The 56,878-nt window shown below is 58.6% G+C and carries 52 protein-coding genes (1 of these 52 running past the window's edge); 36 read left to right on the forward strand and 16 right to left on the reverse strand.

Translation table 11 applies throughout. The annotated features are described in order from the left end of the window. Positions 1-611: 611 nt before the first annotated feature. Positions 612-2,225, forward strand: a complete 1,614-nt coding sequence (locus ACLFLU_RS17125; RefSeq protein ID WP_426413331.1) for an NAD(P)-binding domain-containing protein — start codon at positions 612-614, stop codon at positions 2,223-2,225. A gap of 206 nt (positions 2,226-2,431) precedes the next feature. Next, complete coding sequence (locus ACLFLU_RS17130; RefSeq protein WP_426413332.1) at positions 2,432-2,623, forward strand: hypothetical protein; 192 nt, start codon at positions 2,432-2,434, stop codon at positions 2,621-2,623. A gap of 80 nt (positions 2,624-2,703) precedes the next feature. On the opposite strand, the gene ACLFLU_RS17135 is transcribed toward ACLFLU_RS17130, so the two are convergent. After that, on the reverse strand, positions 2,704-6,051 hold the full coding sequence (locus tag ACLFLU_RS17135; protein WP_426413333.1) for an AAA family ATPase: 3,348 nt from the start codon (positions 6,049-6,051) through the stop codon (positions 2,704-2,706). A gap of 741 nt (positions 6,052-6,792) precedes the next feature. On the opposite strand from ACLFLU_RS17135, the gene ACLFLU_RS17140 reads away from it, so the two are divergent. Then, positions 6,793-7,140: a hypothetical protein gene (locus ACLFLU_RS17140; RefSeq protein ID WP_426413334.1), complete on the forward strand. Its 348-nt coding sequence runs from the start codon at positions 6,793-6,795 to the stop codon at positions 7,138-7,140. A 229-nt stretch (positions 7,141-7,369) separates the two neighbouring features. Beyond that, the gene (locus tag ACLFLU_RS17145; RefSeq protein ID WP_426413335.1) at positions 7,370-8,020 is read left to right on the forward strand and encodes a CPBP family intramembrane glutamic endopeptidase; all 651 of its coding nucleotides are present in this window, start codon (positions 7,370-7,372) and stop codon (positions 8,018-8,020) included. An 84-nt stretch (positions 8,021-8,104) separates the two neighbouring features. Here the strand turns inward: ACLFLU_RS17145 and ACLFLU_RS17150 are convergent, their stop codons facing one another. Further along, on the reverse strand, positions 8,105-8,737 hold the full coding sequence (locus tag ACLFLU_RS17150; RefSeq protein ID WP_426413336.1) for a tyrosine-type recombinase/integrase: 633 nt from the start codon (positions 8,735-8,737) through the stop codon (positions 8,105-8,107). Between the two features lie 251 nt (positions 8,738-8,988). Between ACLFLU_RS17150 and ACLFLU_RS17155 the strand changes: the two genes are divergently transcribed. Both ACLFLU_RS17155 and ACLFLU_RS17160 read left to right on the forward strand, forming a co-directional pair. Further along, positions 8,989-10,740 carry a caspase family protein gene (locus tag ACLFLU_RS17155; RefSeq protein ID WP_426413337.1) on the forward strand — a complete coding sequence of 584 codons (1,752 nt, stop codon included), beginning with the start codon at positions 8,989-8,991 and terminating at the stop codon, positions 10,738-10,740. A 380-nt stretch (positions 10,741-11,120) separates the two neighbouring features. Further along, on the forward strand, positions 11,121-11,858 hold the full coding sequence (locus tag ACLFLU_RS17160; protein WP_426413338.1) for a hypothetical protein: 738 nt from the start codon (positions 11,121-11,123) through the stop codon (positions 11,856-11,858). 530 nt (positions 11,859-12,388) lie between these two features. Here ACLFLU_RS17160 and ACLFLU_RS17165 read toward each other — a convergent pair. Then, positions 12,389-12,577, reverse strand: coding sequence for a hypothetical protein (locus ACLFLU_RS17165; protein WP_426413339.1), 189 nt, complete (start codon positions 12,575-12,577; stop codon positions 12,389-12,391). A gap of 343 nt (positions 12,578-12,920) precedes the next feature. On the opposite strand from ACLFLU_RS17165, the gene ACLFLU_RS17170 reads away from it, so the two are divergent. After that, positions 12,921-13,681, forward strand: a protein-coding gene (locus ACLFLU_RS17170) for an IS5 family transposase (RefSeq protein ID WP_426413340.1) whose coding sequence is annotated in 2 segments (ribosomal slippage) — positions 12,921-13,247 and positions 13,250-13,681 — 759 coding nt in all. Because the reading frame shifts where the segments join, the coding sequence is not laid out codon by codon here. Between the two features lie 55 nt (positions 13,682-13,736). On the opposite strand, the gene ACLFLU_RS17175 is transcribed toward ACLFLU_RS17170, so the two are convergent. Continuing rightward, complete coding sequence (locus ACLFLU_RS17175) at positions 13,737-13,919, reverse strand: hypothetical protein (protein WP_426413341.1); 183 nt, start codon at positions 13,917-13,919, stop codon at positions 13,737-13,739. A 1,586-nt stretch (positions 13,920-15,505) separates the two neighbouring features. Here ACLFLU_RS17175 and ACLFLU_RS17180 point away from each other — a divergent pair. The 8 genes from ACLFLU_RS17180 (at position 15,506) to ACLFLU_RS17215 (ending at position 23,643) form a co-directional block, all read left to right on the forward strand. Further along, positions 15,506-16,639, forward strand: coding sequence for a mandelate racemase/muconate lactonizing enzyme family protein (locus ACLFLU_RS17180; protein ID WP_426413342.1), 1,134 nt, complete (start codon positions 15,506-15,508; stop codon positions 16,637-16,639). Then, the gene (locus ACLFLU_RS17185; RefSeq protein WP_426413343.1) at positions 16,626-17,672 is read left to right on the forward strand and encodes an ABC transporter ATP-binding protein; all 1,047 of its coding nucleotides are present in this window, start codon (positions 16,626-16,628) and stop codon (positions 17,670-17,672) included. Before ACLFLU_RS17180 ends, ACLFLU_RS17185 begins: the two co-directional genes overlap by 14 nt. Continuing rightward, positions 17,672-18,655, forward strand: a complete 984-nt coding sequence (locus tag ACLFLU_RS17190; RefSeq protein ID WP_426414011.1) for an ABC transporter ATP-binding protein — start codon at positions 17,672-17,674, stop codon at positions 18,653-18,655. Before ACLFLU_RS17185 ends, ACLFLU_RS17190 begins: the two co-directional genes overlap by 1 nt. After that, the gene (locus ACLFLU_RS17195; RefSeq protein WP_426413344.1) at positions 18,636-19,622 is read left to right on the forward strand and encodes an NAD-dependent epimerase/dehydratase family protein; all 987 of its coding nucleotides are present in this window, start codon (positions 18,636-18,638) and stop codon (positions 19,620-19,622) included. Before ACLFLU_RS17190 ends, ACLFLU_RS17195 begins: the two co-directional genes overlap by 20 nt. Further along, positions 19,615-20,073, forward strand: coding sequence for a RidA family protein (locus tag ACLFLU_RS17200; RefSeq protein WP_426413345.1), 459 nt, complete (start codon positions 19,615-19,617; stop codon positions 20,071-20,073). Before ACLFLU_RS17195 ends, ACLFLU_RS17200 begins: the two co-directional genes overlap by 8 nt. Positions 20,074-20,104: 31 nt before the next feature. Further along, entirely contained in the window at positions 20,105-21,748 is a 1,644-nt protein-coding gene (locus ACLFLU_RS17205) for an ABC transporter substrate-binding protein (RefSeq protein WP_426413346.1), read from the forward strand. A gap of 81 nt (positions 21,749-21,829) precedes the next feature. Further along, positions 21,830-22,774, forward strand: a complete 945-nt coding sequence (locus tag ACLFLU_RS17210) for an ABC transporter permease (protein WP_426413347.1) — start codon at positions 21,830-21,832, stop codon at positions 22,772-22,774. Positions 22,775-22,782: 8 nt separating this feature from the next. Next, positions 22,783-23,643 (forward strand): ABC transporter permease, encoded by an 861-nt coding sequence (locus ACLFLU_RS17215; RefSeq protein WP_426413348.1) that lies wholly within the window; start codon positions 22,783-22,785, stop codon positions 23,641-23,643. A gap of 14 nt (positions 23,644-23,657) precedes the next feature. Here the strand turns inward: ACLFLU_RS17215 and ACLFLU_RS17220 are convergent, their stop codons facing one another. Beyond that, positions 23,658-24,377, reverse strand: coding sequence for a FadR/GntR family transcriptional regulator (locus ACLFLU_RS17220; RefSeq protein WP_426413349.1), 720 nt, complete (start codon positions 24,375-24,377; stop codon positions 23,658-23,660). A 217-nt stretch (positions 24,378-24,594) separates the two neighbouring features. On the opposite strand from ACLFLU_RS17220, the gene ACLFLU_RS17225 reads away from it, so the two are divergent. Further along, on the forward strand, positions 24,595-25,470 hold the full coding sequence (locus tag ACLFLU_RS17225; protein ID WP_426413350.1) for an alpha/beta hydrolase: 876 nt from the start codon (positions 24,595-24,597) through the stop codon (positions 25,468-25,470). A gap of 120 nt (positions 25,471-25,590) precedes the next feature. Then, positions 25,591-26,109 carry a hypothetical protein gene (locus ACLFLU_RS17230; protein WP_426413351.1) on the forward strand — a complete coding sequence of 173 codons (519 nt, stop codon included), beginning with the start codon at positions 25,591-25,593 and terminating at the stop codon, positions 26,107-26,109. A gap of 734 nt (positions 26,110-26,843) precedes the next feature. Here the strand turns inward: ACLFLU_RS17230 and ACLFLU_RS17235 are convergent. From ACLFLU_RS17235 to ACLFLU_RS17250, 4 genes are all read right to left on the reverse strand, one after another. Next, a complete protein-coding gene (locus ACLFLU_RS17235) occupies positions 26,844-27,944 on the reverse strand; it encodes an alkene reductase (protein ID WP_426413352.1) in 1,101 nt (366 codons plus the stop codon). A gap of 388 nt (positions 27,945-28,332) precedes the next feature. Further along, positions 28,333-28,746 carry a DoxX family protein gene (locus ACLFLU_RS17240; protein WP_426413353.1) on the reverse strand — a complete coding sequence of 138 codons (414 nt, stop codon included), beginning with the start codon at positions 28,744-28,746 and terminating at the stop codon, positions 28,333-28,335. A 121-nt stretch (positions 28,747-28,867) separates the two neighbouring features. Then, positions 28,868-29,569 (reverse strand): dienelactone hydrolase family protein, encoded by a 702-nt coding sequence (locus ACLFLU_RS17245; RefSeq protein ID WP_426413354.1) that lies wholly within the window; start codon positions 29,567-29,569, stop codon positions 28,868-28,870. Positions 29,570-29,677: 108 nt separating this feature from the next. Then, positions 29,678-30,598, reverse strand: coding sequence for an aldo/keto reductase (locus tag ACLFLU_RS17250; RefSeq protein WP_426413355.1), 921 nt, complete (start codon positions 30,596-30,598; stop codon positions 29,678-29,680). Positions 30,599-30,907: 309 nt separating this feature from the next. On the opposite strand from ACLFLU_RS17250, the gene ACLFLU_RS17255 reads away from it, so the two are divergent. Then, positions 30,908-31,825 carry a LysR family transcriptional regulator gene (locus ACLFLU_RS17255; protein WP_426413356.1) on the forward strand — a complete coding sequence of 306 codons (918 nt, stop codon included), beginning with the start codon at positions 30,908-30,910 and terminating at the stop codon, positions 31,823-31,825. A gap of 305 nt (positions 31,826-32,130) precedes the next feature. Here the strand turns inward: ACLFLU_RS17255 and ACLFLU_RS17260 are convergent, their stop codons facing one another. The 4 genes from ACLFLU_RS17260 to ACLFLU_RS17275 all read right to left on the reverse strand — a co-directional run bounded on the left by ACLFLU_RS17260 (position 32,131) and on the right by ACLFLU_RS17275 (position 35,796). Continuing rightward, positions 32,131-32,583 carry a nuclear transport factor 2 family protein gene (locus ACLFLU_RS17260; RefSeq protein ID WP_426413357.1) on the reverse strand — a complete coding sequence of 151 codons (453 nt, stop codon included), beginning with the start codon at positions 32,581-32,583 and terminating at the stop codon, positions 32,131-32,133. A 69-nt stretch (positions 32,584-32,652) separates the two neighbouring features. Then, positions 32,653-33,372 carry a YbhB/YbcL family Raf kinase inhibitor-like protein gene (locus ACLFLU_RS17265; protein ID WP_426413358.1) on the reverse strand — a complete coding sequence of 240 codons (720 nt, stop codon included), beginning with the start codon at positions 33,370-33,372 and terminating at the stop codon, positions 32,653-32,655. 94 nt (positions 33,373-33,466) lie between these two features. After that, a complete protein-coding gene (locus ACLFLU_RS17270; RefSeq protein ID WP_426413359.1) occupies positions 33,467-34,369 on the reverse strand; it encodes a helix-turn-helix transcriptional regulator in 903 nt (300 codons plus the stop codon). Positions 34,370-34,575: 206 nt separating this feature from the next. After that, complete coding sequence (locus ACLFLU_RS17275; protein WP_426414012.1) at positions 34,576-35,796, reverse strand: ABC transporter substrate-binding protein; 1,221 nt, start codon at positions 35,794-35,796, stop codon at positions 34,576-34,578. 206 nt (positions 35,797-36,002) lie between these two features. On the opposite strand from ACLFLU_RS17275, the gene ACLFLU_RS17280 reads away from it, so the two are divergent. Further along, positions 36,003-36,977 (forward strand): D-2-hydroxyacid dehydrogenase family protein, encoded by a 975-nt coding sequence (locus ACLFLU_RS17280; RefSeq protein ID WP_426413360.1) that lies wholly within the window; start codon positions 36,003-36,005, stop codon positions 36,975-36,977. Between the two features lie 106 nt (positions 36,978-37,083). Here the strand turns inward: ACLFLU_RS17280 and ACLFLU_RS17285 are convergent, their stop codons facing one another. Beyond that, positions 37,084-37,842 (reverse strand): IclR family transcriptional regulator, encoded by a 759-nt coding sequence (locus ACLFLU_RS17285; protein ID WP_426413361.1) that lies wholly within the window; start codon positions 37,840-37,842, stop codon positions 37,084-37,086. Positions 37,843-37,999: 157 nt separating this feature from the next. Here ACLFLU_RS17285 and ACLFLU_RS17290 point away from each other — a divergent pair, with 157 nt between their 5' ends. Genes ACLFLU_RS17290 through ACLFLU_RS17300 form a run of 3 tightly spaced genes read left to right on the forward strand, consistent with a single transcriptional unit; the run spans position 38,000 to position 41,323 of the window. Next, positions 38,000-39,097, forward strand: coding sequence for a CoA transferase (locus tag ACLFLU_RS17290; RefSeq protein WP_426413362.1), 1,098 nt, complete (start codon positions 38,000-38,002; stop codon positions 39,095-39,097). A 58-nt stretch (positions 39,098-39,155) separates the two neighbouring features. Next, the gene (locus tag ACLFLU_RS17295; protein WP_426413363.1) at positions 39,156-40,301 is read left to right on the forward strand and encodes a CaiB/BaiF CoA transferase family protein; all 1,146 of its coding nucleotides are present in this window, start codon (positions 39,156-39,158) and stop codon (positions 40,299-40,301) included. A 23-nt stretch (positions 40,302-40,324) separates the two neighbouring features. Then, positions 40,325-41,323 (forward strand): NAD(P)H-dependent flavin oxidoreductase, encoded by a 999-nt coding sequence (locus ACLFLU_RS17300; RefSeq protein WP_426413364.1) that lies wholly within the window; start codon positions 40,325-40,327, stop codon positions 41,321-41,323. 98 nt (positions 41,324-41,421) lie between these two features. On the opposite strand, the gene ACLFLU_RS17305 is transcribed toward ACLFLU_RS17300, so the two are convergent. After that, complete coding sequence (locus ACLFLU_RS17305) at positions 41,422-42,504, reverse strand: LacI family DNA-binding transcriptional regulator (RefSeq protein ID WP_426413365.1); 1,083 nt, start codon at positions 42,502-42,504, stop codon at positions 41,422-41,424. 598 nt (positions 42,505-43,102) lie between these two features. Here ACLFLU_RS17305 and ACLFLU_RS17310 point away from each other — a divergent pair. From ACLFLU_RS17310 to ACLFLU_RS17350, 9 genes are all read left to right on the forward strand, one after another. Next, positions 43,103-44,482: an MmgE/PrpD family protein gene (locus ACLFLU_RS17310; RefSeq protein ID WP_426413366.1), complete on the forward strand. Its 1,380-nt coding sequence runs from the start codon at positions 43,103-43,105 to the stop codon at positions 44,480-44,482. Beyond that, positions 44,469-44,987, forward strand: coding sequence for a MaoC family dehydratase (locus ACLFLU_RS17315; protein ID WP_426413367.1), 519 nt, complete (start codon positions 44,469-44,471; stop codon positions 44,985-44,987). Before ACLFLU_RS17310 ends, ACLFLU_RS17315 begins: the two co-directional genes overlap by 14 nt. Then, the gene (locus ACLFLU_RS17320) at positions 44,894-46,150 is read left to right on the forward strand and encodes an acyl-CoA dehydrogenase family protein (RefSeq protein ID WP_426413368.1); all 1,257 of its coding nucleotides are present in this window, start codon (positions 44,894-44,896) and stop codon (positions 46,148-46,150) included. The genes ACLFLU_RS17315 and ACLFLU_RS17320 overlap by 94 nt, the downstream gene beginning before the upstream one ends. Further along, on the forward strand, positions 46,147-46,623 hold the full coding sequence (locus ACLFLU_RS17325) for a MaoC family dehydratase (RefSeq protein WP_426413369.1): 477 nt from the start codon (positions 46,147-46,149) through the stop codon (positions 46,621-46,623). The genes ACLFLU_RS17320 and ACLFLU_RS17325 overlap by 4 nt, the downstream gene beginning before the upstream one ends. Positions 46,624-46,673: 50 nt before the next feature. Then, the gene (locus ACLFLU_RS17330; protein WP_426413370.1) at positions 46,674-47,849 is read left to right on the forward strand and encodes a CaiB/BaiF CoA transferase family protein; all 1,176 of its coding nucleotides are present in this window, start codon (positions 46,674-46,676) and stop codon (positions 47,847-47,849) included. Positions 47,850-47,870: 21 nt separating this feature from the next. Beyond that, positions 47,871-48,782, forward strand: coding sequence for an HpcH/HpaI aldolase/citrate lyase family protein (locus ACLFLU_RS17335; RefSeq protein ID WP_426413371.1), 912 nt, complete (start codon positions 47,871-47,873; stop codon positions 48,780-48,782). A gap of 325 nt (positions 48,783-49,107) precedes the next feature. Continuing rightward, positions 49,108-49,719 (forward strand): NAD(P)-dependent oxidoreductase, encoded by a 612-nt coding sequence (locus ACLFLU_RS17340; RefSeq protein WP_426413372.1) that lies wholly within the window; start codon positions 49,108-49,110, stop codon positions 49,717-49,719. Positions 49,720-49,860: 141 nt separating this feature from the next. Next, entirely contained in the window at positions 49,861-51,066 is a 1,206-nt protein-coding gene (locus tag ACLFLU_RS17345; RefSeq protein ID WP_426413373.1) for an ABC transporter substrate-binding protein, read from the forward strand. Positions 51,067-51,176: 110 nt separating this feature from the next. Further along, positions 51,177-52,034, forward strand: coding sequence for an SDR family oxidoreductase (locus ACLFLU_RS17350; protein WP_426413374.1), 858 nt, complete (start codon positions 51,177-51,179; stop codon positions 52,032-52,034). Positions 52,035-52,051: 17 nt separating this feature from the next. Here the strand turns inward: ACLFLU_RS17350 and ACLFLU_RS17355 are convergent, their stop codons facing one another. Beyond that, positions 52,052-52,765, reverse strand: coding sequence for a TetR/AcrR family transcriptional regulator (locus tag ACLFLU_RS17355; protein ID WP_426413375.1), 714 nt, complete (start codon positions 52,763-52,765; stop codon positions 52,052-52,054). A gap of 231 nt (positions 52,766-52,996) precedes the next feature. On the opposite strand from ACLFLU_RS17355, the gene ACLFLU_RS17360 reads away from it, so the two are divergent. From ACLFLU_RS17360 to ACLFLU_RS17380, 5 genes are all read left to right on the forward strand, one after another. Beyond that, positions 52,997-53,416 carry an ester cyclase gene (locus tag ACLFLU_RS17360; RefSeq protein WP_426413376.1) on the forward strand — a complete coding sequence of 140 codons (420 nt, stop codon included), beginning with the start codon at positions 52,997-52,999 and terminating at the stop codon, positions 53,414-53,416. A 185-nt stretch (positions 53,417-53,601) separates the two neighbouring features. Further along, positions 53,602-55,083 carry a CoA-acylating methylmalonate-semialdehyde dehydrogenase gene (mmsA, locus tag ACLFLU_RS17365; protein ID WP_426413377.1) on the forward strand — a complete coding sequence of 494 codons (1,482 nt, stop codon included), beginning with the start codon at positions 53,602-53,604 and terminating at the stop codon, positions 55,081-55,083. Positions 55,084-55,100: 17 nt separating this feature from the next. Beyond that, positions 55,101-55,964, forward strand: a complete 864-nt coding sequence (locus tag ACLFLU_RS17370; RefSeq protein ID WP_426413378.1) for a fumarylacetoacetate hydrolase family protein — start codon at positions 55,101-55,103, stop codon at positions 55,962-55,964. Continuing rightward, positions 55,945-56,526: a nuclear transport factor 2 family protein gene (locus ACLFLU_RS17375; RefSeq protein WP_426413379.1), complete on the forward strand. Its 582-nt coding sequence runs from the start codon at positions 55,945-55,947 to the stop codon at positions 56,524-56,526. The genes ACLFLU_RS17370 and ACLFLU_RS17375 overlap by 20 nt, the downstream gene beginning before the upstream one ends. A gap of 111 nt (positions 56,527-56,637) precedes the next feature. Then, positions 56,638-56,878, forward strand: partial view of a malonic semialdehyde reductase gene (locus ACLFLU_RS17380; RefSeq protein WP_426414013.1) — the start only. 353 nt of this gene lie beyond the right edge of the window; only the first 241 of its 594 coding nucleotides appear in the window; it begins with the start codon at positions 56,638-56,640; its stop codon lies beyond the right edge, outside the window.

A 56,878-nucleotide genomic window follows, 5' to 3' on the forward strand; every position in this document is an offset into this window, starting at 1 on the left:
TGGAAGTGAATTGCGTCCCGAGAAGCGTCGAGGGCCTGAGAGTCAGGTGACGGGGAAAGGGTTTGCATCTTGACCTGTAACTTGGAGGCGCCTCGCCAGAGTTCTGCGCTGGGAGGATCACCGCTCCTCCGAACAACGCTAGCCAAGAAGTTGAACTCAATGCAAATTCTGACGATCCGCGCTGAGCTCGCGTAAAATGCTACGGTGACGAGCTACGAATGGACCCGCGCAAATTCGGCACTACGTCGGTTGGGCGGGCAGGGGACTTCGTCAGGACCGCAGCTAGGCGTTCCGCTATGGCGCTACCTGATGGCAAGCTAGCCTAAGTCTTTCAGTCGGTTGACGCTCCAATCGTCACCGATAAGCGCGGTGATTGTCGATGTTGCGTGTCTCACGATCGGAGGCAAATGATAGCTCGGTCGTCAGGCGATCAGCATTTGAGTGAGCGCTAGAAAAATAGACCGCTGTGTTCGGGGCCAAAATCGGTCTGCGCGAACCCAATGGGCGGTCGGGCGGTTGATTTTTCTGCACTCATACCTGTGATAATGGGACAGAATTAAGCCGAACGGCAAAGATCATTTTTAGCAAGAGCGCAGCGGCAGGAATGTCCCATGAGCGTCTCCCAACTCACGAAGCGCGTTCGCCGCGATCTGACGTATTTGGACTATCCGGCTCGGGAGTGGACCGTCCCGCGATTTATAGACGGAGTACCGGTTCTGGACGTGCTGATTGTCGGCGCTGGACAGAGCGGACTGGGAATCGCGTTCGGCTTAAGGCTTGAGCGCATAACAAACTTCAGGATCATCGATCGTCGTCAACGCGGTTTCGAAGGACCTTGGCGCAGTTTCGCTCGGATGGAACGGTTGCGCACGCCGAAGGAGGTGACTGGAATTGATTTCGGCGTCCCGAGTCTAACGGTGCGGGCGTGGTACGAGGAAAAATTTGGGCGGCGAGCATGGGGGCGCATAGATACCCTCCCTCTGGAGGTATGGCGCTCGTATCTGGATTGGTACCGAGACGTCCTGGATCTCCCGATTGAGAACGAGGTCGAACTAATGTTGATTGAGCCGGCGGATGGCATCTTCCTTGCCCATCTCCGTCGTTCCGAAGGGATTGAGCGGGTGTATGCAAGAAAGATCATTCTTGCGACAGGCTTTGAGGGAAGTGGCAGGTGGGGCGCTCCTAAGTCTCTGGTCGCTCATTTGTCAGCAGATCTTTATGCACATTCCGCCGATGATATCGATTTTCGCAAGCTTACAGGAAAACGCATTGGCATCCTTGGTGCCGGGGCGTCGGCCTTTGACAACGCAGCTCTCGCACTTGAGGCGGGCGCCGCGCGAGTAGACCTTTGCTTCCGCCGTTCGGAGATGCCGCGGGTCAACCCACTCACTTGGATGAATTTTTCCGGTATGTTGGGCCACTTCGGCGAGCTGACGGACTTGGACCGCTGGCGATTCATACGCCACATTCTTGAGGAGCTTTCGGTCCCGCCCACACAAGACGCTTATTGGCGATGCCGCGAGTTCGAGAATTTCGCCTGGCACCCCGACTGCGGATGGAACTTCATCGACGAAGCTGGCGGTAGTGCGAGGGTTCGAAGCAGCAATCGCAGATTTGAATTCGACTTCATGATTTTTGCGAGCGGCGTTGAGGTGGATCTCTCGGCGCGTCCCGAGCTCGCCCTATTTTTTGAACAAATTGCCCTTTGGCGGGACCGCTTCACGCCTCCATCGGGCGAGGAAAACGAGGCACTCGGGCGCTATCCCTATTTGGGCCAAGGCTTTGAATTCACGGAGCGGCACCGCGGCGCCGCTCCATATCTGCGAGGGCTACACAACTTTACGTTCGGGGCGATGCTGAGCCATGGAATATCAGGAGCGGCCATCACGGGAATAAAATATGGAGTGCGGCGGCTCGTAAATGGCATCGCGCGTGACTTGTTTTGCGAGGAGTCGGCGACTTACTACCGAGATCTGCTGTCATACCAGACGCCTGAGTTGCGCACCTTGGACAGTGCCTTCGTCTGGCTGAGCCAGCTTGGCGGTGACGCCGCTGATTTCGAGAGCTTCGCCAATCAGCTGGATCAACGCCAATTTGCCACCCTCCGCGGCTTGTTGCAGAGATCAAGGCCCCACGAGAAATCTTCGACTGTAGGGTCTTCCCGACTCGGTCGCACGAAGCGCACCTCGCGACCAGCGCGGCTCAAGAACAAAAAGCGGAAGTGAAATAACGACGGCGTGGTAACGAGATGTCTGATGCTACCTCTTTTTCTCGCGCTCACCACGGTGGACTCCGTGGGTCAGAAGGCCGATCGAGTATTTCTGGAAGAATTGCCGTTTGACTATAGTTCGGTGATATTGGAGAATATCTAGTTCACTGCCTTGCACATGCTGATCACGGCCTAACGACCACCACCATCGGGAGGTAAGCAATGGCCTTCATCGCGTTTACGAAGGTGATCGATTTTACGACATTGAGCGCCGAGCAGCGAAGACAACTCAAGAGCATTCTTGGAAAGCGCGAGAAGCAACTCAAGAAGGCAATCAAGGATGTCGAGAGCGCTCTTAGCAAGCTTGAGCGAACAGGTGGCAGGTCCGGAAAGCGGGCGAAGGGCAGGCGTTGATCGGACGCTGATCAATTTGCGTCAGGCATGATGTTGAGCGGTGCTGGCTAGCAGCTGCCACGGTCGGGCTCATCTTTCATTCATGAAACTGAGCGTAGTTCGTCCACGAGAATTCTAGCGTCTTTCAGATCGGGGGTATCCCGACCTTCGGTGAACCAAGTGTATATCGGCTCTAAGAGGGACCTAGCCTCGAAATATCTGCCTTCGTTACTCCAATGCCGCGCGAGACAGATCGAGGCACGCAACTCCCACCAGCGAGCTTGTTGTTGCCGCGCAATCGCCACGGCTCGCTGCAGGGCGGCCTCTGCCTGGTCACGTCTGCCGAGTCTTAGGTTGATGTTGCCCCGAAGACGATACAACTCGGCCTCAAAGAACCTTTCCCCTGTTGTTTCGGCCAGCTGAACGCCTTCGTCCAGCAGGCGAAGTCCAACTTCAAGCTCTCCGAGCTGGGCATGAGCGAAGGCGAGATGGCCCAAATAGAGAGTGCGGCGACACCGGTCAGAGTTTTGGTAAGTTGCCGTCAAAGCGGCGCGCATCAGTTCGATCCCGACTTGAAGATCCCCTCCTTGGGCTAATAGTGCTCCGCGGAAAAAACGTGCTCTTCGTTCAATTGCCGCAAATTCATGCTCAGTGCTGAGCGATATCGCTTCGTCGGCGTGAGCCAAAGCGCGCTTTGCGTCGCCGCCGATTGTGCCCAAAACGACTATGTTCCCCAGGGCCAGGGCCGTCGTAAAGCTTTGTTCTCTCGTTCGAGCGAGAGTTTCAGTGCGCTCGACGATTGTTGTAGACTGTTTAGGAAAGCCAAGGACCAATAGCGTCGTCGAGAGCCACGCCAGGCTGTTCACCGCGTCATCGACTCCGAAGCGGCGATAGGTCGAGATCGTGGCTGGATTGGTTGAGCATAGTACGAGAGCGCGCTCGAGGTGTTCGCGTGCGTCGGCGAAGGCACCCGTGAGATGCAGTGTCTGTCCAATGAAACGTGTGGCTAGGACGGCCACGCCGGGATGATCATGCTCTGCGGCCAACGCGAGGCCGTGCCGGGCATCCTCCAGCGCTGAGCTATACTCAGCGCGCATACTGTGGGCTAGGTAGTTGCCCCACAGGATCGTCATCCGTTCTTCTAGACTGACACTTTCGCCTAGCAGCGCGCGAGCCCGTGAGAAGACCCGCGACGTTTCAGCCGCGGCATCGCCCTCAGTTGCGGCGACTGCAGGACCAAGGGCCAGATAGAAATCCAGTTCTTTGCGATCGCGTTGCGGCGAGCTGAGCAGTTGCTGGGTCAGCTCCATTCCTCGCGTGAGGTGTTTTACAGCCTCGGCATTGGAGGAGCGCCCGAGCGCGCGCTTTCCGGCCTTGAGCCAATAGTCCGTAGCCTTCTCAAGCGAACCGGCTTCGGTGAAATGGTGCGCGAGGATTTCAGGGTCGTTTAGGACGGCATCCTGGAACCCTTCCTCTAGCACGCGCGCTATTTGCGCATGGAGTTGCCGCCGCCGTGTCTTCAGCAGGCTCTGATAAGCCGCATCCCTCACCAATGCGTGCTTGAAGCTATAAATGGCATCCGGCAGGTCACCTTCGCGGAAAATAAGCCCGGCCTCCTCGAGTTCGGTGAGGGAATGCTGCAACCGTGTTTCCTCTCGAGGGACCACAGCCAGCATCAAGGAATAAGAAAACTCGCGACCGATGGTGGCGCCAATCTGGGCGATCTCCTTCACCGAGTGCAGGCGGTCGAGCCGCGCCATCAGGGAGTCGTGAAGGGTTTCCGGGATGGCAAAGGGCGGTAACGGTCCTCCGAGCTGATAGCGATCCTGATATTCAATCAGAATGCCTGCTTCGAGAACAGCCTTGGTGAGTTCCTCCACGAAGAGTGGATTCCCGTCAGTCTTTGTTACAATCTGTTTCATCACGTCGGCCGGAAGCGCTCGGCCATTGGCCACCTGCGTGGCAACACCTTTGACATCATCTGGGTTGAGCCGTCCGAGAACGAGGCTTCCGACATTTGCAAGACCGGTCCATGGAGGCTCAAAGTCTGGTCGAAAGGTAACCAGCGCAAGGATAGGCAACTGTCGGGCTCGCTCTACGATGAGGTCGAGCAATTCGAGGGTGGTGTCGTCGGCCCACTGAACATCTTCGATAAGTAACAGGATGGGCTGTTTGCGGGAACGGCTCTCGAATTGATCGAGCAGCGCGGCAAGTGTGCGGCGACGCTGCTGGGCGGGGCTTAGCTGCGGTGTTGGATAACGGCCCGCGAACGGGATCGATAGCAGCTCGGCAAAAAGTGGCACTACCGTCTGAACTTGCGGCGCTCTCAACGAGAGGTGCGCCTCCAGCTTGTCAAGCCGTGTCTCGAGGGGATCCTCCGCCTTGAACCCGGCGCTCCTTTCCAACTGCTCGACCACGGGATGAAGTGCGCTGTTGGCGTGGTAAGGAGAGCACTGATAACGGAATTGCACAAATGGCGGTTGCCTAGCTGCGCGTTCAGCCAGAGCCGCTGCTAAGCGCGATTTCCCGATACCCGCCTCGCCGGAGATGAGAACGATCTGGCCTTCGCCCGTGCGAGCCAAACGTTGACGTTCCAACAAGAACTCCAACTCGGGATCGCGGCCGATGAGATGGGCGAGTTCTGTCGGACGCACCGCGTCAAAGCGGCTCTCGGAAGCCGAGACGCCCTGGACGGCCCACGCGCTCACCGGCTCGCTGATGCCTTTGAGGTGGTGGGCGCCAAGGTCGCGAAGACTAAAGATATCGCCAAGGAGACGACGGGTGGAGTCGGCGATGACCACCGTATTCGGCTCGACCAAGGCTTGCACGCGAGCCGCGATATTAGGAGCACCCCCAACCACGGAGTGTTCCCGAAGTTTGCCCTCGCCGCCCAGGTCGCCGACCACCACCATGCCGGTAGCGATGCCGATACGCACCGCGAGTGGTTCTCCTGCGCGGGTTTCAAGCCGTGCGACAGCAGCAATGATATCCAGAGCAGCTCTTACGGTTCGTTCGGGATCGTCCTCGTGCGCAATAGGATAGCCGAAATAAGCAAGAATGCCGTCTCCGCGAAAGTCGGCGAGAAAGCCGTCATAGGAGCGCGTGATACGAGCACAAGCAGCGTGGTAGGCATCGATGACGGCGCCCATATCTTCCGGGTCAAGGCGTGCGGCCAGGGCGGTCGAATCGACCAAGTCACAGATCATTACGGTGAGGTGCCGCCGTTCCGCGTATTGCGCAATTGCAGTATTCACGACAGCGGAGGGAAGGCTGGAGGGAAGCGCACCGATCGCGTTCATGAGGCGCTTCCGATCGCCGAGTGGGATGCCAACCTTTTCGAAGTCGACTTCTGTCAATTGCGGCAACACATCGCAATCTATGGCGTTCGCGATGAACAGGGACTCATGTCGTCCCAGGCCCAGCCCTTTCAGCCAAGTCCCGATTTCCATGGCAGGACCCTTGTGTGCACGAACAGCTTCAGCGCATCCAAGCCGAACATTTGCTCGTCCTACTTAATCCTATTGGAGCCATTCAAACGAACAGTTCGACCGGACCGCACCGACAATAGCATGTTGTCGGGTCTGGACATGTGAACAGCCTCGCAATTCGCCGCATCCAAATACCTGCGGAAACGAAAACCCCTGGCCACTTTGGCCTCCCAGAGCCAACCGCACTGATGTTTCGGCTCAAAGGGCGAGTGGTACAATTGTCTGGCACACACCCATCATTAGCCAGAGGATATCCACTCCTCCAAACTGCATTGAAGAGGCGTACGTTTTTGCATGCATCGCCAAAAGCCACGGTCGAAAGCCACGGTCGAGCCGCTCCGACAAACCTTTACGCAACAGTTGCTCTCGCACGCCACCGAATAGTCGGCGATACGATTGCCAAAAGGCTGTTCGTCCGTTGGCGAGTTCTCTCCGAAGGATTCAAAGACCTCGGCGAGGATGGTTGCGACTTCAAAATCAGAGAGGTGGGTTGGCCCTTCGAAGGTCGATTGAGCGCGTGTCATGTCGGTTGTCAGGGGCAAACCGGACGCCGATCCAACTTGGCGTCCACCGCTGCTTTTGACCCAGCGCGGACCTCCTCTTGCGCTTCTCGTGAGGTTGTAGCAATGTCGCGATACCTATAGAGGTAGCAAAAAGATATAGAGGCCACCATTAAGCCAAGTCACAGGTTGTCGATTTGAAATGGATAGATGGGCGTTTTTTCTATTGTTCATTTGCACTGCTGCCGTCTTTTCTTACTGGCGTTTTGTACGAGATATACCCGCGCATCGACTTGCGATTGACGATTTCGCCGAGCAGCGTGGGTTACGGATCATCTCGGTGACACGCTCGTCCAACTACTTTCGCTTTCTGTTTCGAGGGGTCCTCTTAAGCAATCTCGCCCGCTCTTATCGGGTAGTCGTTGAAGATATCGAGGGTAACCGCGCTGATATTCATGTTGCCTTTGACGTGTTCGACCATGGAAAACTGATCGCGTTGGAGCCACAAGGATTAGTGCTCACTCCGGTGTCAAGCAAATCTGAAGACTGAGGCGCGGTCGGTCGCCTGCTCTTTCACACATGATCTTGCGATGTCGCCTCTTGGCCCGTTGCTGACCCTCCCTCGGAGAGCCGTAACATCTGATTCCGGTAGATGAGCCGACTAGGGTGAAGCAGTCTGCCAAGGGCAGCACCCGGCCAAGCAGCAATGGACGGTTCGCTCCAAGTTGCCTAGGCTCAAACTGTAAGCAATCTACTGGCTCAACATCAAAGGACATACCTTGGACCTAGCTAGTGGGCTTAAGAACAATGGCGCTTTTAGACTTCCACTCATTTGGTGGTTCACTGCTGCCCTCGTGCCGCTCGTTGCGTCCCAAGTTATGCGGCTGCATCAGCATCATGCGTTGAGCTGGCTTGCGTGGGACTATGCCGGGCGCATCACTGCACTAGCCATCCTAGCCGTCGTCCCCTCTGGGCGAGTGGCAGCTTTCCGAAGGAGCGAGCGCCATATATCCCTCTTTGAAATTGGCTTTTGGATTGCTGGAGTTTCGCTTCTGGAGCGTCTGAGCCAGTGGCCGCGACGTCTTATCAATGCGGCATTCCCCACAACGGTGCTCGGTGTGTATCCGCATCCGACCGGCTGGCTAAACGCATTCGACCTCATATTCGGCTTGGCGTTGGTTGCTGTCAGCGAGGAAATCATATTCCGGCAATATCTCCGGGCCGCATTGCAGCCCTATGTAGGTGATGGGATGTTCGCCATCCTTGTCACGTCAGTTCTCTTCGGTGCCTATCATTGGTGGGCCGGGCTTGGGAACGTTCTTCTCGCGACGATGATCGGCTGCCTGCTTATGCTGATGTTTCGGCGATCAGGTGCGCTATGGCCGGTCGCGCTCGCACACTATCTCGTGGACATCATCGCTTTTGCTTGATCGCTCCCAAGGCCGACGATGGCTGCTTTTGGCCCGGAGCCGTCTGTGAGGGCAGCGCAGAGCACGTCTGCTGTGCCCCCGAAGTCAGACGTCAACTTGTTCTGCTATCGCGAGGGCGTCGTCGACCTCGATGCCGAGATATCGAACGGTACTCTCGATCTTGGTATGCCCCAGAAGAAGCTGTACGGCTCGCAGGTTGCCGGTTCGGCGATAGATCAAGGTCGCCTTTGTTCGGCGAAGGGAATGCGTCCCGAACAGGTGCGGGTCCAGTCCGATGTCAGCGATCCAGTGAGATAGGAGTCGGGCATACTGGCGGGTCGTCATATGTCCAGTCCGCTGCCGGCCAGTGAACAGGTATTCTCCCGACTTTTTGCCAGTAACCCGCAGGTAATCATCGATTGCCTGCCGGGCCGATTCCGTCAGTTCAAATTTGACTGGCCGGCCGGTCTTCTTTTGTCGGACGGTCGCGCGATCGGCCGCATATCCGCCCGGCGCAAGATCATCGACTTTCAAGGCTACGACGTCGCAGCCGCGCAGCTTGCTGTCAATGGCGACATTGAACAGCGCCAGATCTCGCATTCGGCCTTCGACCTGGAGCTTGGTTCGGATTGACCAGACGTGCTTCGGACGGAGCGGCGGCTTTGCGCCGACGATCTTCCCCTTGTTCCAAGGAGCGTGTTTCGACACGGCAGGGATTGGTGCTTGGGTATCGGTCATGTTGACCTCCTCGGCTAGTGAGGCTGGTCATTTCCAGCTCGAAGCCCTTCCAATCCCGCGTCCTCTTTGAGACGATTGAACACGTACTTGCGAGCGATGACAGGACCGGGGGGTTTGATTCAATGCAGACGTTTGCGCTTCTGAAGCAAAGCCGATCCTCTGAACGTGCTGAGTGTGACAAATATCACATAAGCCACGCTTGCCTTTGAGCAGTCTGTGCATAGGCTGCGCACATATTGTCGGGGACTGGAATGGGCGCTTTTCGTTGGTTTTGTTTGTTCGTTTCCATCTGGCTGATGTGCGGCACTGCCCACGCTGAGCGCCGTATCGCGCTAGTCATCGGGAACTCGGCCTATAAGAGCGTGCCAAAGCTTTCCAATCCCGCGAACGATGCCGCCCTAGTCGGGGGCATGTTCAAAAAAGCCGGGTTCGATTGGATAGACATCAGGACTGATCTGAACGCTTCCGAGATGCGCAAAGCCCTACGTGACTTCGGCGGGCGGGTGCGGGATGCTGAAGTTGCCGTCATCTACTACGCCGGTCATGGCATGGAGTTAGATGGGACCAACTATCTCATCCCGACCGACGCGGCGCTGGAGACCGATAGCGACGTTCTCGATGAGGCCGTGGCACTCGACCGGGCGCTGTTCGCCGTCGAGCCAGCAAAGCAGCTTCGCCTCATCATTCTGGACGCTTGCCGGGACAATCCGTTCGCCAAGTCCATGAAGCGAACGGTTGCCGCCCGCGCCATCGGACGCGGCCTTGCGAAGGTCGAGCCAACCAGCCCTAACACCATGATTGCGTTCGCGGCGAAGGCAGGGTCCACAGCTTCGGATGGCGATTCCAAGAACAGCCCATTCGCCTCAGCGCTTGTCGAGCGGCTGCCAACGCCCGGTCTCGATCTGCGCAAGGCGTTCGGGTTCGTCCGCGACGATGTGTTGAAGAACACTGGCTACCAGCAGGAGCCATATGTCTACGGCTCGCTCGGCGGCGATGATGTATCGCTCGTTCCAGCAAAGCCGGTAGCAGCAGCCGGCCTTCAGGCGAGCCCGGATGACGCCATACGTCGGAACTATGAGCTTGCCCTGCAACTGGGCACCCGCGACGGCTGGACAGCCTTCTTGAGCCGATACGCTGATGGGTTCTACGCCGACCTTGCCAAGGGGCAACTCAACAAGATCGCTGCGGAGGAAGCCCGCGCGGCGGCGGTCGAAAAGGCTCGGCAGGCCGAAGATGAAAAGGCCCGGCTCGTCGCCGACCGCGCAAAGAAGACCGAACAGGACAAAGCCGCCGCCGCCAAGGCTGCTGAGGATGCGCGGATCGCCGCCGAGAAGACCAAGCAGGTCGAGGAGACCAAAGCCGCAGCAGCCGAGCAGCGCCGCAGGGAGATCGAAGCTGCCGTTGCAAAGGCTCTTGCCGACAAGCAGGCCGCCGATCAGAAGGTTGCAGCCTTGCCGTCTCCCGCACCGTCCCCTGAACCGGCACAGTCCACGCAGGAACTCGCCAAATCAGTCCAGTCCGAACTTCGCCGCGTCGGCTGTCTTGGCGATGCAGAGAGCGGCGAGTGGAGCGCCAAGTCACAGCGCTCCCTGACACTGTTCAACAAGTATGCCGGGACGAAGCTCAACGCGGCGCTCGCAAGCACCGATGCGCTGGACACGATCAAAGCCCGGTCAGGCCGTGTGTGCCCGCTGGTCTGCGATCATGGTTTCAAAGCGGATGGCGATGCTTGTGTGAAGATCGCATGCCGCACCGGCTATCGCGTCAACGACGACAACGAATGCGAAAAGAATTTAGAGAAGAAGGCGATTGCGACGCGAGAAAGCGTCTCAAAGCGGGACGCGGAACGCCAGAGGAATGAACTTACGCCCGCGAAGCCAGAGGTTAGGTCAACAAGCCAAATCTTCTGCAGCAATGCTGGCTGCCGACCTGTCGCGCCAGGATGCAGATTAATTGAGAGGGGCAACTCAACCGCCGGCAGGACAGTAGAGGTCTGCAACTAACCGCACCCCGCGCAAGCCTCCCGGAATGTAACTTTGCCGATGCGCTACCGTTTCCTTTTGCGCGGCTTAGCGTAGGCAACGGCTATGAAGTGGATGTTGGTGGTCTCGGTAGTATGCATCGCCCGCCGTTGAAATTTCGAGTTAGCTATAAGCCTACATCGTCGTGCCTGCTCTTCATTTCCACTGTTGGGCCCCTAGGCGAACGTAGAGGCGACGTTCAGCGCGACCGTAGTTGGAGCCAGACCGGACATCGCGCGCCCGCGCCAAACTGACGCTTTTGACCCGAAAGCGGACACTCGACAGTTTCGTCTTTTGAGCAAACTGCACTTTAACCTTCGGTTGCTCTAGTCAAGCCCGTCAATCATGCGACGTGTCCTGACATGAAGAAGCTGCTTTGGATGACCGTCATAGCAATTGTTAGCATTGGGGCGGCAGAGCTCGCCTATCGGGTGGCATTCCCCAGCGTAACGCTGCGCTATCGCCTTACGTTAGAGGCCGAGGTAGATGGCCAACCTAGGTCAGCCTCCAGCGTCAGAGAGGTGACCTACAGCAAGCAGCCAGAGATTGCCGCTCAACACGAACTGTCCGTTGGTTATCGGGGCGAAGCCGTTGTGCTCGACCTGGGGGCTCGCGGTACGCTGTTTGCACTTCTCAAGGCCGATACCGACGTTAGATCGGGGTCCGAGTGGATTGTGCTGCGCGCGTTTAATTTTCCAGGCGGTAGCCTTCCAAGGCCCGTCGAGGAAGGCATCAAGCAGGTGCAGCATCTAGCAGGTACGCGGGAACTGCCATTGGGCAGCCTTCCTATGCTGGTCGGGTTTCGCGACGTTAATGATCCCAAAACAGTGGAACGGGTCGATCCCCAAAATCTTGCGGAACGATTTGGCCCGGGAGCAAGGCTAGTGCGTGCGACCCTGGAGATTGTTCCTGCAGGTGTGTGGCCCCTCAATGCGCTCGGGGTCACGGGCACGGCCATTACCATGGGAATTGAGAAACGGCTTCCTTGGATTCGCGATCACTATGACATTATGCTCGATGGACAAAGATATGAAACTTCCGCGGCCGAACTGAAGCTCGCAAATTCCCTCGCATCCGGCGCGTTCAAGGCTGGCTTCTAATCATGCCAATCCCGAGGGCGTTTGTAGAGTGATCTCGGATCGGAAGGAATGGCTGCTCATGGCCCTTCTCGGAACTCCGATAACGTCCGCTTTCGCGCCGCTGTTGGAGGACAAGCGGACATCAGGTGCGCCTACTCCTAGCGGCAGGTCTTATGAGTACGCACCCTAGGCAAAGCGCCACGCCCGCAAATGTCCACGTAGACATCACGCCTCGCCCGCTGCGCGCACGAGCAGTATCCAAGCTCAACCAAAGGGCGAGCGCAAGGGGCCGATTAGTTGGCCGATCTCGGCTTCCATCCGTATGTGTCGTTCGGAATTCCACCGGTGATGTCGACGTCTTGGTCGTCTGAAATGCGCCAAGCCGACAAGCCGAAATAAGCGGTGAGCAGCAAACCTGTCGCGATCAAAAGACCAATTGAAAGCCGACCCACCTACGTGCTCCGCAATCGAGCCGCCAGATGATGGCTTGTGCCCGATTCGGAAAATGCAGACCGGCTGACCTAATGGCGTTTTTCCCCTGATAGCGCGGATCAGGACAAGGCAGCGCGGCCCGCCGCGGTAATCGTGTATTCGACTTCACCGGAGGCGAGTGCTTCGGCCTCGACCAGCCCAAGCTCGACCAAGCGCGCGACGAGTTCGTGATCAAACAGCGGCGGGCTGGTCCAGGATTCCGAAGCCAGGTGATTCAGGAAGTCGCGTTCGGTCGCCGTCAGGTCCATGATCGGGGCCAACGTCCTTCAAATGTCGCCACAAGCGCTCCAGACGCCGACTGCGATGGGGAGGAAGGCGATGCAAATCCAAAAGGCGGGTGCGCTTGAGTAGAGGCCAGCAACAAGGACCCAGGCGCCGAAGCCGACAATCCCGACCGAAATCGCATAAGCGGCCGCTTTTCCCATTGGTTGCGCCGCACGTAAAACAAAGAGCAAGATCCCTCAAGGACGCGCCGCGCGTTGAAAAGTTCCTTTGCGAGGAAGCGATCGAAACCATTAGGGCCTGTACTCAATAAGGATTCCATCTGGAATTGGACTGTGATTCAAGCATCTCAGCGAAGGGGAGGCTTGAATGGCAAAGCAGGTCTATTGGCTCAGCGATGTGGAATGGCAACGGATCGAGCCGTTGTTGCCACGAGGGCGTAAGGGAGCGCATCGGGTCGATGATAGGCGCGTGATCAGCGGCATCATGCACATGCTGAAATCCGGTTCGCGTTGGCGCGATTGCCCGGAAGTCTATGGCCCCTACACGACGGTCTACAACCGCTTCAACCGCTGGAGTCGACAGGGGATTTGGACGGATATTTTTTACGCTCTGACCGGATCGACCGGCATGTACGGATCGATGTCGGTTGATTCCAGCTACATCAAAGCCCACCGCTCCGCGGCTGGCGCAAAAGGGGGGCCTTCAACAATGCGATCGGCCGCTCGCGCGGCGGGCAAACCACCAAAATCCACGCGCTGACCGACGATATCGGCCGTCCGCTTGCCTTCCTAATCACTCCTGGCAACACCCACGATTTGGTTGGTGCACGAGGTTTGATCAGCATGGTCCGCAGCCCGCGTCGCCTGTTGGCTGATCGAGCTTACGACGCCAAGAGTTTGCGAGACGAACTGGCCGCACGCCGCATCAAGGCCGTGATCCCGCCAAATCCGACCCGCAAGCATCCGCATCGCTACGATAAGACCGCTTATAAAGGCCGCAACGTCATCGAGCGGATGTTCTGCCGTCTCAAAGACTTCCGCCGGATCGCAACCCGATACGACAAGCGAGCAGACATCTTCCTGTCTGGAATCCTCCTCGCCGCCTCGATCACTTGGTGGATCAATTGAGTCCGGACCCTAGTGCTAGGGATCGTTTCCTCGAAAGGCCGCCGTCAGCCTGTCTTCATCTGGTGGGCTTCATACTGTCCGCGATTGCGCGTTCAACTTCTGAGGCGAGAACCGTCAGGTGATCGGCCAGCCTGGTGAACAGCTCACGCTTCTTCGGATCGGTCGCCAGGTCGCGGATGAGGGCGCACTCGGCCGCATCTGTGCGGAGCTTTTCCAACTGAGCCTGCATGTCTTTCATTGCAGCTGCTCCGTTCCAGGACGGAAACCGCATATAGCCAAGGTGCGGAAGCGAACAGAGCTGATTACCGAACTGTCCTAGGCTTAGGGCGCTCGCCCTACGCAAGGTCCGAGCATCACCTCCGGCGGCCCCGGCCCATGCCCACAAGGCCGGGGCCGTCTTTAGGCGGCTACCGATAGCCCCATGCCACCGATAGGCCCTTCGGCGTTCCAGTTGAAGGCCGGCCGCACTTCCGCGCCACGCCTGCCGAGCAGATGAACCGGGGCTCGATGTCGGATCGACGAACGCTATCGGACCTGCGGTCAGCACTGCGCAGTACACCAGGACACCGCGCACGCCGGCGCCACGCATGTTGCCGAATGTGATCTTCTGAGGCGCATTCCGCCATCGAAGCGCGGCGCGAGAGAGAGTCAAATTGTCGATTACTGGTGGCTCGGCAGGCGCGCGAGCTAATGCGCGTCGTGGCGGCTTCAATCCGCGCTCACGCCGCTAGCGCTGACCTTGAACGAGCTAGGTTCGCCTGGCGAATTTTTTCTTTGCCCTTTGGGCTTGGCCAGCTGTTGATCCTGCTTCTCAGGCCGATCCCATCGAGTTGCAACCGCTATCCCCGACGGCGGAAATCGGGCGGCCCAGCGCTGTTCGAACCTTCGTCGAAGGTCTAGAGGGATGGTACTCATAACCCGCCTCCGTCCTCCTGCTCTGGTCCTTAACGCATGTCGCGGTCGAAGGCTCCTCACGCGGCCTGTCCTTGACCTGAGCGAGGGCGCCGCGGGTGCTGATCCGCGCTATGGGGCGGGATCGGCTCGACATCGACGAGCTCGCGCGCATGGAGCGCATCTGCTTGGACTTGGCGGAGGAGAGTAGGGAGCCGGGCCAGGCCGGCGCGCTGCGGAGATGGCTGCAAACTACGGTCGCGAGGCTGCAAAAAGGTCCGTGGCTAGGACCGTAGATTGCGCGTGCCTGGTGCGAAAAAGGCGAGCGATTTCAGGAAGGTTGACGAGACACCCCTAGTCCCGAACGGACCAAGCCTGTCATCGCATCGCCAAGGCCCCTCGAGTGGTTGCTGCCGCGGTCGTTGGGAGCTTGCAACAGCTTATTAAAGTGGGAAATGAGGTTCAAGAGAACATGGCGACAAGAGGAATTTCCTGACAGCGACATTGAGGCGTCTGTGACGCCAAAGCCTATCCATTCGCCGCTGGTAAGGTTTGGTCGCAAAGCTTATCGGTGAACAAAATCCATAACATTCTCTGCGAGTCTACAGTTTGGTGCATGTCGCAGCCGATGCATTGCACAGCGCTAGAGGGAGGACCGCCGCGGTGGTCAACGGCCGAAGCTTGTTGATGCCTCGCATGCTGATTGCAAGTCTTGGATCAGTCGACAGCCCAAGGATGCGCAACCTCGTGAGGAATGCCATCGGATCCCCGCCAGCGGCAAGTCGCCTCGAGTGACGACCAACTCTGGCGCCGCGACAGCGTCCACGCTGTCGTGCCATGTCAGTTTGGATCTTGCATTGGTTGCCAACCTGGTTCACGATTGGCTTGAATTGATCGGAATTGGGTGCGCTCTACGGGGCATGAGGCTCGGCCATGATTATCAGCGATATCGAGTTCATCGCGGTTCAAGCGCAGCTGCCCGCGGGCAAAGCTTACGGCATGTCGAAGTCGCTTGCGACCGCACGGGCTACAACGCTGGTCCGACTTCGGCTTGAGGACGGCACCGAGGGCATCGGCGAATGCTGGGGCATTCCGCAGGTCAATCTCGCCATGTTGCCGCTGCTTAAGGGTTATCTGGTTGGAACCCATGTGCTCGATGTCGAGGCCGGCTTCGCCCTGATGCAGGCGCGTCACTATCATTTCGGCGTGCAGGGAGCGCTCACCTGGTGCATTTCCGGCGTCGACATGGCCGCAAAGGATGCAGCGGGCAAGAAGCTTGGGCAGCCGGTCCACCGGCTGATCGGGGGCAAGCACAGCGCACGTGTTCCGATCTATGCCTCTGGTGGTTATCTGACTGAGAATAGCGCGCGAGATTTCGAGCCGCAGATTGAGGCGATGGCAAAGGCGGGCCACCGCTCAATCAAGATCAAGATCGGTGTGTCGCCCGCTGACGACGAAGAACGCGTTGCGCGTGCTCGCCAGATCCTTGGCGAAAAAGTCGAAATCCTGGTTGATATCAATTCGAACTATACGCTCGACCTCGCGCGAGAGAGCATTACTCGGATCGCTCGCTATAAAATCGGCTGGGTCGAGGAGCCGCTGGCGCCCCAGGATTTCGCTGGGTACGAACTGCTCCAGCGCTGGAGTCCGGTGCCGTTGGCGACAGGTGAGGCACTTTATACGAGCTTCGACTTCAAGAGGCTGATCGACCGGCGTGCAGTGGACGTGGTGCAGCCAGACCTGTCTCTTTGCGGCGGCTTTTGGCAAGGAAAGCAGGTCGCCCAACTCGCCATGATGGAGCATCTACGCCTGTCGCCCCATGTCTGGGGGACCGGGGTCGGACTTGCGGCCGCCGTCCATTTCGTCGCGTCACTGCCGGTCTACCCTCATTCCAACAATATTCCGCGGCCGACGCTTCTCGAATACGACGTCGGAACGAACCCGCTCCGCGATTCCGTCCTGAAGAATCCTCTCGCTCCAGAGGATGGTGCCATCACCGTTCCGGATGCTCCTGGTCTCGGCATTGATGTGGACTGGGATGCGGTCGAGCGTCATGCCGTCCGTTGAGGATCTCGAGCAGGTCGGAATGGCCAAGTGCCAGCCCGTGCTCGAAATCGATGACCTGAAGACCTGGTTTTATACCGACGCCGGAATCGTCAAGGCTGTAAATGGCGTGACGCTTTCCGTGGTCCATGGCGAGACGTTGGCGATCGTTGGTGAATCCGGCTCGGGCAAGTCGGTTACCGGCCTGACCGTCATGCGTCTGCTCGGGCGGCAAAAGGCGAGAATCGGTGGACGCATCGAGGGTGGTCAGATCCGCTTTCGCAATCGCGACGGCCGATCTCTCGATCTTGCGGCTGCGTCCGACGCTGAGATGGCCGGTATCCGAGGTCGAGACATCGCGATGATTTTTCAGGATCCGATGTCCAGCCTCAACCCGGTGTTCCCGATCGGAGATCAGATCGCAGAGCCGATCCGCATCCACAAGAAGCTCGACCGCCGCACGGCGCGACAGATGGCGATCACCCTGCTGCGCGATGTCGGCATCACCGATCCGGAGCGGCGTGTCGATGCGTTTCCCCATCAACTGTCCGGCGGCATGCGCCAGCGGGTCATGATAGCGATTGCGCTTGCCTGCGATCCGACGCTGCTGATCGCCGACGAGCCGACCACGGCGCTCGACGTGACGGTCCAGGCTCAGATTATTGGGCTCCTGAAGCGGTTGCAGAAGGAGCGCGGCATGGCTTTGATCTTCGTCACCCATGACCTGCAGCTCGTCAAGGAGATCGCCGACAAGGTAGCGGTGATGTATGCGAGCCAGATCGTGGAGCAGGGCCCGGCAGGCGAAGTTCTCGCCAATCCGCGTCACCCTTATACGAAGGCGCTACTTGCCTGTGCTCCTCACGGAGCGGGCCATGGCGCACGCCTCGCGCCCATTCCGGGCGTGTTGCCGACGCCGCTGAGTCCGCCGGCAGGCTGCCGGTTTCATCCGCGTTGCGGGATCGCCGTCGCCGCGTGCAGCGAGAAGGTGCCGGAACTCGAGGCCGTTGGTTCAGACCACGTGTCGCGCTGCTTCCGTTGGCGAGAGCTTGTATCATGATGCCAGCGCGGTCCGAACTTCTCCACGGTCAGGAGTCCAGCCAAACCTTGTTGGCGGTCACAGGCTTAACCAAGCATTTCGGCACCAATCCGGCCGTTCGCGCGGTCGAAGAGGTCTCGTTCACGCTCGACAAGGGACAGGTCCTCGGCGTGGTCGGCGAATCCGGCTCGGGAAAGTCGACGATCGGCCGGCTCGCGTTGCGTCTGCTGACGCCGACGGCCGGGACGGTAAGCTACGCCGGGCAAGATCTGGGTGCTCTCGCGCCCCAGGATCTGCGGCGCTTCCGCCGGCACATGCAGATGATCTTCCAGGATCCGTTCGCAAGCCTCAATCCGCGGATGACGATCGGTGATGCGCTGATCGAGCCCATTCGCCTCCATCGCGGTCTGAATAAGGCGAAAGCGCTCGAAGAAGCTGAGTTGCTGCTCGAAAAAGTTGGTCTAACGCGCGAGCATCTCAAACGTTATCCGAGGGCCTTCTCGGGTGGTCAGCGGCAGCGCGTGGCGATTGCACGAACGCTCGCCTCGAACCCGAGCTTCATCGTCGCGGACGAGCCGGTCTCGGCGCTCGACGTCTCGATTCAGGCCGAGGTGCTCAACCTGTTGCAGGGTCTCCAACGCGATTTGTCGCTGACAATGATGTTCATCAGTCACGATCTGTCGGTCGTGGAAGTCATCTCGGATAGGGTGATGGTGCTCTACCTCGGGCGGGTGATGGAACTCGCAGAGAACTCGGCGCTGTTCGGCCGAACCGCTCACCCTTACACGGCCGCGTTGATGCATGCGGCGCCTGGAGCGCGACCGCGTGGCGACCGCATCGTACTCTCGGGCGAGATCCCAAGCCCGAGCGCTCCGCCATCGGGCTGCGTCTTCCGGACGCGCTGCCCCTTCGTTCTGCCCGATTGCGCCAAGGCTGTTCCGCCGCTGCGCGAAACGGCTCCCGGTCATTGGAAGGCCTGCATCCGTGACGATCTTTCCCTCTGAGCGGATGCCGTACCCGGTTCGGACCGTCCTGGTCGCCGGCGGACTTGGCTTCGTGGGTTCGCATGTCGTGCGTGCACTGGTTCAGGCCGGATACGCCCCGGTGCTGTTCGGACCGTCGATGGCGGAAGACAGGCTCTGGGATTTGGCCGGTCGGTACCAGACAGTCGAAGGGTCGATCGGCGACCGGGCTGCGCTCGACGCAGTTTTCTCGCGATTCAAGCCCGAAGCCGTCGTATCCTGTGTCGCGCATAGTGTCGGCAGGCTTGGTCTGATGCGGTCCGGCGAGAGCGAAGCCGATGCCGCGCTCGCGATCAATGTCGCCGGCCATGGCGCGCTCATCGAGGCGGCGTGCGCCGCCGGCGTCCGTCGCATCGTTTGGACCAGCTCGACTGTCATTTACGGGCCGGCGTCGGATTACGATGCGGCCCGCGTCGACGAAGATGACAAGCCTGCGCCAACCACCTGGTACGGTCTGACCAAGCAGTTGGCGGAGGCATTATCTGTCTTCATGGCGAGGCGGCACAGCATCGAGATCGTCGGCCTGCGTCTTCCGTTGGTGCTCGGGCAGGGGCTCTGGTACCAGGGCGCGGCAAGTGCGATCGTTGACCTGTTCTCCGCCGCACGCGATGGCCGGGACGCAGAGGTCGCATTCCACGATCAACCGGTCGATCTGATGCATGTCGGCGATGTCGCCCGCGCGGTTCTGGCCGTTTTGCGCCATTCCGGGTCGCTCGAACCGGTCTATAATCTCAAGGGCTTCGAGGCGAGCATTCTCGATGTCATCGATGAGCTCCGACGCGCGAAGCCCGGTGCCCGGATCTCGTTCGAGCGCATCGCGCCTGCGCTTCTCTTTCCGCTGATCAGCGGCAGACGGCTCGAGACGGCGACGGGCTTTTCGCCTCGTTATGATCTCGGCGCTCTTGTCCACGATCTCCTGGTTCCCAAGCTGGAGCAAGCTCATGATTGAACAACGTCTCACCGAACTCGGCATTAGCTTGCCCGAAGCGGCGTCGCCCGCCTTCAACTACGTCCCGGTGACTCTCCATGGCGGCTTTGCGCACGTCGCGGGGCAGCTTCCCAAGGTCGACGGTGAGGTGAGGGTGCAGGGCAAGGTGGGCGGCGCCGTCTCGCTCGATACAGCTTGCGGTGAGGCGCGCATTTGCATTCTGCAGGGGCTCGCCTGCCTGAAACAGGCGCTGGGAAATCTGGACCGTATCGAGCGCGTCCTGAAGGTCACGGGGTTCGTGGCGTCCGCGCCCGGCTTCAACGACCAGCCCAAGGTTCTCGATGCCGCATCCGACCTGCTCGGCAAGATCTTCGGCGATGCGGGACGCCACGCGCGCTCCGCTGTCGGTGTCGCCGAATTGCCACGCAATTGTGCCGTCGAGATCGAGATGGTCGTGGCTTACCGCGAGTGAGCCGGTCGACAATTGAGGGCGGCGACGCGCAGTGAAAAACCCGAGTTCGAAATCACAGCCCCTGACGAGAAGGACAAAAATAATGGCCAGTTCCTGTACTTTCGGTTTAATGGACCGACGCACATTGCTGGCGCTTGGTGGCATGGCCGGAGTCGCGGCCATCCTGGGGCCCGCTCGCGCGAGTGATCTGTACGGTCCCAAGGCGTCCGACGCGAAGTCGGGCGGCACGCTGAACATGGGCCTGCTGGTGGAGCCCCCGGGGCTCGACCCCTTTCATCAGGCTGCGGACGCGCGTATCCGGCTAACTGTCCTTATGTATCAGGGCCTGTTCTATGAAAGCCCGGATGGAACGGCTATGCCGCTGCTGGCCGAGGGTTTCGATCTGTCCAGCGATCGGCTCGTTTATACCGTGCGTCTGCGCAAGGGCGTCAAATTCCACACTGGTCAGCCAATGACCGCGAAGGATGTGGCCTATAGCTACAACTACATCCGGGATCCCAAGAACGGCTCACCCGGCGCTGGTGATTTCGCCATCATTTCCGGCGTCGAGGCGATCGATGACGCGACCGTCAAGGTCAGCATCTCGTCGCCCAACGCGGCGCTGCCCATGACGCTCGGCAACAAGTATGGCGGCGTGGTGCCGGCCGGTTATTTCGATGACGCAGATGCCAAGACCAAACTCAACCAGGCCAGCGTCGGTACCGGCCCGTTCAAGCTTTCCGAATTCAAGCCGAACAGCAATGCGACGCTGGTCCGCAATCCCGACTACTGGGAGCCGGGCCTGCCCTATCTCGATCGCATCAACTTCGTGTTCGTCCCGAATGCGGCGAGCCTCCTGGTCGGATTGAGAAACAAGCGTGTCGACATCGCGACGCTGGCCCGCCCGCAAGATCTCAAGCAGGTCGAAGGCGTGGCCGGACTCGTCGTCGAGCGCTCGCTCTCGTTCAACCAGAAAGCAATCGACCTCGGCTCCGAGCTCAAGCCGCTTGACGACGAGCGGGTGCGCCGGGCCATCGCTCTCGGTGTCGACAAACAGGAGATCATGCGGGCTTCGGTCGGCGGTCTCGGCAAGGTCATCGGAACCATGGTCGCTGGCATGCAGGAGAGCTGGGGCGTTCCACTCGACCAATTGCCAAACCGGTCAGTCGACATCGCCGCTGCCAAGAAGCTTCTGGCGGAAGCCGGTCATCCGGATGGCTTCGAGCTGACGCTGACCACCATCATCGGATACGATTGGATGGATGCCGCCGCCGTTACGCTCCGCGAGCAGCTTGCCAAGATCGGTATCAAGCTGGCAATTCAGCGCATAGAGCTCGGTGTTTGGGTGAAGAACTTCCAGTCGAAGCAAATGGGTTTCACGTTCAACGACTGGGCGACCGTGCCTGACCCGCACCTACTTTTCTATAGGCACTTCCACAAAGCGCCGGGAGGTGCTGATTTCCGCAACTGGAACAACGAGGCGGCGAGCAAGCTGCTCGACGACGGCCGCATCGAAAACGATCCTGCGAAGCGCCGGGAGATCTACAACAACTTCCAGAAGATCATGGCCGAAAGCGTGCCGACGATCATGCTGTTCTCGGCCGACCATATCGTCGTTCGGAACGAGAAGGTCCGGAACTACGAGCAGCATCCGACCGGGTGGTACTACGGCCTGGCGCGGGCCTGGATCGCCTGATGATGAAACGCAAGCGGCGGTGTGCGCCGTCGCTTTCGTCCCGATACGAAGCTAAGCAACCGGGCTCAAAAGCCGAATTCGATGGCCAACTACCTCGCGAAACGACTGTCCGCATCTTTATTCACGGCGCTGCTCGCATCGATCGTGATATTCCTGCTGGTGCGTTCAGTGCCTGGAGACGTTGTCGGGCAGATGCTCGGGCAGACCAGCGATGTCGTCGCTGCCAAGGCGCTGCGCGAGTTCTTCGGGCTCGATCAGCCTGTGTGGCAGCAATACCTCCGTTGGTTGGGGCATGTCGTTACGGCCGATTTTGGCACGAGCTGGACACGCGGTCAGCCGGTCCTTGGCATGATTGGGTCGGCACTGGGCGTGACGATCGAGCTCTCGACCGCGACACTTCTACTTGCGACGCTTGTCGGCGTGCCGCTCGGCGTTGTCGCGGCGATTTACGAAGGCCGCGCGCTCGACCGCCTGATCCAGACCTTCAATCTGCTTGGCCTCGCGGCGCCAGTCTTCTGGATCGGCCTGATGCTGCTGGTTGGCGTCTCCGTCGCTTTCGACTGGTCGCCGCCTTTGGTTTACGCTCCGCCGACGCAATCGCTGACCGACAATCTATCGATACTGATGCTGCCGGTGCTCAGCCTTGCCTTGCTGCAGGCCGCCGCCTATAGCCAGTTCGTGCGGCAAAGCGTCGTATCCGCCCTCGGGCAGGACTACGTGCGTACGGCCGTCGCCAAGGGCGTACCGACGCGGATGGTGTTCTTCAAGCATGTGCTGCGCAACATCGCGATACCGCTGATCACCTTCATGGGACTGATCCTGATCCAGATTCTCGGCGGCGCCGTCATCATCGAGAGCCTGTTTGCGCTGCCCGGCCTCGGTAGGCTTCTGCTCTCGTCGATTGAGACGCGCGATTATCCCGTGCTTCAGGCCGGGCTTCTCGTTGTCGTCGTCATCGCTATGCTGGTCAACCTGGTCGTCGACCTTCTTTACCGGATAATCGATCCACGTGTCCGCCTGAGCTAGGCTTTGCAATGAATGCTTCCTCTATCGCTCAATCCAGTCCCAGCCAGTTCTCCTGGATCGTCGGTCGCGCGCGCCGCGAGCCGGATCTCGCGTTGGGTGTTGTGATCCTTACCGCTGTGGTGCTGATCGTGCTGTTTCCCGGCCTGTTCACCGGGCAGTCGCCAACCGCGGTCGATGTTCAGGGCGCAATGGAGGCGCCGTCCGCGCTACATCTGTTCGGCACAGACGATGTCGGCCGCGACGTGTTCGCGAGGGTCTTTCATGGCGCGCGCATCACCTTGTCGATCTGTGCGTCCTCCTTGATCGCGGCAGCGCTGATCGGCGGCAGCTTGGGCCAGATCTCGGGATTCGTGGGCGGGCGCATCGACATGGTGCTGGGCCGCCTCATTGATGTGATCCTGAGCTTTCCGCCGATCATTCTCGGCGTCATGGTGACCGGCATTCTCGGTCCGAAGACGGTCAACCTCGTCTTTGCCCTGACCGTGGTCTACGTCCCTGTGTTTTTTCGGATCGCCCGCTCCGGCGCCATGTCCGAGAGCGCGCTGACCTATGTGGAGGCGGCGCGCAGCATCGGGCTGTCCGAGCCTTGGATCCTGTTCCACCACGTCAGCCGCAACGTTCTGCCGCTCATCCTGGTCCAGTGCATGGTGCTGTTTCCCCTGGTGCTGCAAATTCAGTCTGCACTTGGATTTCTTGGCCTTGGTGTGCAGCCACCGACCCCCGATTGGGGCGCGATACTTCAGCAGGGCAAGGATTACATTCTGCTGGCGCCCTGGATGTCGGCCTTCCCAGGGTTGGCGATCCTGATTACCGCGCTGGCGCTCACGCTGGTCGGCCGCGGCTTGCAGCGAAGAATGGACCAGCGCTGACGTTCATGGGTCGTCTAGCTCTCGCTGACCGACATCAGCGTCCGCAGCAGATAGCTGCGGATGAGTTCGCGCGCGGTTGCTGCATCTCGCCGGGTGAGGGCATCGACGATTGCCGCATTGTCGTGCGCCGCCGCCTCGCGAACGGCACTCATCGGAAGTGGGTGACTTACGGGCCGGCTCCAACCGGCTTTGCGTCGCGACTCTAAGATCCGTTCAAAGATCGAAATGAGAAAACTGTTGCGGGAGGCGCGGACGATCGCGAGATGAAGCGCATATTTGGCTTCTTTGAATTCGCTCCAGGTCTTGGCGTCGCGAAGCGCGTGAAGGTAGGTCGTTAGGGCGGCAAGGTCTTCCTCGCTCGCCCTTTCTGCAACCAACTCCGCCAGCGCCGGCTCGAACATGAGACGCGCCTCGAGTAGCTCGCCGAGGCCGAATTCCGAATCCTCGGTCGTCGCCGGCGCGCCCTTGTCCTGGCTGCGGGCAACGAATGTGCCGCGCCCGACATGGCGCACAATCAGCCCTTCATCGACAAGCTGGTTCATCGTCTTGCGCACTGTATTGCGTCCGGCGCCGAAGCGCGATGCCAGTGCACGTTCGGTAGGAAGCCGGGTGCCAGTCCGCAACCGTCCTTCAACGATAGAACTTCTCAGGCTCTGGTAGATGGCCGCGCTATCGGAATCAGACTTGATACGCGCGCTTGCTTCGTCCGAATGTCTGGCCAGCGTCTGGGTCATTTGGGTCTAATTTGGTCCTGCTGCCGTAAGCCGCGGATATGCCATTCGGGCCTACCATATTGAAAGTGCAAGAAGTCGTCTGCGTCAGGTCAGAATTGGTTGCAGTTGGGTAGTATTGGTTGATAGTAGAATGGAGGGTGCGTAGGGCGCAATGGCTGATTTCTCGCGTCGCGGCGAAGAAACCGACCAGCATCGTGATTGAGAATGAGGAAGTCCCATGTCCGCCGAAAAGCCGTTCTGGTCATCACTCTCCCCGACCGAGCATGAATTTCAATACAACCCGCAGGCGGCGTTTCCGAACTTCAAAGATGCTCAAGCAAGCCGGGCAGCGATCAACGCGACAGCATTGACGAACCTGGAGCGGCGCGCGGATCGCGCCTATGGCGAGCATGCGCTGCGGAAGTTGGATGTCTATCCAGCCCCAGCCGGGGACACGCTCGCGCCTGTCCATGTCTTCTTTCACGGGGGGTACTGGCGAGCACAGGATAAGCAAAATTTTGCCTTCGTCGCCATGCCGCTTGTTGCCGCCGGGATCACCACCGTTATCGCCAATTACGAGCTTTGCCCTGCCTCGACTCTCGACGGTGTGGCCGAGTCGGCCATTGCTGCCGTGGACTGGGTCCGGCGCGAAGCATCCAGCTTCGGCGGCGACCCGCGCCGGATCAGCCTGTCGGGGCACTCAGCCGGCGCGCATCTCACCGCCGAATGTATGGCGCATGATTGGGCGGCCGCAGGCATTGACCCGACCTTCATCATTGGAGCCGTCATGATCAGCGGCATCTACAATCCGCGTCCGGTCATGGGAACCAGCGTCAACGCCGAAGTCCGGTTGACCGAAGACATCGCGCTGCGACGAGACGTCGAGCGCCGGCCAGTCTTCGCCAAGTGCCCGACGACGCTGTTCGTCGGCGGCCTCGAGCCCTGGCACTGGATCGAGCAAACCTACCGCTATTCGCACCATCTTCATCGCAGCCACCTCAATCCGGAAGTCCACACACTGCCGCGATGGGGACATTTCGATATCCTGAATGAGTTCACGGAGGTGGGAAGCCCGATCCTGCGCAGTGTGATCGCGAAGGCGAAGCAAGCCTGAGTTTCGGAGAAGACTATGAGCAGCCAGTCGTGGCGGATGACTGTCTACGATCTCGCTCCCGCCTCGCGATGCACGGTCGCCCCAGGCGGGCATGCCTTCGTCTATGCGGCAGGTGGCGCCGTGACCGTTGCCGGCACCGATATCGCCACCGGAGAAGGAGCGTTTGCCGGCGAGGGCGACATTATCGAAAGCTCGCATCCTGCTTGGATTTACGAGGTCGGGCGGGGCACGACGGCTACGCGCCGCGAAACGGGCCTATCTATCCTGTTGTCCCGTCTCGTCGTCGTTCCGAAGGGCGGTTGCATGATCCGCGCCGACCGCGTCGAGTCGCTCTCGGGTGCCCAGACGCCGGCCCATCGACATCGCGGGCCGGGTATTCGACGGCTCGAGTGCGGCCAACTATTGGCCCAGGTTGGTGACTGCATCGATCGGATCGAGGCGGGCCAAGCGTGGTTCGAATCCGGTCAGGAGACCGTCGTTGGACTTAACACTAGCGGTGGGGCCAACGCATTCATTCGCGTCATGCTCCTGCCATCGGACCTGGCTGGTGGGCGTAGCTCATTCATCGCGGCAACCGCGGAAGATGCTGCGAAGCCTCGCGCCGCAAACGTGCGATTGTTCGGTGAACGCGTCATCTGAAGCCGCTCTGGAGCGAGATGTTGTAGGCGTGAATCAGCTTTTGTCGTGGCCGGGGCTTGTCCCAGCCATCTACGTCTTTCCTGCTTCGGGCGCTAAAGATGTGGACGCCCGGCACAAGGTCGGGCACGGCGACGCCTTGCAAAATACCTCACTCCCGAACCTCCCCGCGTGACCTCGGATTCGAGCGATCATCAACCACGCGAGCGGAAACTGAACGCCTTTTATCATGTTTCGATCGTGGTCGTTAGAGGCGCCCAACGGCTGGGTGCGTGTCTGCTTCTGACCCTGGCTGTGCAAAAAACTCAAAAATCAAAACGCGACGCAGAATGACGTTCTTCGAATAGGCCTCTAAGTTGAATTCGCTTGCGCGTCGAGCGGCTAAGGTGGCCATGAACGAATGACTTGTTCTGTCGCGATTCAGTGGCTTCGCGTGTTCACACGGCCAAGACCTTTAGTTGTGTTTCAGAGCAGCGATGAAGAGGTCCCGGTTTGCCGCCCGGGCCGGGTCTGCCAAGGACTCGTCGAGTTCGCCTCCGCAGCCCCGCGGCAGAAAAGCGCCGGCGGCGCGGCCGGCGCGTTGCGAGTTCGGTACGGGATCATGTCGATGGTAGCTAGTGCCGGTTATCCGAAGGGCCGATTGCTTCGACAGCTCTTAGTCGCAAAACGATAAATGCGGCCTCGAAGCGAACTATGACGGAAATTGTTCTACCTTTCGATTGGTTGGCTCGGGTTGCCTAAGAAGTTGCAAGGTGGTCGATATAGCCTTCGGCTCCGCCCTGGTAGTACGTATCGCGCCTCGATGGCTTCAGGGCGACGTCGTCTCGCAGCCTGTGCACGAGATCAGGGTTGCCGATGAAGGAACTGCCGAAGGAGACCAAGTCGGCGTTACGAGATCCGATAATGGCGTTCGCGGACGGCTTGTCGAAACCCCCGTTGGCAATGAGTGTGCCCTTGAATCTGGGTCGGTAGTACCCGACGGTATCCTGCAGAGCTCGGATCGGTGTCCCGGTCAAGTCGCTCGTGGCGCGCACGAGCTGTAGGTGCGAGAGGGGAATGTCGTTGAGGCGCTCGACCAGGTGATCATAGGTGGCCACGGTCTGATCGGTCGGTACAAATCCGCCCATCGCCATGGTAGGGCTGAGTTTGACGCCGACGCGACCGGGTCCCCACACTTCCACGAGCGCATTGAGGATCTCGATGACGATGCGCGCGCGGTTCTCGTGGTTGCCGCCGTACTCGTCCTGCCGGACGTTCAAAGCGCTATTGAGAAATTGTGGGAGGAGATAAGTAGTCGCCGAATGTAGTTCGACGCCATCGAAGCCGGCCGCCTTGGCGTTGCGCGCGGCTGCGGCGTAGTCAAGGACTGTCGCCTTGATCTGGCCGACCGTCATCGCACGGGGCATCACCGTGTCCTTGAAGCCGGTTGGCGTGAAGGACATCAAGCCCGGGTTGACCGCGGACGGAGCCAGCGGGAGTTCACCATCGAAGAAGTCGGGGTGCGAAACCGCGCCCGTGTGCGCAAGCTGGACGTAGATCCGGCCGCCTTTAGCGTGTACGCCGTCGACAACCTTGCGCCAGGCGCCGGCTTGTTCGAGCGTGAACAACCCGGGTACGTTGATGAAGCCGATGCTTTCCCGACTGATCCACGTGGCCTCCGTCAGGATGAGTCCAGCCGTAGCGCGCTGACGGTAGTATTCGACGTGTAGCTCGGTCGGGACCAGGCCTTCGTTCCGGGCGCGGCCGCGCGTCATCGACGCCATGGCGACACGATTGTTTAGCGCAAGGCCATTTAGGTCGTAGGTTGAGAACAAGGTCTTCTGTTCGCCGTCCGGCATTGGAGTCTCCGTCGAAGCTGGACCAGAACATGTGAAGTCGAGAAATCAACCTGTAGTCTCAGAAATTGACTTTGTACTATTCAGCTATTGAATAGCGACTGCGACCATAGATGTTCTAGGGTCGCGTTTCGTGACGCGTCGAATCAGGGTTCGCGAAAAAGACAGCAGCGCGGCGGTGCTGGGGTTTGCCGTGACTAGAGCTGAGGCCATCGGCGCGAAAGATCCGCCGATGCCTCAGTCAACCTCGCCGACGATCGCTCTACAGCGACTGAAGAGAGGCTTTGCCAAGCATCGCAACTTCCCTTCAGAAGACCTGCGTCGACTGCCGCCCGCTTTAAGAATTCGCTCGACGATACAGCGACACCAAGACCGCTGTCAGACGACGCCCTTACCTGGCAAGGGCCAGACGAGCGCCAGCGCGTCGTGCGTCCAGGCTCAATGCTGGAGCACCGAAGGCCACGACCTGCAGTAGGCCGCCAACGATCATGATGTTCTTCAAGAAATGGATCATCTGGTTCTGGTCGGCGAAGTTGTTGTGAAAGAAAACGGCCGTTGCGAGTGTGAAGACCGCGAGAAGCGCGGCAACAATGCTCGTTCTATAGCCGATCAAAAGAAGAAAGCCGCAGCCAACCTCAGCAAGAATTGCAACAGCATAGCCAAGGAGTGGGAACGGAAGACCGACTGTCGCGATGTAGCCTTGGGTGGCGACGGGCGCACCGAGCTTTCCGAGGCCGCTCATCAGAAAAAGAGCGGCGATAACAATACGGCCGATGGCGGCGATGATAGGGAGCTGGCCTTTCATGGTAGTATCCTGTCGTAGTTGTGTGTGGGGAGCCGCGGTTTTGTGCAGAGACCTGGCGGCCTATGTTGTTTAGGTGACGAGTGCCTGATGGGTGAGGGGTGGGTACCCCACTCACCGGAAATTAGGCGAGGTGGCGCGCGAAAAAGGTCTGAATGCGGCCTCGCGCGTCAGTCGCTTCCTTTTCTTTGTAGCCGGCTCCAATGACGGCACCGAGCACTCCGACCAACAGGCCCTTGTGATCGTCAAGGAACGAATGCCCCGCGTCGGGGTACTCTTTGACATCGTGGTCGATCTGGTGCCGCTCGAGCGCGCCTTCCAACCGGGCCGCCGCTCCTTTGAGCGTTCGGTCGCGACCGCCGAAGCTGGCGACCATCGGACAGGCGCCGTTAAGGATCGCATCGATATCGTTTGGAACTTGGCCGTAGTTCGGTGCTACGGCCGAATAGCCATGGCCAGCAGCCAGCAGGATTGCAAAGCCGCCCGTCGCGCAGAAGCCGATCACCCCGGTCTTGCCGGTGCAATCTTGGCGGTGTTCGAGCCACTGCCGGACGGCATCGACATCATCGAACGATGCTCCCTTGCGCGCTGCCAGATCGACCATCAACGCACGGATGCAACGTAGGCGGTTGCCCCAGGAGAACAGGTCTGGAGCTACTGCAAGGTAACCTTCCTTAGCCAGCCAATCTGCGTGTTCGCGAGTCACGTCGCTGAGACCAAAGATATCATGGAGCACTATGACGCCGGGCCAAGGGCCGTCGCCTTCTGGTACGGACAAGTAACACTTAAGCTTGTGGTGCGGCGTCGAGATCAAGACGTCAGCCATGTTGTTTCTCATACATCAATTGCAACTTTCTGCTCCCATGCCACGCTGAGCTTAGGTTTCGCTTCGGGGGCTTTTGCTTCGAGCGAAGCGGTTCCGAGACAAGCGTCTCTATTGGGCGACCAGATGCTTCACCTGGGCGGGATAGCGATCTCCCTCGATAGCGCCCAACGCAAAGGTCTGATCTAGATCAGCGAGATCTTCTTTGGAAAGCCGCACATCAAAGGCCTTCAGATTTTCCGCCACACGCGTACGTTCACTCATTCCGACGAGTGGTACGATGTCGTCGCCTCTAGACAGCGCCCATGCTATTGCCAATTGTGCCGCAGTACAGTTCCTATCGCGCGCCATGCGCTCAAGGATAGAAACCTTTTCCAAATTCCTCGGGAGATTCGCTTGGTCGAACTTCGGAAACTGACGGCGAGGGTCACTTAGCGGCAAATCGTTTTGTACCGAACCGGTAAGAAGCCCCTGACCAACTACCCCATAGGCCACCAGCCCAATGCCGAGCTCCCTCACGGTCGGCAATATTTCTTTCTCGATGAACCGAGCGCCAAGGGAATATTCGATCTCAAGGGCGGTAACCGGGTGTACTTTGTGGGCACGACGAATATTGTCAGAATTGACCTCGGACAATCCGAGATACCTAACCTTACCTTCCTTGATGAGGTCGGCAACGGCGCCAACCGTTTCCTCAATAGGAATGGCCGGGTCGATGCGGCCAGGCTGGTAAATATCTATTGCATCGATGCCAAGTCGTTGAAGCGAGTAGGCTGCAAAATTCTTCACGGCGTTTGGCCGAACATCAAGTCCCAACATTTGCCCAGAGGGAGAACGAAGGGCGCCGAATTTTACGCTGATGAGCGCTTGGTCCCTACGACCTTTAATCGCCCGACTGACGAGGAGCTCGTTGTGTCCCATTCCATAAAAGTCGCCGGTGTTCAACAAGCTGATACCCGCGTCTAGGGCGGCTTGGATCGTCGCGATACCTTCTTCGTCGGCGCCTGACTTTGGACCGGCGAAACCCGACATTCGCATGCACCCGAGGCCTATTGCGGATACCCGAGGGCCAACTCGGCCGAGTGTTCTCATTTCCATGGCAATCTCCGTTTCTCTTTGCTGCTCGTCGCCTCAAAGAGGGACGTAGTCGTCGAGATGTCTCTGCGGTCTACTTTTGGCAGAGGTTTGCTGCATTGAATTGCACTGAGCGCATAAAGCTAGAACAGCACATCCAATGGATGGGCCATGTCCCGTACCCCACGGCGATCATCGAAATGAAATTGGTCCGCACGGAAGCTCGCGGTAGACTTGAGAGCCAAATTTGTTAAATTCAATTTCTGAATGAATGATAGATTCTTCTCCTTGCAGCTCTTTGCTCGTGTCGCGAGAAGCGGAAGCTTTTCGGTCGCCGCGCGCGAAATGGGCATTTCGCAGCCCACGGCGTCGCGGATCATCGCCCAACTCGAAAAGCAGATTGGCGCGGCATTCCTGGTTCGAACCACGCGAGCCGTGACGCTCACCGAGGCAGGTTCAGACTATTTGTCTCGTACCGAGGCCATCCTAAGAGCTCTCGAAGAGGCCGATCACGCAGCCCGTGGCACCGGTGAGCTGCGCGGCACCCTTCGCGTCGCTGCATCTGCAGGCTTTGCAATACGAGGTGTTTTGCCGCGACTGGCTCGCTTTACCGATCGGCATCCAAAGCTACGAGTCGAATTCATTCTCAGCGACGATCGGCAAGATCTTGTGGGCGGATCGGTCGATGTCGCTTTACGGACTGGGGGACTCGACGACTCTACGGCCCTAGCGCGCAAGATCGGGATAGTGCAACGCATCGTCGTCGCATCGCCCGTGTATCTGGCCAAGGCAGGGACTCCATATTCCCCCGGCGACCTCTCGGACCACGCGATCATCGTTGGCCCCGCCGCCCGCGCTATCGAGGGATGGACGTTCCGGCGACGTGGCGAGGTCATTTCGTTGCGCGTCGAGGGACGCTTCGTGCTGAACGGCATGGACGCAGCTGCTGCGGCAGCGGTCGGCGGACTCGGCATCCTGTCAACCGGAGATCTCAGTGTGATCGATGAACTGGAGGCAGGCCGGTTGGTGCGCGTGCTCCCGGATTGGGAGATGGGATCGGTAGACGTCAACGTGGTAATTCCAGCGGGGCGAGCTGCGAAGCCATCAGCCCGTGCATTCTCCGACTTTATGCAGTCTGAGTTTCCGGAATTGCGGGCGGCGAGGCCCCAGCGGGACACATCATAAGAAAATACATTGTCGATCGAAAGGTCATGACGGTATTGGGCGCTAGGAGAGCTCTAAATCTCTCGGCAGAGTGAGTGTCAGTCGTGTCTAACTAGCGAGGGCCGGACACGGCAGTAAAAAAGCCGTATCGGTTTGCAGGGCGGGCGTCCTGGAATCCCGCTAGACGCTAGTCTAGGGCTTGCTAAAGCTTAGGACAGGGCTTGCATGCTCGTCTGTTCTGGAGCGCTTGCGAGTTGGAATTCAATCCAACTGCGGTCCGGCATGTGCACGAAGGGCGCAGGTCGCCGCTTATTCGCGTATAGGCGCTAGCGGCTTTGGGGATGGCTGTGAGTGACTAAGTTGCGCCGAAGTTCGAGGCTGGCGAGTTTCCACTCGCCGTCCGCTAGCTCCCACGTCTCGTAGTAGAAACCGTAGCCGTGCATCGTCTTGGGCGCAGTAGCGCCGTCCGGTGTATCGATGTGTCCATCTTCTTTCGACTGGATCGGAGTGGCTTGGGTCTCGAACCTGAACTCGATTTCCGAGATGTAGCCCTGGTGGATTGTCCGAGTCGTCGCGAATAGGCCACGACGAGTCATTGACGCCAGCTCGGCGACGGAATTGAATTCTGCAAAAATGGAATTGTCGGCGTTGTAAAAGATGATCGGTGTGTCCGCTTTGAAGATGGTCTCCCACTTGTCGAACTGTTTCGTGTCGAGATGGCGGCAATACGTCGCCTGTTTATTGCGGACACGTTCTGCCGCTTCGAGATTGAGGTGCACGTTTGAACTCCGTCCATTCGTTCGCGAGCAGAGGCCCGAAAGCACTAGGCGTCGTGCGGTTGCGACGCTTCAATTCACGCCTGTTTTCTTGATGAGAGCTGGGTTCAGCGTATAGGTCGCGATGGATTTTCCGCTGGCCAACACATGACCGCCCATCGCGTTTTCGACAGCTTCGCCGTCAAAAGCGCCGGTCAGGCCTAACGTTTTGACGTCCAATGCGATGACCCGAATCGTGTAACGATGGATGCGTTCGTCGTTCACCGGCGGGCAGGGGCCATCATACCCGCCGTAGGTTCCCGACATGCCACTGACGTTGGCGAAGAACATTGTATAGGCGTTAGCGCCTCTGAGACCGTGCGATGTGGGGCCCACAGGCTTCCCTCCAAGCACCTGCTTTTCGCTCTCGATCCCCTTCGCAAGCGATGTGATCGTCAACGGAATGTCCGTTAGAACCCAGTGGAAGACAGAGATCCGCGGTGCTTCGGTAGGAATCGTGACACCAGGTTTGTTGATCAAGCCGAAATCCTGCGGCACGTCCGGATCTGTCATCAACACGACATAGGACTGCGTCCCCGTTGGGCCCGCGGACCATGAGACGCCAGGACTGACATCCTTGTTGGAGCCGCTGCCGGGCGGGCAGAACGCGGCGCTGTCGGCAAACCGCCCCCCGCCGTCGAGGTCGTCGATCCGCACTGTTAGGCCGGCGTCAGCGCCCAACGCCATCTGTGAAATGATGGACAGCCCAATTGCCACGGCCACGGTTTTCCAAGTGTTCACCAATCGATCCATTTTCGATCATCTCGCTCGGTTGATTTCCCGACGAAAATATCGAATGGCCAGGAGCCGCGTGGTCCGGAAACGCTCACAATTGAACCGAAAACGATCAAGCAACTGCGGGCTTGTTGCGGTTCTTGCGCACCGCGGATGGCGTAACACCAAATGCCTCCTGGAAATGTCGGGCAAAATGAGACCGCGAAGTGTAGCCTGTCGCGGCGATCGCTTCTGCCACGTCGGCGTCGCGATCCGATAGAATTGCGTATGCTGCCTTCATTCGCTCCGTGAGCAGTAGGACGCGGAGAGACCATCCTTCTTGGTTCAGGCGGCGGCGGAGCGTGGCCTCGGATATCGACAATTGGGAAGCCACCGACTTTGCGGACCATAAATGGTCGAGGCGATGACGAACGACTAGGCGGACGGCGTCGGCGACCAACCCCTCGACATATTTTGGGGCTAGCCGCAGTGCGCCTTGCTCCGCAAGAATAAGAAGGATCTCCAGGATTCTATGATCAACCGCACGCCGAGACAGCGTGGTAGGGCCGGCCAGAGCTTCCGCGCTGTGAATGATCGCCGAACATAACGCGGGGCCGACCTCGATCGCTGAGCCCGAATCTACCTGCTTGCCCATCAATTGGGGCCAGAGCCTCGCCGCCTCGATGACCAGCTCGCGGGAAAACCGGACGACCAGCGCACGATAGACGCCGCTGGCTTGGTCCGGTTCATTTACCACGTCGACGCGCGTACCCGCCGATAAGACAAATGCCTCACCGGCGCTGTAGGACCGAGTGTGGGCGCCCCAAAGAACGTCCTTGCGCCCCTCGATCACTATAACGAGGGCCGCCGCCGGTGCCGATAATTCGCGAATAGTCTCGCGATGTCTGACCACGAAACCCGTGATGACCGAAGGTTCGGTACCTTCAAGGAGGCTCCGCGTGTCGTTCTCCGCTAGTGGTCGAAGCGCGTCTCTCAAGCGCCGTTGCGCCTGCACATCGGCGTCCATCTTTGCCATGCCACTCTACTCTTAGAGCAAATTTGCCGTCGATACGACCGACCACGACGAACTGTCGCGGTCGATCGCAATGGCGGTAGCCGCGATTGGCGCGCAGCCGGCCTGACCTTTGCAAAGCTAAGATAACCGTCCTGCGATGCCTGCGCAGTGGGGTTTAGATTAGTTTGATTCAGGTCGGATCAAAAGTTGTGCTTAGCCGTCTCCCATTATTGACCGGCGCGCCCGCCAAGGTCACCCGTAAGAACGTCGCCAAATCGCTGCCAAGCCTGGCCATCGAATTTCATGAGTTGCATCTGTTCGATCGGAAAAAAATCGTCCGGACTTGTGTTGATTTTGATGCCGGGCAACAGCATGTCGCTCGAGAAGTCCTTCAGGTTGGCCGCCTGCCTCATGATGTTTTCTCGCGTGAGGTCATCACCGCATTGCTTGAGCACCTGAACCATGGTCTGCGCCGCCGCGTAGCCATAGAGAGTATTCCAGTCCGACTTGTCACCCTCCGGGTAGTACTTGTCCATGAAAGACCGCCACGCATGTACACCCGGGTCGTCTTGCCAGGCCGGATCGGTTGGATCCTTCAGATAGGCAGTGGATATGATGTCCTTCGCAAACTGCAGGCCGGCCGGCTTCAGGACGCTAGCCACGGATGTCGACACATTCGCTACGAAGAACCTCGGCTTCCAGCCGATCTCGCCGACTTTCCTGATAGCTTGCGCAGATCCTTTGGGGGCGGCCAGCGAAAAGAAAGTGTCGGCACCGGAATCGCGAAGCGTAACGATCTGCGAATCAACCGACGGATCGGTCACTTCATAGGACTTGTCGGCGATAATCATGCTGGCCTTGTCGCCAAGTCCATCGCGCAATCCCTTGAACTGGTCTTTGCCGGAGTCGTCGTTCTGCCAGAATACTGCGATTTTGGCGTCCGGAAAGTGATCTAGGATGTACTTCGCGTAGATGTGTCCTTCACTCTGGTAGTTAGGCATCCAGCCCATCGTCCATGGAAATTTCTTCGGATCGCCGAACTTGGTCGCGCCGCTGCCGACGAAGAGCTGAGGCACTCTCTTTGCGTTCATATATTTCTGGATCGCCGAATTTGATTGTGTGCCGACAGGCTGGAAGATCAGGAGCACTTCGTCGCTCTCGACAAGCTTGCGAGCCTGCTCGATCGCCTTTGGAGGGCTATAGCTGTCGTCATAGGAGATCAGTTTGATTTGGCGGCCGTTGATGCCACCCTCAGCGTTGATCTTGTTGAAATATGCCGCTTCGGTCTTTCCGATTACGGAATAGGAAGAAACGGGCCCGCTGTAGGGCATGATGTTGCCAATTTTGATCTCGGTGTCGCTCGCACCGAGATCGTACTTCTTTTGCGCAACGGTCTCTCTCGCGCAGAATACAGCAGCCGCTATTACAAATGCGCGAATGACAGTCATGGACCTGGTCGACATATTTTCCTCCTCTCGCAGGGCTTTTTATTGGGATTAGCAGACATTGCGCAGAGGAATACAGGCGAACAAGAGAGCTGGAGCCGATAATCCGCAACCATCACATATGTGATTTGTCGTGGTTCGAGGGTGAAAAACCAACCAACTATTCGATAGGAAGAGCTTAGCAGGCAGACAGGTAGGAGCATCTCAGCATGAACGTGACCATCCTCGACGACTACCACGATACGGTGCGTACGCTTCCTTGCTTCGCCAAGCTTGCCAGTCATCAGGTGACGATTTGGAACGACCACGTGCAAGATGACGACGCTCTCGTCGAGCGGCTCGTTAAAACCGAAGCACTAGTGTTGATCCGTGAGCGCACGAAGATACGGGCTTCTTTACTGGATCGCCTCCCCAAACTCAGGCTTATTAGCCAGCGCAGCGTCTGGCCGCATATTGACATCGAGTCCTGCACCCGGCACGGCATCGTCGTGTCTTCCGAAAGGAAGCCTTCATACGCTACGGCCGAGCTAACATGGGCGCTGATTCTCGCTGCTATGCGCCAGATACCGCAGCAGGCGGCAGCACTCAAAGCTGGACAATGGCAGGCCGGCGTTGGCTCCATGCTGAGAGGCAAGACACTTGGTCTATTTGGTTGGGGCAGTCTCTCACACGAGCTCGCGAACTATGGTCGGGTCTTCGGCATGAATGTCTTGGTTTGGGCACGGGAGGCTTCTCGTGACCGTGCTCGTCAGGAGGGCTTTGCGGTGGCCGAAAGCAAGGCGGAGTTCTTCGAGCAGAGCGACGTACTTTCGCTGCATCTGCGGCTTGTCGATGAGACTCGTCATATCGTCAGGGCAGACGACCTCGCGCGCATGAAGCCAACGGCGCTGTTGGTGAATACAAGCCGCGCAGCGCTGATAGAGCCAGATGAATTGGTTGCGGCTTTGCGGATGGGCCGGCCGGGGTTGGCAGCTGTCGATGTCTTCGAGCGGGAGCCACTGACTGATCCGTCGGATCCGCTACTTCTTTTGCCGAATGTTCTTGCTACCCCGCACATTGGCTACGTTACGCACGAGGAATATGAGATGCAGTTCTCCGGAATCTTCGACCAGATTGTCGCTTATGCTAAAGGAACCCCGGAAAATGTGGTTAACCCCGATGTATTTGAACGAATGAGAACTTGAGATAAGGCGACTTGACCGGCTGAACAATTTCGCGTTCCGACGCTATGCGTGGCCGGGCCTAGGAGACCAAGTTAAGTCATCGCTTATGTTCCACGTATCAACCTCGTTAGGACTTCATTCCGAGACGACGCCGTAAGGTGTCGATAATATGCTGCCGCTTGGAATCCATGCGATCAATCGGACCGCCTATGCCGAGCGCCAGTAAGCTCTTGCCTGACGACTGGACGAGCATGCCAATTGTATTGGCCCCGGGAGTTGTGCGTCCTCTAGTCTCGGAGTAGCCACGTTGACGGATTGCCTCCATCTCCTGGATGAGAGCCGCTTCCCTAAAATACCAAGGTACATATTGCTCATCAGCATTGTTGCGCCTGGTGATCGCGCGAACCTGGTTATTCGTCTTGCGGCTCAGAAGCATCTGCCCAAGCCCCGTGCGGGACATCGGTCGGATTTCGCCGATATGGACCGTAAACTGAATGCGATAGTTTGCGGGTAATACCACGTGGAGGTATTGCAATCCGACGCCGATCTGCTGCCCGAGCATGACCGTCTCTCCGGTATCGCGGTGAAGGAGGTCCATAACGTCTGTTATACGCTGATCGCCAAAGCGGGCGCGTTGGATCCAGTCGCCAAGTAGAGCCACCCGGTAACTTGGTATGAATCGCCGCGTCTCTACGTCGAATTCGAGATAGTTGAGCGAGACGAGGCTCTTCAGCAGAACGGACGTACTTGACTGCGGATATCCAAGAGCAGCAGATATCTCTGTAACTGAGGCAGACGTCTTCGTGCGCCGAAAATACTCCAGCAGGGCGAGTGTCCGCATTGCAGACTTGATTGGTTGGACATCAGCTTTGCGCGGCTTTGACACTTTGGACCCCGAGTTTGGTCGCTCAATCACAAATGTGATGTTCACAGTGCCAGGATGTCAACAGGTCTGAATTTGATCCATAAGTATTCAAGTCAGCCGAATGAGATGATTGATCCTTTCGCTGTCACGACATAGCCGCCCGATCCATCAGCAATTCATGACAAAGAACAGCGCTCAGACTGCCGTGCTCAAAAATATCAAGCCGCTCGAGGGCACCGTCATACTGGAGGTTGGCCACGCGCATGCGCCACTCTGCCTCCGCTTGGCTTCTTCCTTTGCGGGCAAGATCGCTTCGGAACTTGGTGCAAAGGTAATCAAGCTCGAACCGTGCGGTGGTGATCCGGTCCGATACTTGCCACCGTTCGTTCCAAGCGGTCCTGAAGGTGAACGCAGCGCTCTGTACAAGTTTTTGAACGCGGGGAAGGTGACGCTTTTGATGCCGCGCGAGTCAGCGGCCTCGGAGGCAGCGGTGGAGAAGCTCTTAAGCGCGCAGGTTGACGGCGTCCTGCTAGAAGAAGGCGACAAGTTGAGGTCGACCTTCGTTGGGCGTCCTGTCGCGCTCGTCGAGATAGCAGGTTGGCCGGCGGGGTTTCACACAGCCGCAAGGTTGTCAGAATTCACGGCGCTTGCAGCTGGTGGATTGCTAGACATGATAGGGGAGCCTGATCGCAAGCCCTTGCGTTTTGGCGGTCATCAGGCGTCGTATTCGGCAGGGCTATCTGTGTTTACCGCGCTGATGGCGCTGCTCAGCGAACGTGATGCCGGTCGGCGCCCGCCGCCTGCACGGGTCTCCCTGGTAGAAACGGTGATGTGGGTGAACTGGAAGGCGATTGCGGGTATCGATGAAAAAGGGAAGCCACCAAGCCGTCAAGGCAGTCAGTCTGAATTTCAGGTTGTGCAGTGTCTTGATGGATGGATCGCAGTCGTCTTCTCCGTGACCCAGTTCGACAATCTGCGCGACCTGGTGGACAGTCCTGCCTTGCATCACCAGAAGTTTGCCACACGCGAAGGGCGGTTGAAGCATATCAGTGAGCTGTATGAGCACATGAAGCCTTGGTTCGCCGTGCGGACGCGTGCCGAAGTGTATGGCGAGGCGCAAAGACGTGGGGTCCCTCTTGGGCCTGTCTGCAGTCCTGCAGATCTTGTTGATGATCCGCAGAACAGCGCTCGAGAGTTTATCGTGCCGTTCGCCGATATGTCGGTCAGCGATGCGCGGGCTCCCCGACTGCCGGTGCTTTGGAGCAGTCATATCTGACCGCGAATCTCAAAGCGTCCAGAAAAGGTGTACCGTGAGGCCTCTCGCAAACATTCGTGTGATCGATTTTGGTCAGTTGACCGCAGGCGCAAATACCTCGGCCATGCTGGCCGATCTGGGGGCTGAGGTTATCAAGGTCGAATCCGCGAGCTTTATGGATCTGTTCCGTTCGATGGGAGGCGATCGCAGTAAAGGCCCAGGGTGGTGGAACCGGTCGCCTCAGTTCCGGTTCACCAATCGCAATAAGCGGGGTGTCTCGGTCGACGCGAAGACGCCAGAAGGCAGACGTGTCGTGCAAGACTTGATTGCGACTGCCGACGTCGTCGTGGAGAATTTCCGTCGTGGAGTGCTTGAGCGTCTAGGGCTCGACTACGCTTCGATGGCAGCCCGCAACCCTCGCATTGTCTACGCATCAATATCCAGCCAGGGGGAGACCGGGCCATACAGGCTTCATACCTCGTTCGGATCAACTCTGGAGGCGATGGGCGGTGTCGCCGCGCTCACAGGGTATGACGGAGATAAACCGGTCATTAGTGGACCGCACGTGAACTATCCGGATCAAGTCGCCTCTCTTTTTGCCACAGGTATGATCATAGCCGCACTGCGTGAAGTGCGGCGCACCGGCAAGGGTGCGTTGCTCGACATGTCACAACGGGAGCTGACAAGCTTTCTGATCGGCGAGGAAATTCTTGCCGCTTCAGTCGAAGTGGCGCGCCCCGATTTGCCTAGAAAAGGCAATGCCGCCGAAGCTGCGATCCTTCAGGATTGCTTTCGGGCTTCGGATGGATGCTGGATCGCACTCACGATTGAGAATGGCGCCGATGCTGATCATTGTCGCGCGATTGTCGGCGGAAATGAGGATCTAAGTGATCGTTTGGCTGCCTGGTGTGCTGCTCGTCCAGCGTCCGAGGCTGTGGATGTGCTCACAGCCGCTGGCTTGGCTGCGGCATCGGTGCGCGATGGTGCGTCCCTGATCCGAGAGCGGCAGCTCGCGGGGCAAACGCTCGTTTGGCGTGAAAACGGTGAGGTCGTGAAGGGGCGGCCTTACGGTTTCGATGGCGCTCAGTTGAACATTAGTCGCGACGCACCGGACCTCGGCCAGCATACGGGAGAAGTGCTGCGGGAAGTTCTCGGACTGGACGATTCGGCGCTACAGCACCTAGCTAAGTTGGGCGTCACTCGCTCGGAACCTTTCGAACAATAACGCAATCAGAATTGGAGGTCCTCGTGAACGCGGACGAATTGGTCAATCAGCTTGAAATTCCTCTTATACTGGCGCCAATGTTTCTCGTGTCGACGCCTGCGATGACGCTGGCCGCTTGCTCAGAAGGGGTCATGGGTAGTTTTCCCGCTCATACCGCACGCACCTCGGACATCTTCGAGGAATGGCTGATCGAAACGATTGAGGGGTTGGAGCGCCTTCGTGGCGAGGCGAGCGGAAATAAGATTGCTCCGTTCGCAGTCAACCTGGTGGTCCATCCGTCCAATGCCCGGATGGCCGACGATCTCGAGAAATGCATCAGGTATCGAGTGCCGGTCGTGCTGACTTCAAAAGGGGCACCCACCGACATCGTTAAGCGTATCCACGACTACGGAGGTCTCGTCCTTCACGACGTCGCAAGTAGGCGTCACGCTGAGAAGGCTCTTGAGGCCGGAGTCGATGGTATTATTGCCGTAGCAGGTGGTGCAGGCGGCCATACGGGAACTATCAATCCGTTCGCTCTGATGAACGAATTGCGCCAAGTCCACAACGGACCGATTGCTTTGGCGGGCGGAATGACTACGGGGCGCGACGTCCTCGCGGCGCAAGTAATGGGCGCGGATTTTGCCTATATCGGGACCCGCTTCATCGCCACCGTTGAATCCGCGGCACCGGAGGATCACAAACGTATGATTGTCGCGTCGAGTGCGACGGATGTTTTCTTCAGCGCGTCCATCGACGGTGCTCCCGCCAACTGGTTGACCAAAAGCCTGCTCGCAGCTGGGGTTGATCTCGACGTTCTCCGCACAACGCTGCCTGGCAAAATCGTAGCGGCTGCAGAGACGCGGAAGCGCTGGAAAGACATCTGGACTGCTGGGCATGGCGTTGGGAATATCCAAGACATTCCTTTGACTGCAAGACTCTGCCGTCAGCTTAAAGCCGAGTACAGGGCGGCGAGTTCCCGTCCAATTGCCGCAGGTCCGTTGCAAGTCGACAGAAGAGCCACTGCGCGCACGAGCGGCTAGACGCGCCATTGCGCTGGCGTGCGATCTGACTGGGGGCAGCCCAAGTGAATGGAGAACTCTAGCGTATCGCAAGGCGCGCCGGCATTTGCATTCGATGCTCAAATGGCACGATCAGCTGGCGCGCCACCTTTGCGTTGTTCGGTCTGCGCCGGCCGTGGCGACGGGGCTGCACAGGACTGTCGGATGATGAGTGTAGAATCGAATTTGATGATGCGGGGAGAAGCGTCGATCCGGTTGTTGATGCGATCGAGCAGGAGTTGCGCCGCCTCGACCCCGATGGCGTGATAGTCCACTTCTATTACCGTTACAGACGGCACGACCAGTTCGGCCAATTCCGGATCGGTGCCGCCGATCAGGGAAATATCCTCCGGGATTCGGAGATTGCAAATCTTGATGGCACGAAGCACCCCCTGCAGCATCGCAACGCCGCCGACTATAATTGCGGTCGGCCGGTCGTTACTTGCGAGTAGGGCAGTCGTTTCCGTTAGAGCATATTCCTTAGAGAAGTTGCGAGTTCGGATAAGAGCTTCGTCAATCTCGATGCTGTGTTCGATGTGGGCTTCGCGATAGCCTAGAATGCGCTCTCGGGCCGGACGCAAACTTGGGTTACCAGTGATCAATGCGACGCGCCGGTGGCCCAGTTCGAAGAGATGTCGCAACGCACGATGCATGCCTTCGCGGTGGGCGATAAGGATCGCGTCCTGCTGCTCGCTTGGTTCTCGATCAAGCATAATGACAGGGAGAGATAGATTCGTCCCAGGCTTGGCGAAGAAACTATTGTTAGACGAGCTGGTGCTCAAAATTAGCCCGTCAGCGCGACCAATGAATGCGTTCAATATCTCCCTCTCGCGTTCGGGACGATCCTCCGAGCCTGCCAACATCAGCACGTAGCCTGCGTCGGACAGGATATTCTGTGCCACTTTTACGAAGCTGGCGAAGCCGGGAACGGAGAAATCGCGGATTAGGATGCCGATGGTGCGGGTGGATCTAAGTCGCATTCCCTGGGCGAGAGCATTTGGCGTGTAACCCAAGTTACTGATGGCATCGTCGACACGTGCCTTAAGCGCTGGCTTGACGGGCAACTGATTGATCACCCTAGACGCTGTGCCTTGAGATACCGCGGCCGCTTTGGCGACATCCCGGATTGTCGGCTTGCCCGTAGTTTTCTTTGCCCGTTTCAAGGCGGCCTCCATCCGAAGCGATTCTCGAACCATATCACTTTGTAACGATACAAAAAAATCTTAGAAGGAATAACTTGCCCAGAAGGGGAGCGCTGGCTTCCTTCGCTGTGGTTCAGGGAGGGCGGCCTGGATAGCGAGCGGCGCCGATTGATGCTGTATCGGCATATCATATTGTAAATGCGAGGTATTATCCTGGATTGCTAACCTCCACGGCGACCGGGCGGTTGGGCATAACGTCCAGAGAGGGCTGCGACCGAGGGCAGCAAGGGGCATATTGACAGGGCAGTTGCCAACTCATAACGTTACAAAAATGACGAAAGCGTTTGGTGGTTTGGTCGGAGATGTCTCGTGCGGTCGGTCGCAAACATCGCCCGTCTTCAGCGGGGGCGCGGTCGTTCGCGGCGGCATGCGCAACATCCGCGGTGTGCCGGTGCTTGATCCACGCAGAGGACGCGTACGCGTTGTCGGGATTGCGGTGAGGTCTCCGCGTCAGGTCGCGGCGATCACAGGTGTTTCATGGTTGTCCGACAATCGGTCGGGGCGGGTGAGCGCGCTGACCTTGCTCGCGACGGTAACGCCTAAGAAAGGGTGACGTCTGATGAATAAGCAATTTCGTCGTTCCGACGTCGAATCCGGCATGACCCGGGCGCTGGCGCATCGCATTGCGACGTTGAGGTACGAGGATCTGCCGGCGGACGTAGTTGCGATTGCCAAGCATTGCATCCTGGATTGGGTGGCGCTGACAGTACAGGGCGCTCACGAGCCTTTGGCCACGATACTTGCTGAACAGGTTGCTGCTGAGGGCGGGAACGACAGTGCCACTCTCATCGGACGCAGTCGCGGCGCCTCTCCGCGCCAGGCAGCGCTCGTTAACGGTGCCGCGTCGCACGCGCTTGACTACGACGATGTGAATATCAGGATGATGGGCCATCCCACGGCTGCCGTCCTGCCCGCCGCTTTGGCGCTCGCGGAGAGCCGTGGTGCGAGCGGTCGCGACCTGATTGCCGCATTCGTGACGGGATATGAGACGGAATGCGAAGTCGGCGAGCTAGTTTCACCTAGTCACTATGCGCGCGGCTTCCATGCGACCGGCACCATAGGTACCTTCGGCGCTGCAGCGGCGTGTGCGCATCTCTGTCGCCTTGACCCCGAAGCTGTTGCGACGGCGCTTGGCATCGCTGGTACGCAAGCAGCCGGGCTAAAGTCCATGTTCGGGACCATGTGTAAGCCGCTCCATGCGGGAAAGGCCGGTGAAAGCGGTCTGCTTGCTGCGGAACTGGCCGCGCGCGGGTTTAGCAGCAGAACCGATGTGCTTGAGTGCGCAAACGGGTTTGTTGCAACGCATGCGGACGACGGACGCCCCGTGCATCAGTTTTCGAGCAGCAGCGGCAAGCATCATATCGTCGATAATCTGTTTAAGTATCACGCATGTTGCCATCAGACGCACGCTGCGATCGAAGCGCTGCGCGCTCTACAGGTGGAGCACCAATTTTTTGGCTCCGATGTAGTCAAGGTAACCTTACGTCACGACGCCGGAGCGGACGCAATCTGCAATATTGCTCGCCCGACTACCGGCCTCGAAATCAAATTTTCACTTCGCATGATCGCCGCTCTTACGCTGGCTGGGATCGATACGGCCTTGGTCGCCAATTTCGATGACGCTAACGCAAGGGATCCTGCGCTGCAGGCGTTGCGGGACAAGGTCGAGGTGACGTTCGCGCGCGATTGGCCTTTGACGCGGAGCGAGGTGACGGTGCAGCTGGCTGACGGTCGGGTTCTGACCGGAGTTCACGATTCCGGTCTGCCGGAGAAAGATCTCGGTCGGCAGCAAACGAGGCTTCTTGCTAAATTCCGCTTGCTTGTCGGTCCGGTCTTCGATCTTCGCCGAGCGGATGACATTGCCGCCGACATTCTGTCGCTTGAGCAGCAAGCCGACCTGAAACATCTCACTTCGCGATTGGTTCATGAGCAACGGTAAGGAAAGAAGGATGGAAGCCGAATTTCGGAAGAGAGCGGTCGAGCGTCAGCGGGGCCATTGGTATGAGGATTTCGAGATCGGTCGCGAATTTGTGCACCACTGGGGTCGTACGATAAACGAAAGCGACAATTCGCTCTTCTCAACGCTCACGCTGCATTTCAATCCTCTTTTCTTCAATCGCGAGTTTGCATTTGCTCATGGTCATCCTCGTGAGCAAGTGAATCCGATGCTTGTGTTCAACACAGTGTTCGGCCTCTCGGTCGAGGACCTTAGTGAGAACGGGGCCGGGTTTCTAGGTGTCGACGACCTGACCTACCACTCGCCGGTTTATCCCGGCGACACGCTGACCGCCACGTCGACGGTGCTTGCCACTCGTCTGTCGTCGAAAAATCCGCAACAGGCGATCTGCACTTGGCTTACCAAGGGCTTCAATCAGCACGGCCACCTCGTGGTCGACTTCAAGCGCACCAATCTCATTTATACACGACCGACGGCCAAGGATTGAGCATGTCCTACATGACCGAGGAGCGACGTCTCATCCAGGACACTGCGCGCGAGTTCGCTATGCGCGAGGTTCTTCCGATCGCTAACAAGCTTGATCCGCTGCAGGAAGACATACCGATGTCCCTGCGCGACAAGATGGCGGAGATGGGCTATTTCGGAATCGTCATGCCGGAGGAGTATGGCGGGCTCGGGCTAGGCAGCTTCGAGTACTGCCTGATAACGGAAGAGCTGGCGCGCGCCTGGATGAGCGTGGCCAGCCTCATCGCCCGCGGCAACGGCATGATCGGTTGGACCGCGATGACCGACGAGCAGAAGCAGGCGTATCTGCCGAAAATCGCACGCGGCGAGATGCTCGGCTCCTTCGCGATGTCTGAGCCGAACACTGGGTCGGACATTGCAAGTCTGACCTGCCGCGCTCGAAAGGATGGCGACAGCTATCTACTAACCGGAAACAAGTACTGGTGCACGTTCGCTGACGGTGCCGACTATCTGATGGTCATGGCGCGGACATCCGAAATCGATCCAAATCGTCGCCACCTCGGCATCAGCATGTTCATGATCCCGAAGAAGCGAGGCGAATTGCCGCCCGGCGTGAACGGCGCGCCAATTCCCAAGATCGGATATTTCGGTTTCAAGACGTGGGAACTTGCTTTCGACAACTTTCGTGTGCCGAAAGAGAATCTGATCGGCGAGGAAGGTAAGGCGTTCTACTACGCCACGAGCGGTCTCGAAATGCCGCGTGCACATACCGCGGCTCGTTCGATCGGACTTGCGCGTGGGGGTCTCGAGGACGCAATCGCTTATGCCAAGGAACGCGTTCAGTTTGGCAATCCGATATCTGACTTCCAGGTAATTCGATTCAAGATCGGTGAGATGGCCAGCCAGATCGAGGCGGCCCGGCAGCTCATGTACTACGTCTGCGATGAGATCGACAGCGGTCGACGTTGCGACAAGGAGGCGTCAATGGCCAAGCTGTTCGCAAGCGAGATGTCGGAGCGCGTCACGAGCGAGGCGCTCCAGATCCACGGCGGCGCCGGGTACACCAAGCTGCATGCGGTTGAACGCTATTGGCGCGATGCCCGCCTGACCAAGATATTCGAGGGCACCTCGGAAATCCAGCTGCGGATCATCTCAGACAATATTCTTGGACGGAGCAAACGATGAAGACTGCCGACCTGACAAGTAACAACAACTATTTCGAGGATTTCACGGTGGGTGAAGTGCTGCGCCATCGGCGCGGCAAGACGATCGAGCCGCTCGAGAACGTTCTGATCACGAATATGGTGATGAACACAGCCTCGGGTCATTTCGATGAACTTGTTATGCGCGACACCATGTTCAAGAAGCGGCTTCAGTTCGGCGGCGTGACCGCTTCGCTGATCATCGGCATGTCCAGTCAGGACACGTCGGAGAATGCGCTGGCTGAGCTGGCGATGACCAACATCCGCTTCAAGGAGCCAGTGTTTCACGGCGACACGCTCTATGCGTTCACCGAAGTTCTCGAGAAGCAGGATAGCGAACGCGCCGACGCCGGCGTCCTCATCTTCCATCACTGGGGCGTCAATCAGAATGACAAGGTCGTGTTCGAGGGCGACCGGCAGGTGTTGGTCAAGAAGCGGTCGCACTGGAGGACGTAATGGTGGCGAGTGAGTCCGACGGAGCTCTTGCTGGCCTCAGGGTGATCGATATGACCTTGATGCTCGCCGGCCCATACGCGTCAATGTTGCTCGCCGACCAGGGCGCCGAGGTGATCAAGATCGAGCCGTTGGACGGTGATTACGTTCGTACGGTAGGCCCCTATCGTCCCGACGACACGCTTCGCGCATTCGGAGGCTATTTTCAAAGCGTCAACCGAAACAAGCTCTCTGTCGGTCTCGATCTGAAGAAGCCCGAAGCGCGAGAAATATTGATCGATCTGGTTAAGCGCTCGGATGTGCTCATAGAGAACTACAGAGCGGGCGTCATGGACCGGCTTGGGCTGTCGTACGAGGTGTTGCGGGAAGCCAATCCCCGACTCGTCTATGGAGCGGTGCGCGGCTTCGGTGATCCGCGCACGGGGCGTAGTCCTTACGTTGATTGGCCGGCCTACGACGTGATTTCGCAGGCGATGGGCGGCATCATGGGCATCACCGGCGCGAGCGCGGCCCAACCGGCCAAGATAGGTCCGGGCGTCGGTGACATCGTGCCAGCCATGATGTGTGCTGTCGGTGTGCTCGCCGCCGTCTATCGTGCGAAACAAACGGGCCAAGGGCAGTTTGTCGATGTCTCCATGGTGGACAGCGTGCTGTCCCTCTGTGAGCGGATTGTTTATCAGCATTCCTACGAAGACAAAGTGCCAGAGCCCGAAGGGCATCGGCATCCATTCTTGACACCATTTGGCATCATCCCCTGCAAGGACGGCCACCTGACGCTGGCCTGCCATACCGATGCCTTCTGGGGCCGCTTGTGCGCCCTGATGTGCAAACCCGAAATGGCATCCGATCCTCGCTTGGCCACCGAGGAGGCGCGGCGGCGGCATCAAGATCTCGTCTACGATACCATCGCGGATTTTACGCTGTCGCGGACCAAGCACGAACTGTTCTCGATCTTCGGCGGACAGGTGCCGTTCGCGCCGGTCTATACGGCCGCCGACATCGCGCAAGACCCGCATTTCATTGCGCGAGACATGATCGTCGCGCTGGAGCATCCAGGTTGCGAGGGCGAATTCGGCGTTGCTGGCGTGCCGATCAAGATGACCGAAACACCGGGATCAATCAGGCGACGCGCGCCGATATTGTCGGAGCACGCCGCAGAGGTTCTGGCTGGTATCGGCATAGACGATGAGCGGCTACGCGACCTGAGGTCGCGCGGCGTGGTCAAGTGATTTTTGTAGGAGAAGGTAGTTATGCAGGAGCGAAAGAAGAGGCTGCGTCGGGTGGAGCTGGCTGTGCCGGCATCAAGCGAGCGAATGATGGCGAAGGCGGCCGGAAGTAAGGCCGACTTCGTCTTTCTCGATCTGGAGGACGCCGTTGCGCCAAAAGCCAAGGTGGAGGCGCGGTCGAAGGCCGTCGAAGCTCTCAAGGGCCTCGACTGGGGCGGGAAAACACGTTGTGTGCGGATCAACGATCTCGGCACCGAGTGGGCGTTCGAAGACATCATCACGATCGTCGAAGGCGCACACCAGCACCTCGACGTGATAATGATACCGAAAGTGATGCGCGGAAGCGATGTTCTCTTTGTGGATACGTTGCTCGGCCAGCTCGAAAAGAAGCTCAAGATTGATCGGCGTATCGGCCTCGAGGTCCTGATCGAAGAAGTCGAGGCAATGATCAACGTAGAAGAGATCGCACGATCCTCGCCGCGGCTCGAAGCGATGATCTACGGGGTCGGCGATTTTTCCGCGTCGCAAGGTATCGACCTAGGGGCCGTGTATGGGCCCAACGGTTATCCCGGAGACATCTGGCACTACGGGCGGCACAAGATCACGATCGCCGCGCGAGCCGCTGGCATTGACGCGGTCGACGGTCCCTTCGGCAACTTCAAGGACGCTGCAACCTACAGCGAGGAATGTCGACGTGCGAAGCTGATCGGCATGGTGGGCAAATGGGCGATCCATCCGGCCCAGATAGAGCAGGCGATTCCGGTCTTCTCGCCTTCGCAAGCCGACGTCGATGCAGCGCGTGCGATGACGAAGGCCTATCGCGAAGCCGAAGCTCAGGGACTTGGTGCTGTGGTCTACAACGGTGAGATGATCGACGCAGCAACCATTCGCCTGGTGAAGAACCTGATCGACAAAGCCGACCTGATCGGGATGTGACGGACGATTCCAACAATCGGGAGGCCCGTCGTGAAAGGACAGGGCCTCTCCGGCCTGCGATGAAGCCTTTGTTTTAGCCACAGCGTCACGACTGACGAGCAGTCCGCTCGCGCTTGCGAAAGCGGCTGTGCTTCAAGGAAAGGCTCGTCCCGGGGAGATCCGGTATGTGGATAAAAGATCATAATTGACATATCGTACAAATAGCTCATCGTGAAGAGCGTAGTGGTCCACACTTGGTGATGGACGGCAGTTTCGACGGGGCTGTCAGGCGTCGTTGGAGAAATTGTTGCAACATCCAGAGAGCAGTTCATTGGCGGGGGAGATAATGAAGGTTTCTCTGATCGGTGCGACTGGGAATGCAGGTTCGCGAATTCTCGCCGAACTTGTACGGCGTAGGCATCGAGTCACGGCCATCGTCCGGCATCCCGAGGCAGTGCCGCGGCTCGACGGCGTTAATGCGTGGAGATGCGACGCTAATCGGATTGTTGAGCTCGCGCCGATGCTCAGAGGCCACGACGTGGTCATCAGTAGTCTCCACTTCCTGGACGGCCACGCTTCCAAGTTGATCGATGCTGTGCGTCAAGCACGTGTGCTTCGCTACGTTGTCGTCGGTGGCGCCGGCAGTCTCGATAATGGCCGCGGCATCAGGCTGATCGATTCTGGCGGCGTACCTGAACCTTACAAGGCAGAATCGCGGGCTGGCTGCGCGTTCCTCGACCTGCTGCGCAAGACAAACGACCTCAATTGGACGTTTCTTTCGCCGTCGGCGCAGTTCGTCGCGGGAGAGCGCACAGGCGTTTTCAGGCTCGGCACTGATACGGCGCTCCTGGACGCAAATGGCCGCAGTTGGATTTCCTACGAGGACTATGCCGTTGCGCTCGTCGACGAGATTGAGCAGCCACGCCACTCGAAGCGACGATTCACGGTGGGATATTGACGGCGCGTCGTCGAAGGGATGACGCGCCAGGGAATCCGGAAGCGGCGGATTAAGTTTCGGAAATCATGAGCAACCGCGCGAAGACGCGGCATGTGGGCCGGCAACACCGGCACTCGTAAGGCGCCAAATGGGAGGCGGGGAATGTTGAAAGCAAAGACCGTGTTGTCGGCGGTTCTGGGCGTGGTGCTAACAGTCTGCGGAAGTCGTGCAGAAAAGCTGTATGACCCCGGTGCTAGTGATACTGCGATCAAGATTGGCAATACAATGCCATACAGCGGACCGAACTCGGCCTACGCGATCATCGGCCGGACTCAAGCCGCATATTTCACGATGATTAACGATCAGGGCGGGATCAATGGCCGCAAGATCGATTACATCTCTTACGATGACAGCTACAGTCCGCCCAAGACGGTGGAGCAAGTCCGCAAGCTAATTGAAGGCGACGAGGTCCTTCTGCTCTACAGCATACTCGGTACACCACCCAACCTTGCGGCGATCAAGTACATCAATGCAAAGAAAGTGCCGCATCTTCTCATCGCCTCCGGTGGAACGGTTTTTGGAGACTACAAGCAGTTTCCCTGGTCGATGGGTTTTCAACCTCACACTCAGGGGGAGACTTTCGTATATGGACGGTATGTCGCGGAAAATTATCCGGATGCCAGGATCGGCGTCCTGTATTCGGCTGACGGCCTGGGTCGCGACAACATAACAGGCTTCCGGCGTGGGCTTGGGGACAGGGCGAGTAACATCGCCGTCGAGCAGACCTACGAGGCGAGTGACCCCACCATCGATTCGCAACTCGTGAAGATCCGTACTTCTAATGTCGAGGTTTTCGCGAATTTCGCGACTCCGAAGTTTGCCGCAATGGCCATTCGGAAGACGGCAGAGATGGGATGGAAGCCGGTCCACATCCTGCACGGTATCTCGCTTTCGATCGAGAACGTTCTCAAGCCAGCCGGCCTCGAGAATGCAAAAGACATCATCACATCGAATTACGTCAAGGAGTTTGATGATCCGACCTGGGATGACGACGCAGGAATGAAGAAGTTCGCTGCATTCATGGACAAATACCTCCCCGGCGAGAACAAGTACAACTCGAACATCGCCTATGGCTACATGTCCGCGCAAACGATGGTGCATATCCTTCAGCAGTGTGGTGACGATCTGACCCGAGGCAATGTCATGAGGCAGGCCGAGGGCCTTAGGGAGTTTGAATTAGATCTGCTGCTCCCCGGTATCGCGATCAATACCTCTCTGGCAGATCACTATCCCATCGAACAAACCCGGATGCATAAGTTCGATGGCGTCCGCTGGCAGGGCTTTGGCCCTATTTTGCAACTTGACTGAAACGGGAGCGCTGCTTGGCGACGTTGTAAGCCCAATATGGTGGAGCGGAGACTGTCTCAGAGCGCGCCAGCGCTCATTCTGCAACTTCAGTAAAATCGGGAAATGCCTTTATGACCTCGACACTGTTCGGCAAGACGATCTTCATCAGCGGGGGCTCACGTGGAATCGGACTCGCGATTGCGCTTCGTGCAGCGCGTGACGGAGCTAACGTGGTTATCGCCGCTAAGACGGCGGATCCACATCCTTCGTTGCCGGGGACTATCTATTCTGCGGCGAAGCAGATTGAGGACGCCGGCGGACACGCGCTGCCGCTCGTCTGCGATATTCGCGAAGAAGAGCAGGTCGAAGCCGCCGTGGCGGCGACGGTCGAGCGGTTCGGCGGCATCGATATTTGCCTCAACAATGCCAGCGCGGTGCGGCTGACGGGGATTCTCGACACGCCTATGAAGCGCTACGATCTGATTAATGGTGTCAATACGCGCGGTACCTTCTTGGTAACCCAAAAGTGCCTGCCGCATCTTCTCCTCGCCGAGAACCCGCACGTCCTTGCGATTTCGCCTCCGCTCCATATGGAAGAGCGATGGTTCGCACCACATGTCGCTTACTCAATCGCGAAATTCGGCATGAGCCTCGTGACGCTCGGTGTAGCTGGCGAGTTTCGCGGACGCGTTGCTGCCAACGCGCTTTGGCCGCGAACGGCCATCGACACCGCTGCGATGACTGAGTTCAAGGGGCATCTTGATACTGGCCGATTGCGCTCTCCCGCGATCATGGCAGACGCCGCCTACCTAATCCTTACGTCGGATGCAAAGACCGTAACGGGCAACTTCTTCGTCGACGATGAGGTGCTCGCCAGCCACGGCATCGCCGACCTTAGCCGCTATAATCCGCCGGGCGTTGCCGATCTTGACGTCACGCCTGATCTCTTCGTCCCGAGCCTTCGAGAAATTGCCGGGAGGGGCAGATGAATCATGGTCGGCCGCTTCTACGACGCCGCGGCGCTTCTAGTTCGTCTGGAACTACGCACCTTGGGCTCGGGTATGCCGCTTTCGGTAACCAGCTCTCGAGAACGCGCGATAAGCTTTGGCGCGAGGGCATCATCCACACCGAGCAAGCGCAAGCTGACCCGCGCAAAGCGTTCCTCATGCTCGGCAATGTTTCCAGTGTCCGCGAGCGCTGTCAGCTCCGCAATGAGAATCCACGGGTAAACCTTCAGCCAGTATTCGTGGCCTCCCGCCGGCCGCAAGACGCCTGTCTCAACGGCCTGCCGCTCAAACGCGACCATGTACGGCGTGGCCACCTTGTAGAATTCTTCCACGAAGACGTAAGGGCGGCCGAGCAGCCAACGGATTGCGGGATCTTGCCAGAGGGTGCGTATGATCACCCGTGCACCGACGCAAGGAAGCAATTCGACGCGTTCCGCTTGTCCCAGGATGCTGTCAGTCCGGTCCGCGACCCGCTGCAGCGAGGCTGCGACCAGTGCTCCGACGATTTCGTCGATCGATTTGAAGTGATTGTAAAACGAGCCATAAGCGACGTCTGCCTGCTCGGTGATATCGTTGACGGTCGTGCCATCGATTCCCTTGCGTCGAAAAACCAGCTCAGCCGCGGCAAGGATCGTTTCGCGCGTCCGCTGGCGCCTGCGCTGATTTCGGTTCGCGGTCGCGGGCGCGTCGTCCTTAGTAGTTTTGGTCGCCATCTACACCCTGATCAGTCGCAACAAGCCGGCCGCCGCGACTTGTTTTCGTCGAGGAAGCCAGTGAACTCGATTCTCGATCCAAAACCCTAACATCGCCACGGCGGTGGGTCGATTCTATTCAATTATGGATGATGTGTCATTTATGACGAGGCTGCTCTTGATATGGCGACCGGCGATCGGGGTCGGCGCGTTGGTGATGAGTGCCTCACGGCAATTGGTGGAGGAGATCTCATGAGTCAGCCAGGCATCGCCAACGGTGCGGACCACGTGGTCATGCGATGGGCTCGGGCCTGGAGCACGCAAGACGCTCCGCTGTTCCTAAGTCTGTTCGCCGACAATGCTCGCTATTGCGACGTCGCCCTGGATAAGGCGTTCCACGGGCGAGAGGCCATCAAGACCTTCTTCCAAGGGACATTTGCAACATTTCCAGACTTCAAGATTGAGGTGGGACATTGCGTGGTGACGGGAGACGCTGCTGCCGGGGAATGGATCATGTCGGGCACCTTCCTGGGCGAGTCGTTTGGCGAACTTCCAACCGGAAAGTCGTTTCGGGTTCAGGGCTGTTGCTTCATACGCCTCGTCGGCGGACGGATCATCGAACACAGGGATTATTGGGATCCGGCTGCGTTTGATCGGCAGGTCAAGATCTAGTTAAGGCAAGACGCGCCACGGCAAGAACCTGCCGAAGATGCCCATTCCGGACGGTTTCCGAGAAAGGTGTACGAGTCGTCAGTATTGACAAAATGTCAGATATGGATTTGATAGAGAGATGAGGAGCGTGCGGGTCGAGGCGGCCGGGCGCGCAATCTTGCAAGAGCGCGGTCAGGAGGCGAGAAATGAAGCATGTCGGCCACTTCATTGCCGGTGAACTCTTTCCGGTCGACAGCGGTTTACAAATCTTCAATCCATCGAATGGAAAACCTACCGCCATTGCGGCGGTCGCGACCTCTGCCGACGTCGATCGAGCCGTTGCCGCAGCCCGTTCTGCCTTTCCGGCCTGGTCTTCGCTAGGGTTGCAAAATCGCGCGACCATAATGCTCGATCTGCGCACTGCACTCAGGAGTGCTCGCGACGAGCTGGTAAACATCGTCGTTGCCGAACTCGGCAAAACGCTCGCAGATGCCGGCGCCGAGGTGGATCGTGCCATCGAGGTGCTGGGTCAGCTGGCGTCGATTGGAAGCTGGTACGGTGGCGCGTTCAGCCCCGGCGTTTCGCGTGGCATCGACGCGATGGAGGTTCGATTTCCGATCGGCGTGGTTGCTGCGATTAGCCCCTTTAACTTCCCAGTGCTGATCCCTGTGGTGCAGAGTGCTATGGCGCTCGCTTGTGGCAACACGGTCGTCCTCAAGCCAAGCGATCGCGACCCCTCGGCTACGCTCCGCCTCGCCGAGATATTCTCGAGCGCGGGTCTTCCGCGAGGCGTTCTCAATGTAGTGCTTGGCGGTAAGGCAATCGCCGATCGTCTGGTCGGGCATGCAGACGTTGCAGGCATCAGTTTTGTTGGCTCGACGCCTGTCGCCAGGGCCATTCGAATTGCCGGTGTCGCTCGCAATAAGCGGGTGCAGGCATTTGGTGGTGGCAAGAACCACATGGTTGTCCTGCCGGATGCAGATCTAGATCTTGCCGCCGATGCGGCCGTCTCCGCTGCCTATGGGGCGGCAGGGCAGCGTTGCATGGCAGTGTCTGTGGTGGTCGCTGTCGGCGCAATTGCCGACGAGCTCGTGGAGAAGATCCGGGGGCGGCTTGCCAAATTACGCACCGGTGATCCAGCTGATGCCGGTACTGAAGTCGGACCACTCATCACAGCGGAAAGTCGTGACCGGATTGTCTCCTATCTCTCCAAGGCCGCATCTGAAGGCGCGTCGCTTGTGGTCGACGGCCGTAGTGTCGTGACAAACGGTGAGGGCTGGTTTCTTGGCCCAAGTCTCGTGGATCATGTCCGTCCCGGGATGGCTGTCCATTCCGATGAATTGTTTGGCCCGGTACTCTCGGTCGTTCGTGCGGTTAGCTACCAGGACGCCATCGAGACCATTGCGGGGCACCCGCTCGGCAATGGGGCGGCGATTTTTACCAACGACGGCGGACTTGCTCGCCGTTTCGTGGACGAAGTCGAGGCCGGTCAGATCGGCATCAACGTACCGATACCGTTCCCCGTGTTCTTTCATAATTTCGCCGGCTGGAAGGACAGTGCCTTTACCGAGACGAAGCTGTTTGGCCCGGGCGCAATCGCCTTTCACACGCGAACGAAGACCGTCTCGGCGCGCTGGCCCGCCTCCAACGCCACAAAAGTCGATCTCGCCTTTCCGGCATCGAACTAGCTCTTGGAGTACGAAGCATGCGTTTTGTTGGCTACGTCAAGTCCGGCGGGCGTGATCCGCAGGACCGTATGATGGGAGCCGTGATCGACGACAGGGTCGCACCGCTCGCTACCGTTGATGCGTTTTATGAGGATCTGCTTGGCTGGAGACAGCGCGCGGCGGGACTGAGCAAGGGTGAAATTCCGCTCACCGCCTTGACTCTCGCGCCGCCTGTGCCGCGCGATGCGAAGATTGTTTGTGCGGCGATCAACTACGTTAAGCACGGCGTCGAATCGAAGCTTCCGACGCCAACCTTCCCAAACCTGTTCGCACGATGGGCTTCCGAGCTCGTCGTCGATGGCGCGCAGATACCGGTCCCGGCCGCAGAGCCGCACGGTCTCGACTGGGAAATTGAACTGGCCGCCATCGTGGGCGCCACGACCATCGATGCTGACGAGAAGACAGCTGCAGAAAACGTATTCGGATACACCGTCGCCAACGATGTCAGCGGTCGCACTGCGCAACTTCAATCAGTAACGCTGAGCACGGGGCAGTGGGCGCTAGGCAAAAACGTCGACAAGAGTTGCCCTATCGGTTCCTTCATCGTATCGGCGGATGCCATTTCAGTCGCAGATTTGAAGCTCGAGACCATAGTGGACGGACATGTCATGCAGCAAGGAACGACGGCTGACATGGTGTTCAGTGTTCCAGACCTAATCGCCTTTACGTCGCGCCATGTCACCCTGCGACCGGGCGATGTCATCCTGACCGGCACACCCGATGGTGTCGGCATTGGTCGGAATCCGCGAGTCTACATGAAGCCGGGTGCTTTGCTCACCTCGTGGATCGAAGGGATCGGCAGCATTACCAACAAGATCGTCGATGGCACGCATCGCAAGTAAAAAGGCGGAGGACAAAATGGCAGGGGTGGAACGAAACATTGAAGGGCCGCTCGTGGTGGATACAACGGCGCCAGATAGCGCTCTGACGCGCGAGCAGATCATCGCGCGCAATCTGAAAGTAGTCGAAGCGCATTTCCACAACGAGACGCCCGAGCATGTCGAACGGGCCATTGCCCTTTACGGCGACACAATCAGCTGGGAGGCGCCCACGCGCGGTATCGTGATGAACGATAAGAGTGAGATCCTGGAGGCTTATCGTGCGATTTTCCGCACTGTCGCATATCGTCGGGTCGTACCTTTGCGCAGGTTCGCTACCGAGCAATTCGTGTTCGACGATCAGATCGGGCACATAACTGTGGTCGGCAACGAAATGCCCAACATTCCCTATCCCGTCGGGGCGGAGCTTGCCGTGCGCTTGACGCATCTCTTCGAAATGAAAGATGGGAAAATCGTCCGCGAAATCGCTTATGAGATGTGGCGCGAGGAGGGGGCGCCGAACGCCGTCGACTTCATACCGCCCGGCACGCCGGAGCTTCTTTTCCCGCCTTCCAGCGTGGCATGAGGAAAGACGGTGGCGGCTCCGCGCCGGATGAGTGCTGGTAGAGCCACCAACAATTCATATCGCAACAGAGGATGAAGAATCGCGATGCAATCACTGAATGGAGACCCGGGATTGGCTCCGCGTATCAACGAGCGCGGACTTCGCGATCTGTTTCTGGATGCCCGCACGCACAATGCATGGTTAGACACGCCAGTACCTGACAGTCTGCTCCGCGAGCTGTATGATGTCGTCAAGTTCGGCCCGACAAGTATGAACACGCAACCAATGCGGTTGTGTTTCCTGCGTACGGCGCCCGCGAAGGAACGTCTCAAGCCCCACCTTGCGCCGGGAAACGTCGACAAGACGATGGCCG

The organism is Bradyrhizobium ganzhouense (genome assembly GCF_049949285.1).
Taxonomy (GTDB): Bacteria; Pseudomonadota; Alphaproteobacteria; order Rhizobiales; family Xanthobacteraceae; genus Bradyrhizobium; species Bradyrhizobium ganzhouense.

What these genes read in the sequence shown, in the direction of transcription:
- ACLFLU_RS17135 (WP_426413333.1), bottom strand. Translation starts at nt 6,051, where the DNA reads ATGGAAATCGGGACTTGGCTGAAAGGGCTGGGCCTGGGACGACATGAG.
- ACLFLU_RS17370 (WP_426413378.1), top strand. Translation starts at nt 55,101, where the DNA reads ATGCGTTTTGTTGGCTACGTCAAGTCCGGCGGGCGTGATCCGCAGGAC.
- ACLFLU_RS17235 (WP_426413352.1), bottom strand. Translation starts at nt 27,944, where the DNA reads ATGCCGGACGGCGAACAGAAGACCTTGTTCTCAACCTACGACCTAAAT.
- ACLFLU_RS17150 (WP_426413336.1), bottom strand. Translation starts at nt 8,737, where the DNA reads ATGACCGATACCCAAGCACCAATCCCTGCCGTGTCGAAACACGCTCCT.
- ACLFLU_RS17330 (WP_426413370.1), top strand. Translation starts at nt 46,674, where the DNA reads ATGACCTTGATGCTCGCCGGCCCATACGCGTCAATGTTGCTCGCCGAC.
- ACLFLU_RS17360 (WP_426413376.1), top strand. Translation starts at nt 52,997, where the DNA reads ATGAGTCAGCCAGGCATCGCCAACGGTGCGGACCACGTGGTCATGCGA.
- ACLFLU_RS17350 (WP_426413374.1), top strand. Translation starts at nt 51,177, where the DNA reads ATGACCTCGACACTGTTCGGCAAGACGATCTTCATCAGCGGGGGCTCA.
- ACLFLU_RS17325 (WP_426413369.1), top strand. Translation starts at nt 46,147, where the DNA reads ATGAAGACTGCCGACCTGACAAGTAACAACAACTATTTCGAGGATTTC.
- ACLFLU_RS17245 (WP_426413354.1), bottom strand. Translation starts at nt 29,569, where the DNA reads ATGGCTGACGTCTTGATCTCGACGCCGCACCACAAGCTTAAGTGTTAC.
- ACLFLU_RS17185 (WP_426413343.1), top strand. Translation starts at nt 16,626, where the DNA reads ATGCCGTCCGTTGAGGATCTCGAGCAGGTCGGAATGGCCAAGTGCCAG.
- ACLFLU_RS17125 (WP_426413331.1), top strand. Translation starts at nt 612, where the DNA reads ATGAGCGTCTCCCAACTCACGAAGCGCGTTCGCCGCGATCTGACGTAT.
- ACLFLU_RS17315 (WP_426413367.1), top strand. Translation starts at nt 44,469, where the DNA reads ATGAGCAACGGTAAGGAAAGAAGGATGGAAGCCGAATTTCGGAAGAGA.
- ACLFLU_RS17140 (WP_426413334.1), top strand. Translation starts at nt 6,793, where the DNA reads ATGGATAGATGGGCGTTTTTTCTATTGTTCATTTGCACTGCTGCCGTC.
- ACLFLU_RS17255 (WP_426413356.1), top strand. Translation starts at nt 30,908, where the DNA reads ATGAATGATAGATTCTTCTCCTTGCAGCTCTTTGCTCGTGTCGCGAGA.
- ACLFLU_RS17375 (WP_426413379.1), top strand. Translation starts at nt 55,945, where the DNA reads ATGGCACGCATCGCAAGTAAAAAGGCGGAGGACAAAATGGCAGGGGTG.
- ACLFLU_RS17200 (WP_426413345.1), top strand. Translation starts at nt 19,615, where the DNA reads ATGATTGAACAACGTCTCACCGAACTCGGCATTAGCTTGCCCGAAGCG.
- ACLFLU_RS17220 (WP_426413349.1), bottom strand. Translation starts at nt 24,377, where the DNA reads ATGACCCAGACGCTGGCCAGACATTCGGACGAAGCAAGCGCGCGTATC.
- mmsA (WP_426413377.1), top strand. Translation starts at nt 53,602, where the DNA reads ATGAAGCATGTCGGCCACTTCATTGCCGGTGAACTCTTTCCGGTCGAC.
- ACLFLU_RS17270 (WP_426413359.1), bottom strand. Translation starts at nt 34,369, where the DNA reads ATGGCAAAGATGGACGCCGATGTGCAGGCGCAACGGCGCTTGAGAGAC.
- ACLFLU_RS17275 (WP_426414012.1), bottom strand. Translation starts at nt 35,796, where the DNA reads ATGACTGTCATTCGCGCATTTGTAATAGCGGCTGCTGTATTCTGCGCG.
- ACLFLU_RS17340 (WP_426413372.1), top strand. Translation starts at nt 49,108, where the DNA reads ATGAAGGTTTCTCTGATCGGTGCGACTGGGAATGCAGGTTCGCGAATT.
- ACLFLU_RS17225 (WP_426413350.1), top strand. Translation starts at nt 24,595, where the DNA reads ATGTCCGCCGAAAAGCCGTTCTGGTCATCACTCTCCCCGACCGAGCAT.
- ACLFLU_RS17155 (WP_426413337.1), top strand. Translation starts at nt 8,989, where the DNA reads ATGGGCGCTTTTCGTTGGTTTTGTTTGTTCGTTTCCATCTGGCTGATG.
- ACLFLU_RS17180 (WP_426413342.1), top strand. Translation starts at nt 15,506, where the DNA reads ATGATTATCAGCGATATCGAGTTCATCGCGGTTCAAGCGCAGCTGCCC.
- ACLFLU_RS17345 (WP_426413373.1), top strand. Translation starts at nt 49,861, where the DNA reads ATGTTGAAAGCAAAGACCGTGTTGTCGGCGGTTCTGGGCGTGGTGCTA.
- ACLFLU_RS17160 (WP_426413338.1), top strand. Translation starts at nt 11,121, where the DNA reads ATGAAGAAGCTGCTTTGGATGACCGTCATAGCAATTGTTAGCATTGGG.
- ACLFLU_RS17355 (WP_426413375.1), bottom strand. Translation starts at nt 52,765, where the DNA reads ATGGCGACCAAAACTACTAAGGACGACGCGCCCGCGACCGCGAACCGA.
- ACLFLU_RS17240 (WP_426413353.1), bottom strand. Translation starts at nt 28,746, where the DNA reads ATGAAAGGCCAGCTCCCTATCATCGCCGCCATCGGCCGTATTGTTATC.
- ACLFLU_RS17190 (WP_426414011.1), top strand. Translation starts at nt 17,672, where the DNA reads ATGCCAGCGCGGTCCGAACTTCTCCACGGTCAGGAGTCCAGCCAAACC.
- ACLFLU_RS17335 (WP_426413371.1), top strand. Translation starts at nt 47,871, where the DNA reads ATGCAGGAGCGAAAGAAGAGGCTGCGTCGGGTGGAGCTGGCTGTGCCG.
- ACLFLU_RS17290 (WP_426413362.1), top strand. Translation starts at nt 38,000, where the DNA reads ATGACAAAGAACAGCGCTCAGACTGCCGTGCTCAAAAATATCAAGCCG.
- ACLFLU_RS17250 (WP_426413355.1), bottom strand. Translation starts at nt 30,598, where the DNA reads ATGTCGGGTTTCGCCGGTCCAAAGTCAGGCGCCGACGAAGAAGGTATC.
- ACLFLU_RS17215 (WP_426413348.1), top strand. Translation starts at nt 22,783, where the DNA reads ATGAATGCTTCCTCTATCGCTCAATCCAGTCCCAGCCAGTTCTCCTGG.
- ACLFLU_RS17165 (WP_426413339.1), bottom strand. Translation starts at nt 12,577, where the DNA reads ATGGACCTGACGGCGACCGAACGCGACTTCCTGAATCACCTGGCTTCG.
- ACLFLU_RS17265 (WP_426413358.1), bottom strand. Translation starts at nt 33,372, where the DNA reads ATGGATCGATTGGTGAACACTTGGAAAACCGTGGCCGTGGCAATTGGG.
- ACLFLU_RS17210 (WP_426413347.1), top strand. Translation starts at nt 21,830, where the DNA reads ATGGCCAACTACCTCGCGAAACGACTGTCCGCATCTTTATTCACGGCG.
- ACLFLU_RS17280 (WP_426413360.1), top strand. Translation starts at nt 36,003, where the DNA reads ATGAACGTGACCATCCTCGACGACTACCACGATACGGTGCGTACGCTT.
- ACLFLU_RS17130 (WP_426413332.1), top strand. Translation starts at nt 2,432, where the DNA reads ATGGCCTTCATCGCGTTTACGAAGGTGATCGATTTTACGACATTGAGC.
- ACLFLU_RS17175 (WP_426413341.1), bottom strand. Translation starts at nt 13,919, where the DNA reads ATGAAAGACATGCAGGCTCAGTTGGAAAAGCTCCGCACAGATGCGGCC.
- ACLFLU_RS17310 (WP_426413366.1), top strand. Translation starts at nt 43,103, where the DNA reads ATGAATAAGCAATTTCGTCGTTCCGACGTCGAATCCGGCATGACCCGG.